This window comes from Mesorhizobium sp. CNPSo 4661 (assembly GCF_057784215.1).
The window spans coordinates 163200-219052 of sequence record NZ_JBWGIO010000013.1 but is presented as its reverse complement, the minus strand read 5'-3'; the positions used below and the strand labels follow the sequence as shown (position 1 = coordinate 219052).

Sequence of the window (55853 nt, the reverse complement as noted above, 5' to 3'; positions counted from 1 at the left end):
CCGTCGAGCCCTGCCCGCTTGCGGCGCCATTTCTCGTAAGGCGTCATGTCGGCCATGTCGGCGCGGTAGCCCTGCCTTGTGTGGATGATGGTGAGCCCGGCGGCGCGGGCCGCCGCGATCAACCGGTTGACTGACGGCAGGATGGCTCTCAGCGGCGACGGATCATAGCCCTTGCGGGCGAAGTAGCCGGTCGGCGACAGGAAATCCTCCTGGAGGTCGATCGCCAAAAGCGCCGTATGTTGCGGCTCCAGCCTGCCGTCATAGGGAAAGTCGAATGGTATCGCCTTGATCATCCGCGGTCTCCTTCTTCGGCATCGAGCATAGCCTGCCGCGCATGCGGCGAAAGTCCTGCGGTGGCGGCCGGTACGCGCAACGGAGCGATTGAACAGCGGCTTCGCCGGATTTGTTGGTCTGGATTTCGATCTTAATCTTGACTATCAGAGTCATGCTTTATACTCAGTCGGCAACCCTGGCGGAAAGCCGTGACCGAGGTGCGCACCAGCCGGCCGACAACCTGCCGGTTCGTGCCATGACAAAGCGAGGACGAGACTTGTCCCGGAGCGTTCTGTTCGCGGCGCTGGCCGCATCCATGATTTTTTCGACTGGGACAGCCCAGGCGCAGCAGCAGCCGACAACACCGCCGGCGACTGGTCCGGCAGCGGCCGCGCCCGCCGCAGCCGCCGCCAATCCACCGGCCACGGGCCAGACGCCGGTTGGAACCGCACCGGCGGAACTAGGCATCCAGCCGGCTCCGAGCGGCGCCACCGGCGAAGAGCCTTCCATCTCGCTGACACTGCCGCATGACCTGTCGCCCTGGGGCATGTTCATGAATGCCGACATCGTCGTGAAGGCGGTTATGGTCGGGTTGGCCTTCGCTTCCCTCGTCACCTGGACGATCTGGCTCGCCAAGTCGCTGGAGGTGTTTGGCGGCAAGCTGAGGGCCCGTCGCGCCGCCAATGCGATCGGCAACGCCGCGACGCTGATGCAGGCCGGCCGGGAACTTGGCCACAGCGGCGGCCCGGGCGCGCTGCTGGTGCGGGCGGCGGAAGAAGAACGGACGCTTTCGGCCGGCGCGCTCGACCATGCCCCCGGCGACGGCCTGAAGGAACGCGTCGCCTCCCGGCTTTCGCGCATCGAGGCGGCAGCGTCCCGGCGCATGTCGCGCGGCACCGGCCTGCTCGCGACCATCGGCTCGACGGCGCCCTTCGTCGGCCTGTTCGGCACCGTATGGGGTATCATGAACGCCTTTATCGGCATCTCGCAGGCGCAGACCACCAACCTCGCCGTCGTGGCGCCCGGCATCGCCGAGGCGCTGCTTGCGACCGCCATGGGCCTTGTCGCGGCCATTCCGGCGGTCGTCATCTATAACGTCTTCGCGCGCTCGATAGCCGGCTACAGGCAGATCCTCGCCGACGCCTCCGCCGGCGTCGAGCGGCTGGTCAGCCGCGACCTCGATTTCCGCACGGTGCCGCCGGCAACGGCCATGGCGGCGGAGTAACGGCGATGGCGGCGCGCATTCGCGAGACGGTCGGCGACGATCTCGAGGAAAACCGCGACATCAACGTCACGCCGTTCATCGATGTCATCCTGGTGCTTCTGATCATCTTCATGGTCGCGGCGCCGCTCGCCACCGTCGACGTCAATGTCGACCTGCCCGGATCGACGGCAACGCCGGCGCCACGGCCCGAGACGCCGCTGTTCCTGACCCTGAAAAGCGACCTCACGCTGGCGATCGGCAATGACGGCGTGCCGCGTCAGGCCTTTGCCCCTGTGCTCGACGGCCGTACCAAGGGGGACAAGCAGACGCGCATCTTCCTGCGCGCCGACAAGACAGTCGGCTATGGCGACCTGATGGAAGTCATGAACCTGCTGCGCAGGGCCGGCTATCTCAAGGTCGCGCTGGTCGGCCTCGAAACAGCTGGCGATGCCGGAGGGCAGGCCATGTCCGGAACGCCTGCGACCGGCGCGAACCCCTCCCCGCCGCCGGGCGCAAGCACGGCGCCATGACGGTCGCCGCCCTTTCCCGCATCTCCCAGCCGCGCTGCGGCCCGCGCGAAGCCGGCCTGTGGGCGAGCGCCGCCGCGATCGTTCTGGCCGCGCATGTGGCGGTTGCCTATGCGGTGCAGAACCTGAGTTTTGCCGAGACGCAGGATGGCGGCCCGCCGCCGCCGCTGGCGGTCGAGATGGCGCCGCTGGTGATCGCGCCCGCCGTGCTGGAAGAGGCGGCGATGCTGGACACGGCGACGCCCGAGCCGCCTGATGCGGCGGAGACGGAAAAGCCGGTCGAGGTAAAACCGGTGACAGATCCTGCGCCGGCGGTGGAACAGGCCGAGCCCGTCACTGAACGGCCATCCGATGCCGACGACACGCAAGAAGCCGAGCAGGCCGAGTCGACGGTACAGGCCGTTGCCGCGCTGAGCGAGCAGCCGCCGCTGGACGAGGTCGTACCCGATCCTGTCGAGGCGATCGCGCCGGATGTCGTCATCCCGTTGCCGCGGCCGAAACCGGTGGAAGCGGAGACGAAGGTGCAAAAGCCGGCCGAACCTTGGAAGAACGCCGAGAAGAAACCCGTCGAGAAGCCGAAGGAACGGGTGAAGAAGGAAAAGGCGCCGCCGCCCAAGGCGACGACCACCGCCAGCATCGACGCCAAGGCGGCGGCGAAGGCGGCCGCGCCACTCTCGTCGAATGCGGCGGCGCGTTCGAGTGTCAGCCCGTCGCGCTGGAATTCCAGCCTGGCGGCGTGGATCAGGCGGCACACGCGCTATCCGAGCGCGGCGCGATCGAGACGGGCCGAGGGCACGCCGAGCGTGACCTTTACGGTCGACACCTCGGGCAGGGTGGTGTCGGCCCGGCTGGCGCGATCCTCGGGCGATGGCGATCTGGACCGCGCGGCCCTCGGCGCCCTGCAGGGCGCCTCGGTGCCGCCCCCGCCGGCCGAACTCGGCGCGCGCGTCACCCGCACCGCGCCCTTCGTCTTCAGCCTGAGGGACTAGGCCAACTGGACGGATGGTGATACGCGGCTGAACCATTCAACTTTGCCGCGGCACCGAGCCTGCCGAAATCCAATCAGATGACGATGCTAACCCGCCGCAGTCTCCTCAAAACCGCCGCTGTCGCCGGTCTCGCCGGAACCGGCGCGGCAGCCATTGGCAGATTGACCGGCTGGGCGGCGCCGAAGCCCGAGCCGCTGATCCTGAAGACCGCAAGCATTCAGGCGCAACTGATGGAAGGCGCGCCGACGAAGAATGTGCTGACCTGGGGCGAGGCCGGCATGCCGCCGGTGGTCAGGATGAGGAAGGGCGAGCCTTTCGCCGCCCGGCTGATCAACGGCATAGACGATCCGACGACCATCCACTGGCATGGCATCCGCGTCCCCAACAAGATGGACGGCGTGCCGTTCCTGGTGCAGCCCTATGTCTATCAGGGCGACCATTTCGACTACGCGTTTTCGCCGCCCGACGCCGGCACGTTCTGGTACCACCCGCACTGCAACACGCTGATCCAGATGGGTCATGGCCTGACCGGCGTGATCGTGGTCGAGAATCCGAACGATCCGGTCTTCGATGTCGAGATGATCGTCAACCTGCGCGACTGGCGGCTGGGCGACGACGGCCAGTTCATCGAGCCGTTCAGGCCGCGCGACGCGGCCAAGGCCGGTACCTTCGGCACGGTGCGCACCGCCAATTGGCTCGACCAGCCGCAATTCGATGCGCCCGCCGGCGGGCTGGTGCGGCTGCGCGCGGCCATCACCGACGTCACCCGCATCTATGCCTTCCGCGTCGACGGCGCCGAGGCGACGCTCATCGCGCTCGACGGCAACCTGGTGCCGCAACGGTTCACGCCGGATGCCTTGCAGCTGGGACCCGGCCAGCGGCTCGAGCTTGCCATCCGCATGCCCGACGAGGAAGGCGCGATCGTCAGCCTGCGCGACGTCCGTGGCACCAAGCCGAAAATCCTGGCGACGCTGCGCTCGGTCGGCAAATCGCTCAAGCACGATCTGCGCGATGTCGGCCCGCTCGAAGCCAATCCGGTGGCGGAGCTCGATGTCGCCGGCGCCAGGCGCATTCCGCTGGCGCTGAGCGCCACGGCCGAGAACGTTGCGGCCGACAGCATTTGCGGCTCGCTCGGTTACAGTTTCTGGGCGATCAACAAGGTGCCGTGGCCCGGCGACACGCCGGACCCGACCGCGCCGCTCGCCGAACTGAAGCTCGGCCAAAGCTACATCATCGACATGGAGAACCTCACGCCGCACGCGCACCCGATCCATTTGCACGGCATGAGCTTCAGGGTGCTGTCGTCATCGACCAGGGCCGTCCAGCCGCTGGTTTCCGACACCTATCTGATCCAGCCCAATGAGAAGGTCCAGCTCGGCTTCGTCGCCGACAATCCCGGCGACTGGCTGCTGCACTGCCACATCATCGAGCACCAGAAAACCGGTATGACGAGTTATCTTCGGGTGGTGTGAGCGTCTCATCACAACATTTTCGTGAGCGGCTTGGCGGGTTGATCCCGCTGCTCGATTGCCTAAGTAGGCAACTGGGCAGGCCGGGCGACACGCAACCCTAATCGACGGCATGACATCTTCGCGCATTCGAAAACTTGCCCTTCTTGCGGCAGGCATCCCCATCCTGTCATCCTGCGTCATCCCCGACGATACGTCGCGGCTCGCGAAGGAGGACGTCACCACTTCCGCGGCCCGCAAGGAATTGGTCGGACTGAGCGAAGCCGACATTCGCATGTGCGCAGGCTTTCCGAGCGCAACGGCCGACGTGGGGTCATCCGGCCAGATCTGGACCTATCAGCGCACCGTGCAACGCGGCAATCTCAGTATTGCTGTGCCGACGATGGCAGTGGGTGCGATCCCCGCGGTCGGAGGGTCGGTCAACGTCGCTCCGGGCGGCTATTGCAACACGCAGATCCGCATGCTCAACGGCCACGTCGCCGAGGTGGCCTATGCCGGTGACAACAACCTGCCGAACAGCCGCGATGCGCTGTGCGTCAGCACGGTGGACGCCTGCGTGGCTTACGCGCGCCAACACCGCTACAGCGCGCCGGCAGTCTCAAGATAGGCGGAGCACCACGTCGGGCGGATGCTTGCGGCGAAGCGTCAGCTTGGCTCTCGCCCGGCGCGGCGTCAATCGACGGCAGGATTCAGTCAGGCGCCGGAAGCATGTATGCTCAACGATACTGATTCTTCCGATCGTTTTTGGCTGGTCGATGTGAGAAAAATCGTCGCTGCACTCACCGTAGCTGTTGTTCTTGTCGTCGGGCTGCTCTTCCTTCTGCCCGCTCTTGTTTCAACCGACTGGGTTCGTGCCGAATTGAGCCGGCAACTGTCATCCGCGACCGGAATGACCATTCGGTTGGACGGGCCAGTCCGATTGTCGCTGCTGCCCAAGCTGGCAGTGGTCGCGAACGATATCTCGCTCTCGACCGGCACGGGCGACATCGCGATATCCGCTCCGCGGTTCTCGACGTCGATAACGCTGTCGTCGCTATGGTCGAAGAAGCTTGAGATACAGTCCGTCGCGCTGGCGGATCCGACAATCGCGCTCAAGGCTTCGGCGAACGCGGCGGCGCCTTCGGAACCGAAGGATGTTCAGGCTGATCCGTTCGCGGCGATAGTCGATACGCTCGAGCGGCTGGCGATCAACCAACTGACGATAACGAATGGCAGCCTGACCTCAGGCGCGTCGACCGGCAATATCGCCACGGTGACGGCAATCGACGCCGATCTGAGGGTCCCGGATCTCGACCGGGAGACCTCGTTCTCATTGGCCGGCACCAGCAACGGCCGCCGCATCGAAATGAGCGGGAGCCTTTCCGCGCTGAGGCCAATCCTGAAACGGCTGCCGGCCGAGATCGCCATCGAGGCGCGGCTCGACCCGGCGCCGGTTCCCAAATTCTCTTCCTTGCACGCGAGCGGCGAGATCCAGCTCAACAGCAATGGCAGCTATCAGATCAAGGGCGGAAAGTTCGATATTGGCGACCAGAGCTTCCAGATGGACGCGCTCTTCCAGCCTGGGGCGCGGCATCACTTCTTCGCCGACTTGGCGGCCAAGCGCGTCGATATCGACGCCTTGAGCGACATTGGCAAGGGTGGCTCCAGCGGCGGCAAGCTTCCGGTTGGTTCCGCAGAGCCCGACCTTGCCATGCTGGCCGCTTTCGACGCCGACATCAGCGTTGCCATCGATGAATTGGTCGGCGGCAAGATACGGGCTTCCGACGTCCAGCTCGCCGCAACATTGCGCGACGGGCATCTCGAGGCAAAGCTGGAGCACTTCGGCCTCGACGCGGGAAATCTCACCGCGAAAGCCTCGACGGATGTCGGTGAAACACCTCCGACCATACGCGGCAATATTGCGAGTTCAGGGCTGGATATCGGCTCGATAGCAAAGCTGGCCGGACAATCCGTGCCGTTGTCCGGCAAGCTCACGGCCGATATGGGGTTCGCGTTTCGCGGACTCACCGCCGACCGCATACGCAGCAGCGCAAATCTGCAGGGAATGGTCGGGATTCGAGATGGCAAGCTTCCGCTTGCAGCGCTTGCCGACGCGCAGGACCTAACGGCCAACGACATTACCGGGCTCAATCTTGACGCGAAGATTCGCGATATCGGCAAGCCTGTCGATCTGACGGGCAAGCTCGCCTGGCGGGGACAGGCCGTGGCGTTCAAATCCCAGATCGCGCCTGCATCTTTTCTCGCCGGTGCCTCTGTTTCCGACGCATCCGGCCCGATCAGCCTTTCGGTTTCCTCCAAATACCTCGAAGGCAGCATAAGCGGCGTTGCCGGGGGTGGCGGCACGTTCAAGGGCCAGGTCTCGGCCACGTCGCCCTCGCTCGACAAGCTGATGCAATGGTTGGGACAAAGCGCGTCCCGCAGTCTGCAGGACTTCGCCTTCAAGGGCGATGTCGATGCCGGCCCGCAGCAATTCTCCTTCCAGAAGGCCACCGTCGCCTTGAACGGCGTCAAGGCGTCAGGGCAAGGCTCGGTGAAACTGGGGCAGCCTGTCACCATCCGGACGTCGCTCAATTTCGCGAAACTCGACTTTGCAGCGCTTGCCGGCGGCGGCGGGGCCGCGGCCGGCGGCAAACAGAAACCGGGCGGGGCAACCGACGCGCCGATCGATCTCTCCTTCCTCAAGGGAATTGACGCCAGGATCGAGGTTGCGGCGGACAAGCTCGGCTATGGCAAGGTTTTTGCCGGGCCGGTCGCAACCGTCCTGACGGTGGCCGACGGCAAGGCTCACCTGAGTGTGCCGCAAAGCCCCTTCTACGGCGGCACGATTGCCGCGGAAATGACCGCCGACGGCTCCGGCGACGCCGCTTCCCTGGACCTGAACACCGCAATCGCCGGCACGGCCGCGGCCCCCTTGCTCCACGATGCGGCGGCTTTCGACCGCATCGAAGGAACGCTTGATGCGACGGTCGCGGTTTCAGGCTCGGGAAAGACCACGAAGTCGCTTGCCCGTTCCCTCGGCGGCAAGGCGGCAACGAAATTCAGCGACGGCGCCTTCCGCGGCATCGACATAGCGGAGGTCTACAACAACCTGATCGGGCTGCTCGCCGGAGGCTTCAAGCAGGATCAAGCCAAGAAGACGACATTCACGGAACTCGGCGCTTCATTCGCCATCGAGAACGGTGTGGCGCAGACGACCGACATCAGCCTGCTGGGCCCGCTGGTGCGGATGGACGGCTCGGGCAAGATCGACCTCGCCGACCAGACGCTCGACATGTATCTCAACCCGCGTGTCATCGCTTCGCTCGCCGGACAAGGAGGCGACGTTGCCGTGAAGGGCATCGGGGTGCCGATTGTGGTCCAGGGTCCGCTGTCCGCACCTCGTGCCTATCCGGATCTGAGCGCGTTGGCCAAGGACCCGCAGGGCGCGCTGGATATGTTGAGCCGCCTCGGGCTGCCAACTGGAAAACTGAAACTCGACAAGCTGCTCCAGGGCCAAACGGGCTCGAACGCAGACGGCTCCGGCAAGGGAGCGGCCGATCTGATCGGCGATCTTCTGCACAACGCCGCACCCCGGCCCAAAACCTCGCCCGCCGCTCCGGAAGCAGTCGTGGCGCCGGACAACGGCAATACGGAAAACGCGGCGCCGCCGCCAACAAGTTCGGACGCCGGTGGCGGGACCGAAGCCGAGGCCGCCGCGCCGGCGGCGGAACCCGCCCCGGTCGACCCGCAAGCTACCCCTGCTTCGCCCGAAGCCCCAAAGAAAGGGGAAATAGACACGCTTCTCGATCAGCTGGCGAATTAGTTCCCTGACACAGAGGGGTGAAGCCGCCTCAACGTCGTCATTCTATGGCGGAGCAAGGAGCGAAGCGACGCGGCGCAGACCATAGAATCCATGCCGTGACTTGGAAGCGCCGCCAGGGTGCAGAATTTTGCTCCGTTGCACTCCTCGGCGAAGGTAACGGCATGGATTCCAGGGGCTTCGCGACGGAGCTTCGCTCCTGCTCCTCCCTAAAGCAGGTCGCGTGAAAAAGGATTCACGCGACCTGCTTTAAGTTTTTGATTTTAAGCATGTCTTTGTCCCGAAACCGGGCCCACTTTCGGGAGACATGCTTTAGAATGACGATCGCGATGGACGTTTCGGCCAATCGCCAAGGCATGCCACCTGCCAACGCAAACGGAGCCGACCGGTCAAAATCCCTGTGCAGTGCCACCTCCGCTCGCGAGACGGTATGAAAGACAGCACTGGCTCTCGTGACCTCAGCCTGACGCCGGCGCAAGACATGATCTGACGCTTATATGTGCAGCCGAAAATCAAAGTGATCTCGGCTGCCGCAAATCGCCCTCAAACAGGACGTTCTTCCGGCTTTTACCTGGAGACCTTGGAGAGGCTGATGAAACTGTCTGTTCTTGCCCTTGCTGGGACCATGCTGGCGGTGATGCCAGCGGTCCAGGCGGCGCCGATGATTGGCGTGCCGGCTCGAAATAGCTTGGTGCAGGAGGCGCACGTCACATGCGCTTATTTGACCGACGACGGCTACTGCGTGCGACCGCATAAGAAGCACAAGCACTGGAAGCGGGAGCGTTACTACCGCCCCGCTTACCGCACCTATGAGCCGCAGCCGCCGGATGAGGATTACTGGCGCTATCAGCGTCCACGGCGGATTATCCGGGTCGTTCCAGACTACCCGCCGCAGGACGAAGACAATTGGGATGATTGGGACAATTGAGGCGTCCCGAGGCCGGGAGCCCTTCGCGGGCCGAGGCCTGCTTGCACGCCTCTCGACTTACAGTGGCCGGCATTCGGCGCCCAGGCGGCGCCTTTGCCGGCCCTCCACGAAGAGCGTTGCGCCCTACCGCTTCAGCGCGATGCTGATGCCGCTGAGATCGGCGTTGACCTGCAGGCCGACCTGCCTGCCGGTAAGCTCGAGCTGGGCGCCCTTGTCATTGGTCATGACGATCACCTGGGCGCCCTTGCCGAGCGCGCCGCCGCCGCCCGCAGCCCCATAGACTCCCGTCACATCGCTGGCGCGGCGGATGTGGCGCACGGTGCCTTGGAAATAGGTTTTGGACGCCCCGAAGGCGAGGCCGCCCGAGACGCCGCCGACCGAGATCGGATAGCGCTTGCCGTGGAAGGTCAGCGTGCCCTCGCCGCCGGAGCCGCCGATGAAGAAGGCGGCCTTGTAGACGGAAAAGCGGATCGTGCCGCTGTCGGCATGCGCGGCGCCGGCAATGCTCACGCCCGCGGCGGCGATTGCCGCCACCGCGACTGAACGGAACCTGGACAAAATCTGCATGATGAAAACTCCTCGAGCATCGCCGCTTACCCAGCCGGCGGGGGCATATCAGCTTCAAAAGTATAGCTGAACCGTCTTGCCCCGCCATTGGTTCCAAGCACGCGGCCCGAAATCCGGCGGTCACAAAATGCTGAGCGAGGAAGATTGAAGCCGACGAGGAGCACAAGCGTGTGCTGGCTGGTGGAGCTGAGGGGGATCGAACCCCTGACCTCATCATTGCGAACGATGCGCTCTCCCAGCTGAGCTACAGCCCCGTTCCAGCGGATCGGCTTGTATCGGTCGCAGCCGTTTGATGTCAAGGCGAAACGATGGCCTGACGCCATGTGCCGAGGGCCTTGCCGGCTCGCCAAGGCCGGCGGCCCTTGCCCGCTCGCCACGCAATGGCTACATGTCGGCGACAATTTGGAGACCGGCATGATCGCCCTTATTCAGACCATCGTCATGGCGCTTGATATCTACTGGTGGATCATCATCGCCTCGGCGATCTTTTCCTGGCTCTATGCCTTCAATGTCGTCAACTCGCGCAACCAGTTCGTCGGCAGCGTCGGTAACATGCTCTACCGGCTGACCGAGCCGGCCTTGCGCCCGATCCGCCGCTTCATGCCCGATCTCGGCGGCATCGACATTTCGCCTATCATCCTCTTGCTGATCATTTTCTTCATCCGGCAGTTCCTGGTCACCACCGTCTGGTCCTGGGTCGTGACCGGCGGCTGATGAGCACGTCGTTTCGGCTGCGCGAGAACGGCATCGACCTTTACGTGCGGCTGACGCCGAAAGCCGCGCTCGACCGGATCGAAGGTGTCGAGACCGCCGCCGACGGCCGCAGCCATCTCAAGGCCCGCGTGCGCGCCGTGCCGGAGAACGGCGCCGCCAATCAAGCGCTGGAACGGATGATCGCCAAGGCGCTGGGTGTACCAGTGTCGACCGTTTCGGTGGTCGCCGGCGGCACATCGCGGCTGAAGACGCTGCGAATCCTGGGAGATGCGGCTGAGCTGGCGAAAGGCGTCGAGGGTATGATCGAGTAATCCAGAGTTTGAGATGCAGGCGGGACAGCGGCCCCCTCTGGCCTGCCGGCCATCTCCCCCGCTTGGGGGAGATTGGCAGCTTCAACGCCGGCTCTTCTCAATCCCCCAGCGGCAGCTTCGGATCGTCGACCTTCAGCGTGTTCACGCTCTGCTTGATGCGGCGCAGATTCTCCAGCACTTTCGGCCCGCGCGATTCCGCCACCGTGGTGGCGATCATGTCGACGATGGCCAAAAGCGCGTAGCGCGACGAGGTCGGCTTGTAGATGTTGCCGTCCTCGACGGACTGCAGCAGGATGACCGTGTCGGCGACCTTGGCCAGAGCCGAATCCGGCGCGGTGATGGCGACGGTGGCGGCGCCATATTGCTGCGCGACCTCGACCGCCTCGATCACCGAGCGCGCATAGCCGGACACCGAGAAGGCGACCAGCGTCGTCTCGGGCGTCGCCACCGCGGCATACATGCGCTGCAGCTGGCCGTCGATCTGGGCGAGCGCCGACAGCCCCAGCCGGAACAGCCGGTTCTGCATCTCGGTCGCCATCATCGAGGAAATGCCGCCGGAGCCGATGCACAGCACATTGCCGGAAGCGGCGATGCGCCCGGCGACATCCATCAGCGTCGTCATGTCGAGATTTTCGCTGGCGCGCTGGATGGCGGCGATCGCTGCCTCGGTAATCGCCGAGGCGATGCGCTGCTCGCGCGCGTCGCGGCTGAGCGGTTCCGGCGACAGATACTGGCCGCCGATGGCGATCGCCTGCGCCAGGTAGAACTTGAAATCGCGCAGGCCCTCGCAGCCGAGATTGCGGCAGAAGCGGGTGACGGTCGGCTCGCTGACGCCGACGCGCGCGGCAATCTCCGAAATGGCGGCCTTGGAGGCGAAATCGAGATCGGAAAGCACCAGCCCGGCCAGCCGGCGGTCCGACTTGGTGCCGTCCTGCGACATCAATTGCAGGCGGGTGATGATGTCGGCCGGGGTCTTCATCTCATCATCTCAGAGCGGCAGGCCCGTCGCCTTGTCGAACAGGTGAATGTTGCGCGGGTCGACGCTCACCGGCAGCCGGTCGCCCGGCTTCACCTGCAGCCGGTCGCGGAACACGGCGCGCACCGTGTCGTCGCCGACCGAGCCGTAGACATGCGTTTCCGAACCGGTCGGCTCGACGACATCGACCTTGATGGCGATGGCGTCGTCACCCGCGCCAACCACAAAATGCTCTGGCCGGATACCGGCCTCGACCGTGTCGCTGCCGGACGCCGCCTTGCCCGAGAGCGCCAACCGGCCACCGCCCTTAGTCTCGAACCAAGCCTTGCTGTCGACGCTCTTCAGCGCACCGGAAACGAAACTCATCGACGGCGAGCCGATAAAGCCGGCGACGAATTTGTTGGCCGGCCGGTCATAGAGCTCCAGCGGCTGCCCGACCTGCTGGATGCGGCCGCGGTCCATCACCACGATGCGGTCGGCCATGGTCATCGCCTCGATCTGGTCGTGGGTGACATAGACGATGGTCGATTTCAGCCGCTGGTGCAGCGCCTTGATCTCAGTGCGCATCTGCACGCGCAGCTGCGCGTCGAGATTGGAGAGCGGCTCGTCGAACAGGAAGACGGAAGGCTCGCGCACGATGGCGCGGCCCATGGCGACGCGCTGGCGCTGGCCGCCCGACAATTGCCGCGGATAGCGGTCGAGATAGGAGAAGAGGTTGAGCACGCCGGAGGCCTTCTTGACCTTGTCATCGATCGTCGCGCGGTTCTCGCCGCGGATCTTCGGGCCGAAGCCGATATTTTCCGACGCCTTCAAATGCGGGAACAGCGCATAGGACTGGAACACCATGGCGATGTTGCGCTTCTGCGGCGGCAGCTCGTTGGCGCGCGTGCCGCCGATGACGAGGTCGCCGGAGGTGATCGTCTCCAGCCCGGCCAGCATGCGCAGCAGGGTCGACTTGCCGCAGCCGGACGGACCGACCAGCACGACGAACTCGCCGCTTTTGATATCGAGGTTGATGTCCTCGAGGATTTTGTGCTGGCCGAAGGATTTCGACAGGTTGCGGAACTGGACGTCGGTCATGGTCACGCTCCCAATATGTCGTCGATGAAAGGCAGGTAGCCGGCTGTCAGGCCGGCGTCCACGGGCAGCACGGCACCTGTTATGCCGGAAGCGCGCTCGGAAGCAAGGAAGGCTATCGCCTCGGCCACTTCCGAAGCGTTGACGATGCGGCCGAGCGGATAGAGCCGCTTGAGCCGGCCAAGGATCTCGGGGTCCTTGGCCAGGCGATGGTCCCAGGCGGCGGTCCGGATCGAGCCCGGGCAGACGACATTGGCGCGCAACCCGGTGCGGCCAAGCTCGACCGCGATCGATTTGGCATAGGCGTTGATACCGGCCTTGGCGGCGGCATAGGCTGGGTTGCCGAAATGCGCGATGGCGTTGACCGAGGAGACGAAGACAACGCTGCCCGAACCGCGCTTGGCCATCGCCTTGATCAGCGGGTCGGCGAAAGTCATCACGCCGGTCAAATTGAGGTCGAGCTCCTGCTCGATCCTATCAGCCGTCAGCGCCTTCAACGTTTCGGCCCGCGTCCAGCCGGCATTGTTGATCAGGATGTCGGGAACGCCGTCTTTGTCGAGCAGCACGGGGATAGCCGCTTCGATCGAGGCCCGGTCGAGCAGGTTGAAGACGTGGCGCGAGGCGATGTGCGGACTGGCCAGCGCTTCCATCGACTGGTCGCAGCCAACGATGCGCGCGCCGCGCTCGGCCATGAGCTCGACGATCGCCGAACCGAGGCCGCCGCCGGCTCCGGTGACGACGATTGTCTTGCCTTCGAACTCGGCTTTCGAACCCACGCTGCCCGCTCCTCCACCCCTCATTTTAGGACGACAGGCTAGTCAAGCAAATGTAATTTAGCAACATGATTATCCGCTTGCGTGGCGTGAAATGATGGATAATGTAGGAAAGTAACATAAATCCTGTGCTCACAAGAGCCAGGCGCCAACGTGCATCAATGGGAGAAATCAGATGAGCCTTGCGAAATGGACTGCCGGCCTGTTGGCCGGAATGAGCATGCTGGCTTTTGCCGCACCCGCCGATGCCGGCGAGGTGCGCGTCACCGTCGCCGAATACAGCGCCAAGACCGGCCCCTATTTCGAGGAAGTGAAGAAGGAGTTCGAAGCGGCCAATCCCGGCATCACCATCAAATATGAAGTGGTGCCGTGGGATGTGCTCTTGCAGAAACTCACCACCGACATCACCGCCGGCACCAATGCCGACCTTTCGATCATCGGCACGCGCTGGCTGATCGACTTCGTGCAGCAGGATGTCGCCGAGCCGCTCGACAGCTACATCAAGCCCGAGTTCAAGGACCGCTTCATCGACACCTTCCTGAAGCCCTCGATCATGGACGGCAAGACTTACGGCCTGCCGATAGCGGCTTCCGCGCGCGCCATGTACTACAACAAGGAATTGTTCGAGAAAGCCGGCATCGCCAAGCCGCCGGCGACCTGGACCGAGCTGCAGGAAGACGCGCGCAAGATCAAGGCCCAAGGCGCCTTCGGCTACGGCCTGCAAGGCAAGGAGATCGAGACCGACGTCTATTACTACTATGCGATGTGGTCCTTCGGCACCGAGATCCTCAACAAGGACGGCACCTCCGGTCTGAGCACGCCCGGCGCGCTCGAAGCCGCCAAGCTCTACAAGTCGATGATCGACGAGGGCCTGACCGAACCAGGCGTCACCTCCAACAACCGCGAGGACGTGCAGAACCTGTTCAAGCAGGGCAAGGTCGGCATGATGATCACCGCGCCCTTCCTGTCCAACCAGATCAAGGACGAAGCGCCGAACCTTAAATACGGCGTCGCGGCCATCCCTGCCGGCCCGACCGGCGCGCGCGGCACCTACGGCGTCACCGATAGCATCATCATGTTCAAGAACTCCAAGAACAAGGACGAGGCCTGGAAGCTGCTCGACTTCCTGTTCACCAAGGAGCAGCGCGCCAAGTTCACGCAGGGCGAAGGCTTCCTGCCGGTGAACAAGGAAGAGGCGAAGATGGATTATTACGTCAACAATGCCGACCTCGCCGCCTTCACCGCGCTGCTGCCCGACGCCCGCTTCGCGCCGGTCATCCCGGGCTGGGAAGAGATCGCCCAGATCACCTCCGACGCCATGCAGAAGATCTATCTCGGCGGCGACCCCGAGGCCGGCTTGAAGGATGCGGCGGCCAAGGCCGACGCCGTGCTGAAGAAGAAATAAGGGCGTATCTCCCTGCGCCCGTGGCGCGCTCCACCCCGTCGGGGCGCGCCACATCTTTCCCGATACCCGCAATCCGGAACGCGCGTGGCTATTCCGCGCCGGGCAAGCCGCAGCCGGATTGAGCCAAGCCGGCAAATCGGCGAAATTCATCCGCAAGTCCTATCCATCGCAACACGGTGCCATCCAGCCGATGCAAAGCCGGATCCTGCCTTACCTGCTGACGCTGCCCAGCCTGCTCCTGGCTGCGGTGGTGATCTTCTGGCCGGTCTGGGATCTTGTGCAGATCTCGACGCATGACGTGAACCGCTTTGGCCAGCTGCGCGATTTCAGTGGCCTGGCCAATTTCTGGGCGCTCGCCGTCGATCCCGATTTCGTCGCAGCACTTTGGCGCACCGGCCTATGGACCGTGCTGGTGGTCGGCGGCGCGCTGCTCTTGTCTATCCCGGTAGCAATCATCCTCAACACCGACTTCTACGGCCGCGGCATCGCCCGCGTCATCATCATGCTGCCCTGGGCAGTGTCACTGACCATGACGGCGGTGGTCTGGCGCTGGGCTCTCAACGGCGAAAGCGGCATGCTGAATTCGGCGCTGATGAAGCTCGGCCTGATCAGCCAGAACATCCAGTGGCTGGCGAGCGCCGGGACCGCCTTCCCGATGCAGGTTCTGATCGGCATATTGGTGACGGTGCCGTTCACCACCACGATCTTCCTCGGCGGCCTGTCCTCGATCCCGGACGATCTCTATGAAGCCGCTGCGCTCGAGGGCGCCACGCATTTCCAGCAGTTCCGCGAGATCACCTTTCCGCTGTTGAAGCCCTTCATCAACATCGCGATCGTGCTCAACACCATCTATGTCTTCAACTCCTTCCCGATCATCTGGGTGATGACTCAAGGGGGGCCGGCGAACTCGACCGACATACTGGTGACCCATCTCTACAAGCTCGCCTTCCGCATCGGCAAACTGGGCGAGGCTTCCGCCGTGTCGCTGGTGATGTTCGCCATCCTGCTTGTCTTCACCATGATCTATGTGCGACTGGCCATGCGGGAGCAGCGGGCATGACGAGTACGCTTATGACGGGCAGGCTCAAACGCACCATCATCGCCTGGCTGCTGCTGGCTCCATTGATCGTGGTGACGATCTTCCCCTTCGCCGTGATGTTCCTCACCGCCGTCAAGCCGCGCACCGAGGTGTTGACGCCCACCTGGTGGCCGAGCGAATTCCGCTGGTCGAATTTCGCCGACATGTGGGTGGCCACCGGCTTCGGCCAGGCGCTCACCAATTCGCTCTATGTCTCGGCGCTGGCGACAATCGGCGCCATCCTGATCTCGGTGCCGGCGGCCTATGCGATGTCGCGCTTTCGTTTTGCCGGCTATGGGGCATTCCGCCAGTTCCTGCTGATCTCGCAGATGATCTCGCCGATCGTGCTGGTGCTCGGCCTGTTCAGGCTGATGGCCGCCTGGGGGCTGGTCGAGAGCACCACCGCGCTCGGCTTCATCTACATGGCCTTCAACGTCGCCTTCACGGTGTGGATGCTGCAGAGCTATTTCGACACCATTCCGCGCGACCTCGAGGAAGCCGCCTGGATGGAAGGCGCCGGCCGCTGGCTGACGCTGCGCAAGGTGTTCCTGCCGCTCTGCCTGCCGGCGATTGCCGTGACGGCGATCTTCACCTTCATCAACGCCTGGAACGAATTCGTGGTCGCGCTCACCATGCTGCGCAGCCAGGAAAGCTACACGCTGCCGATCCAGGTCTTTTCCCTCGTCGCCGGCCGCTACACGATCGAGTGGCACCACGTCATGGCGGCCACGCTGCTGGCGACGCTGCCGGTGGCGATCCTCTTCATCTGGCTGCAGCGCTATCTCGTCAGGGGCCTTGCGCTTGGGGCCGTTAAATAGCAATCCCAGCAATTCCAGGAAAAGTGTGCCGCGGTTTTCCGTCCGGAATTGCGAAAAATAAAAGCCCTTACGGAGCGTTCATGCGCATCTTCACCGCCTCGCTGGCGACGGAAACCAACACCTTCTCGCCGGTGCCGACCGACCGGGCCTCGTTCGAGATGGCCTTCTATGCCGGCCCGGGAAAACATCCGGAGACGCCGACGCTTTGCTCCTCGCCGATCGTGGCTTTGCGCAAGCGTGCGGACAAGGAAGGGCTAACGGTTATCGAAGGCACCGCCACCTGGGCGGAGCCCGGCGGTCTGGTGCAGCGCCAGACCTACGAGGCGTTGCGCGATGAGATCCTCGACCAGCTCAAGGCCGCCTTGCCGGTCGATGCGGTGATCCTCGGCCTGCACGGCGCCATGGTGGCGCAAGGCTATGACGATTGCGAAGGCGACCTGCTGGAGCGTGTGCGTGCCATCGTCGGGCCGAAAGTGGTGATCGCCTCGGAGTTCGATCCGCACAGCCATTTGACGCCGAAGCGCGTCGCGGCTTGCGATGTCATGGCCTATTTCCTCGAATTCCCGCACACCGATTTCTACGAGCGCGGCGAGCATGTCGTCGAGCTCGGCCTTGCCGCGGCGCGGGGCGAGATCAAGCCGGTGATCTCGACCTTCGACTGCCGCATGATCCAGGTGCTGCCGACCAGCCGCGAGCCGATGCGTTCCTTCGTCGACAGGATCAAGGCGCTGCACGGCAAGGATGGCGTGCTGTCGGTCTCGGTCATCCATGGCTTCATGGCCGCCGACGTGCCCGAAATGGGCACGCGCATCCTCGTCGTCACCGACAACGACAAGGCGAAAGGCGACAAGCTCGCCGAAACGCTGGGGCGCGAGCTTTACGCTTTGCGCGAAAAGACCGCGATGACGATGCTGTCCGCCTCAGCCGGTATCGAACAGGCGCTTGCCGTGCGCGCCAAGCGCCAGGACAAGCCGGCGGTGATCGCCGACATCTGGGACAATCCGGGCGGCGGCGTGCCGGGCGACGGCACCATCGTGCTGCGCGAGCTGCTTTCGCGTGGCGTGCGCAATGTCGGCGTGGCCACGATCTGGGATCCGATCGCGGTGACCTTCTGCCATGCGGCCGGCGAAGGCGCCGTCATCGACCTGCGCTTCGGCGGCAAGGCCGGCCCCCAGGCTGGCGAGCCGATCGACGCGCGCGTCACGGTGCTGAAGGCGGTCGACGAAGGCTGGCAAAGTTTCGGCCCGAGCCGGGTGACGCTGGGGCCATCGGCGGTGGTGCGCATCGAAGGCACCGAAGTCGATGTCATCTTGAACACCAACCGCACCCAGACCTTCGAGCCGGATATCTTCTCCAACATCGGCATCGATCCGCTGTCGAAAGACATCCTCCTGATCAAATCGACCAACCATTTCTACGCCGGCTTCGAACCGATCGCCGCCGAGATCATCTATGTCGCGGCGCCGAGTTCCTATCCAAGCAATCCGGCTGTGACGGATTATCGCAAGCTCAACCGGCCGGTCTGGCCGAGGGTGGCTGACCCGTGGCGCGCCTCCCCTTCTCCCCTTGTGGGAGAAGGTGTCGCCGAAGGCGACGGATGAGGGGTGCTCCAGCGGAGTGAGGCGCTGGCGTTCCCTGGAACACCCCTCATCCGTCTCGGCGCTGCGCGCCGATCCACCTTCTCCCACAAGGGGAGAAGGGAGAAGGCCGCGCTACACCAGCCCCCGCTTCACCATCATCGCCTCGGGCGAGGGCATCTTGCCCCGGAACGCCGTGTACAGCTCCTCCGGATCCTTGGACCCACCCGCGGCGTAGATGTTTTTGCGCAGCCGCTCGGCCAGCTCGGGATTGAAGGCATCGCCCGTCTCCTCGAAGGCCGAGAAGGCGTCGGCGTCGAGCACTTCCGACCACATGTAAGAATAATAGCCGGCTGAATAACCGTCGCCGGCGAAGACATGGCCGAAATGCGGGGTGCGGTGACGCATCGCGATCGTATCGGGCATATGCAGCTTTTCGAGCGTCTCGGCTTCGTAGCGCAGCGGCTCGGCCGGCGCGTCCGGTCGCGCGTGATAGGCCATGTCGATCAGCGCCGAGGCGGTGAACTCGACCGTGGCGAAGCCGGCGCCGAAGGTGCGGGCGGCGAGCATCTTGTCGAGCAGCGCCTTCGGCATCGGCTTGCCGGTCTTGACGTGCAGCGCGTGCTTTTCCAGCACCGACGGCACCGTCAGCCAATGCTCGTAAAGCTGCGAGGGCAGTTCGACGAAGTCGCGGCTGACCGAGGTGCCGGAAACCGACGGCCAGGTCACGTCGGTCAGCATGCCGTGCAGGGCGTGGCCGAACTCGTGGAACAGCGTCTTCGCCTCGTCGACCGACAGAAGCGCCGCCTCGCCGGCCGGCGGCTTGGCGAAATTCATGATGTTGTAGATGACCGGCGTGGCGCCGTTGCCCAATTTGTAGCCGGACCGCAGCGCGCTCATCCAGGCGCCGGAGCGCTTGGAAGGCCGCGCGAAATAATCGGCCAGGAACAGGCCGCGTTCGCTGCCGTCGGCGTTCTTCACCACGAACGCGCGGGCATCTGGATGCCAAACCGTGATGCCCTTCTTCTCCTCGAAGGTGATGCCGAACAATTTCGTGGCGACGTCGAAACAGGCGTCGATGACACGTTCGAGCTGCAGATAGGGCTTCAGCTCCGCCTCGTCGAAGGCGAATTTCTCGGCGCGCAGCTTCTCCTGGTAGAAGCGCCAGTCCCAGGCCGCGAATTTCTCGTTGCTGCCGGCTTCGGTCGCCAGCCGCTCCAGCTCCTTCTGGTCGGCGGCGGCCTTCTCCAGCGCCTTTTCCCAGACCGGATCGAGCAGGTCGTGCACGGCCTTGGGCGTCTTGGCCATGGTGTCGTCGAGCTTCAGCGCCGCGAAGGAGCCGTAGCCAAGCAGCTTCGCCTTCTCGGCGCGAAGCTTCAGCATGTCGCGCACCACATCGGTGTTGTCGGAGGCGCCGCCGTTCTGGCCGCGCATGATGAAGGCGCGGAAGGCCGTCTCGCGCAGGTCGCGACGCTCGGAGAAGGTCGAGAACGGCTCGTAGATCGAGCGTGACAACGTCACCGCGTAGCGGCCCTTCTGCCCCCGCATCTCGGCGGCTTCGGCCATGGCGCTCTTCAAAAAGTCCGGCAGGCCGGCGAGATCGGCCTCGTCAAGGAACAGCGCCCAGTCGCGCTCGTCGGCGAGCACATTCTGGCCGAATTTGGTGCCGAGCGAGGAGAGCTCCTCATTGATGGCCGCGAGCCGCTTCTTGCCTTCGGCATCCAGTTTCGCGCCCGAGCGGACAAAGCCCTTCCAGGTCTTTTCCAGCACGCGCAGCGTCTCGGGATCGAGCTTGAGGCTGTCGCGCCGCTGATAGAGGTCGTCGATGCGGGCAAACAGCTCCTCGTTCATCGAGATCGCCGAGAAATGCCGCGACATCTTTGGCGAGATGTCGCGCTCCATCGCCTGGATCGTGTCGTTGGTGTGGGCGCCGGCCCGGCACCAGAAGATCGAGGACACGTGGTCGAGCGCCTCGCCGGCGAGCTCCAGCGCCGCCAGCGTGTTCTCGATGGTCGGCGCCTCGCTGTTGCCGGCGATCGTGTCGATCTCGGCCCGGTGCGCCGCGAGCGCCGCGTCGAAGACCGGGCCGAACTCATCGTCGCCGATGCGAGAGAAATCCGGCAGGCCGAGCGGCCCTTGCCAGACGGTCAGCGGATGGGCGGCGAGGTCGACGGTTTTTGACATGGGCAGATCCAACTGGGGAGTTCGGTGAATTGAGAAGGCGGGGTTGCCCCGGATGTAGGGCGATGCCGCGCATCGCGCAACTCGGGCCGCCCCCGAATATATTTCAGTAGGCGCTGCAGTCCTGCGCGACCGCCGTCTGGGTGCTGGCGGCGATGCGGCCGCCGGCGACGGTGAAGGTCTCGCGCATCAGCGCGTCGTTGCTGGGGAAGTCGTAGCAGGCAAGCACCCTGTTTCACCGTTCTCGCTCTTTTCGATGCGATGGCGGATCACGGCGCCCGCGACCGCGCCCTGCCATTCGTCGATCGAGGCGATGAAATCCCGCTTGGTCTGGACGACGCCGATGTCGTCGAGGTTCAAGCGCACATTGTCGGCAAGCAGCTCGGAAAGTTCGGTGCGGTCGGCGACCAGCAGCGCCGAATACCAGCGGTCGATGATGGCGCCGTCATCGGCGCTGGCGCGAACGATCGTGGACGCCAGCAACGCCGCCGCGAGAAAGAACCGCCACCAGCTCCGGTGCATCGCCCCTCCGTTACAGCTCCGGCCTCTCGAAATCGCCGGTTTCCTTGTTCATCACCCAGAGCTCCCCGGACGAGATGTCGAACCAGGCGCCGTGCAGCGTGAGCCTGCCCTTGCCTTCAAGGATCGAAACGCAGGGAAAGGTCCGGAGATTGGCGATCGAGTAGCGGACGGAAATCCGCTCCAGGGCGGTCTGGCGCTCGGTTGCCGTCATCATCGTGCTGGCGGCCACGGTCTCGGCGGCCGGCGCGATCAGGCTCATCCATTTGCCAATGAAGTCGCCGGGCGACAGTGGCGCGGAGTTGGTGTCGAGCGCGGCGCGGATGCCGCCGCAGCGACCGTGGCCCATTACCACGATGTTTTTCACCTTGAGGCTCTGCACGGCGAATTCGAGCGCGGCCGAGGTCGAATGGAACTCACCGTCCGGCTCATAGGGCGGCACCAGATTGCCGACATTGCGCAGCACGAAGAGCTCGCCCGGCCCGGCGTCGAAGATTGCTTCAGGGGCGGAACGGGAATCGCAGCAGGCGACGATCATCGTTTCCGGCGCCTGGCCTTCCCGCGCCAGCGAGCGGTAGCGTCCGCTTTCGGCGGGATAGCGGCCGTTCATGAAGTTCCGATAACCGTTCAGCAGATGTTCGGGAAGATGGGGCATGGGCGGCTAGAGCCTTTCCGGGGTTGGAGACGGCAGCTCGTTGCGATCGAAAAAGGCTCTAACGGCAAAAGCCGGTCGCGGGCAATGCCGAATTGCGGATCGCCCGGTCGCAATCGCGATGCGACGAGAGCATGATGCCGAAAAGTGTGAAGCGGTTTCGGGCGACATCATGCTCTATCTCTTTGACGCAGAGCCGGGTGATTTCGGGTCGATTCGACCTGAAATCATCCGGCTCCAGCGTGGCTTGACTACGCCCAGATAGCGACCGGAATGCCGAACCGGTCGGTCAGCGGCGGATCGGGCGAAGGCCGCGCCTCCCCGCTGGCGATACGCCCGGCAATCAGCATCATGGCCGCGGCGTCGAGGAAGTCGTCGCTCGCCGCGCCTCGTGGCGGCGCCTGGTCGAGAAAGCGCCTGTCATAGCCACGCCGGCAAAGCAGCGCCTTGCGCTCCTCCATGCCGGCCGGGTTGACCGAGCCCTTGATCTTCTTCGGCAGGGCCATCGCCGTGCCGCCATTCAGCCGGCAGAACGCCACTTCCGGATGCGATTCGAAGATGCGGCCGCGCAAATCCGGCTTTGCGATCAGCAACGCGTCGATCTCGCGTATCTTCGAAAAGATCCCGAAGGCCTGGATGGAAACGCCGCGCGGCGGGTCGGAGGTCTCCATCGCCACGGCGCTTGCCAGCCGATGCGCCGCGTACCAGGCCTCGATCGTGGTGAAGTCGCTGGTATCGGCATAGAGCGCCGCCCGCGAGGGAATGGCGAAGACACTCGATTGCCGCGCGCCGAGCAGCGGTCGCACCAGCGCCTCCGGTCCACGCCCGCCTCTGCTCGAAAAATCCGGCAGGCCGATCGGCATGTCGACGGCAATCGTGGCATCGGGCAGCGCGTCGAGCAGCGCCTGGAAGCTCGGGAAGACCGAGACCGATGGCGGCTTGTCCAGTTTGCGATGGACGGCGATCCAGCCGGCCTTGCAGCCGTCGACGCCTGCGAGAGCGGGATGCAAATTAGTAGACGTTAGCATCCCGCTCTGTCTGTTTGCTTAGCCGCATTTCCGCGACGCCAAAATCCATTTGGCTGCAAAATGCTCGGCTCACGCCCGCTTGTCCCGCCCGGGATGCAGGAGATGGCGCAGTTGCACCATGGCCATCGGGTGCGACAGGCTCTGCGCATCCGTTTCGAGCTGCAGCTCGTCGCCGCCGCGCTTGGCGGTGCGGGCGAGGATTTCATAGACGGCGGCGGTGGTCGATTGCAGCGCCTTGACCGGCGCCTGGCCGGAGAGAACGCGCGCCAGATAGACGGCGGCCGTCAGGTCGCCCAGCCCATTCGGCGGCTTCTCGATCACACGGTGCTCGGCAAGCAGCGCCTGGCTGCCGTCGAGCAGGAAGTTGCCGATGCCGCCCGTCATCATTGCGGGCGCCGAGGTCACCAGCATGGTCGAAGGGCCGGCGTGAAGCGCCGCTGCCGTCACCGCCTTGATGTCGGGCAGCGGCGCGCCCGCCATCCATTCCAGCTCATAGCGGTTCGGCGTCGCGATATCGGCGATCGGCATCAATTTGTCGCGCATGGCAACTGCCGTCGGTTCCGGCACGTAGAGCCCGCCGGAATCGCCCATCACCGGGTCGCAGATGTAAAGCGCGTTCGGCGTCCTTTCCTTGACCGCGGCGACCAGCGAGGCGACCGCCTCCGCCTGACCGGCTTCGCCGAGATAGCCCGACAGCACGGCCCGGACCTCGCCCAGCCAGGGCGCTCGCTCGAGATCGGCCATCAGCGCCTTGAACTGGTCGAGCGGTGGCACGATGCGCGTGGCCCGGCTGTGGCCAGGATGCCAGGGCAGGATGACGGTGGGCACCGCCCAGACCGGGAAACCCAGCGTCTCCAGCGCGAAGACGGCGGCGCGGTTGCCGACCGAGCCGCGGGCGACATGGCTGGAGATGACGATGACCGCGCGCGGCGCGTCGGTTTTTTCTGCGCTCATGAAATTCGGTTCCTAACCGCCAAGCGTGGCGGCATACACCAGCCAGGCCAATAGCCCAATGGCAATGACGAAGCCGAGCGTTCGGCCAATGCGGGTTCCCCAGTATTCGATGGGATCGGTGCGGTCGGCGTCGGCGGCGGTGACACGGTCGCGCGCATCCTTCGCCGTGCGGACGATGAACGACGCGCCGCCCGGCGCCGTCTCACGCGCCACGCGTTCGAGGATGCGGCGCGATTCGGCCTCGTCGTCCCGGCGCTCGGCCATGGCAATTGCCCTTTCCTGCCCGGACCTTAGCCTGTTCGCGCTTCTATTCACAGTGGCTCGCGGCCGAGCCGGAGCAGCGTCATCAGCCGGACATTTTCTTACGCGTGGATTGTGGTAATGCTTCGCCTGCAACTTCTATCGAGGGACCAATCATGATCATCGAGCGCCTCTCACTGCCCTCCCCCTTCCGCAGCCTGCCCGCCTTCCTGATGATGGCTTTCGTGCTGCCGCTGCTTGCCGGCTGCGGCTACAACACCATTCCGACCGCGGAAGAGAACGCCCATGCGGCCTGGAGCGAGGTGCTCAACCAGTATCAGCGCCGCTCCGACCTGATCCCCAACCTGGTCGAGACGGTGAAGGGCTACGCCTCGCATGAGAAGGATACGCTCGACGCGGTCGTGGAGGCGCGCGCCAAGGCAACGCAGATCACGGTGACGCCGGACACGCTGAAGGATCCCGAAGCGCTGAAGAAGTTCCAGGATGCCCAGGCCGGGCTGACCAGCGCGCTGTCGCGGCTGATCGCGGTGTCGGAAGCCTATCCCGACCTCAAGGCCAACCAGAACTTCCTCGCGCTGCAGGCGCAGCTCGAAGGCACCGAGAACCGCATCGCCGTTGCGCGCCGCGACTACATCCAGGCGGTCAGGGACTACAATCTGACGCTGAAGACCTTCCCGTCCGTGCTGTGGGCGACCTTCTGGTTCCGCGGCAACGAGCCCTTCGCGAACTTCACGGTCGATGAGGACAAGATGCAGGTGCCGAAGGTCGATTTCGGCACGAGCACCACGAAGCAGGGCGGCTGAGCCTCGGCTGAAATTTAATCGAGCCCATCAGCGTTGCGTTCCTTCGCCCCCCTCTCTGTCCTGCCGGACATCTCCCCCTCTAGGGGGGAGATTGGCAGTTCCGCCGACGGCGCACACCCTGCGACGCTGACGATTGGCGAAGGCCAAGGTGCCGTCCAATCTCCCCCCTTGAGGGGGAGATGTCCGGCAGGACAGAGGGGGGCGCCTCGCGCTAACCTCTCCTTCGTTGGCATTTTGCTGAGCGTCTTCTGCCTTCTCCTCCTCCCCCTCACCGCCCTCGCCGCCGACCTTCCCGCGCTGACCGGCCGCGTCGTCGACAATGCCGGCATCATCGATGCCGGCACGCGCGCGGCGCTGACTCAAAAGCTCGCGGACTTCGAAACCAAAGGCTCCGACCAGATCGTCGTCGCCACCATACCCAGCCTCGGCGGCGAGGAGATCGAGCCTTACGCCAACCGGCTGTTCCGCTTCTGGAAGCTCGGCCAGGCCAAGGAAAACAACGGCGTGCTGCTGCTCGTTGCGCCCAACGACCGCAAGATGCGCATCGAGGTCGGCTACGGGCTGGAAGGCACGCTGACCGACCTGCACACCAAGCTGATCATCGAGAACGACATGGTGCCGGCCTTCCGCGCCGGCGACTTCTCCGGCGGCATCACCAAGGCCGTCGACGACATGATCATGGTGCTGGAGGGCAACCCGGAGGAGTTGGAGGCGCGCGGCAAGCGCAACGAGCAGGCGCCGTTCAACTCCGACGATCTGTTCTTCGCCATCTTCATCACCATCTGGGCGCTGATCTTCTTCGGCGGCATCGCGATGACGGTGCTGCCGCCGATCTTCGGCCAGAAGATCGGACCCGGCCGCTACCGCTGGCTCGGCATGACCTTCGAACCCGGCCGGCGATCCTCCTCGTCGAGTGGCGGCGGCTGGTCGTCGGGCGGCGGGGTCTGGTCCTCGGGAGGGAGCGGCGGCGGATTTTCCGGCGGCGGCGGCTCGTCCGGCGGCGGTGGCTCCTCGGGAAGCTGGTGAGGCATCATGGCAACGCGATCGATCAGCGCCGAGGACCATGACCGCATCGCCGAGGCGATCCGGACTGCCGAGCTGAAAACCGACGGCGAGATCTACTGCGTCGTCGCTCGGGCCAGCGACGGCTACTTCTTTCCGGCCGCGTTCACGGCGACGATCGGCCTCTTCGTCGCCAGCCTTGCCGTCGCCTATGGGCTGGAGGCCTGGTGGCTGTCTATCCGCGTGCCGCATTTCGTGCTGGCGCAAATGCTGGCGCTGGCCTCGATGCTCGCCTTGCTCTGGCTGTGGCCCACCTTGCGCATTTATTTCGTGCCGCGAAGGTTGCGCTATCAGGCCGCGCACGCCAATGCGATGAAGCAGTTCCTGGCGCGCAACGTCCACCGCACGCAGGCCCGGACCGGAGTGCTCATCTTCGTCTCGATCGCCGAGCGCTATGCCGAGGTCGTCGCGGATTCCGGCATCGATGCCAAGGTCGGCCAGCATGTCTGGGACGGCGTGGTGCGCGATCTCACGAAACATGCCGGCGACGACCGGCTGGCCGACGGCTTCGTCAAGGCCATCGGTACGGTCGGCGCGGTGCTCGCCGAGCATTTCCCGGTCACCGAAGGCGACACCAACGAACTCGACGATCATCTCGTCGAAATCTGACTAGTTCCCGCATTGGGATCTTGACCGGTCGGCTCTGTTGCGTCGGCAGGCGGCATGCCTTGGGGATTGGCCGAAACGCCCTTCGCGATCGTCATTCTAGGGCGGAGCAGGAGCGAAGCTCCGTCGCGAAGACCCTAGAATCCATGCCGTTACCTTCGCCAGAGCGTGCAACGGAGCAGAATTCTGCACCCCAGCAGCGCTTCCAGGTCACGGCATGGATTCTATGGTCTGCGCCGCGTCGTTTCGCTCCTTGCTCCGCCATAGAATGATGAGATTGGGATGGCTTCAATCAATCTCCGGCGTTTGCGCTGATTTCACGGAAATCAACGCCTTGTCCGCCTACGCCCTTCGGCTGTGCGAAAGCGTCGAAGGGCCATGGCTGACTCTTTGCAATCGGGCGATGCGGGTTTATGGTTAACCAATCATGAACACGCTGACGATCGATATCCGGAAGGCAGAGCCGCGCGACGCGAGCGCCATCGCTGAGGTGCACCAGCAGGCTTGGCGCGGCGCTTATTCCGGCATCATCCCGCACCGCACGCTGACCTCGATGATCAACCGTCGCGGCGTCGACTGGTGGGCCAACGCGATTCGCCGCGCGGCAACCGTGCTGGTGGTCGAGATCGGCGGAACGGTCGCCGGCTATGCCACGATCGGCAAGAACCGCGCCCGCGAGCTCCGCCAGCAGGGCGAGATCTATGAGCTCTATCTGCGTCCCGAATATCAGGGCATCGGGCTCGGCAGCCGGCTGTTCAAGGCGGCCAAGGCCCGTCTGGCCGACCACGGCCTGCGCGGCCTTGTGGTGTGGGCGCTGGAAGACAATCACAACGCCCTGGCCTTCTATGCCGGCAATGGCGGCCGCGATATCGCCGAGGGCGTCGAGGTCTTCGAGCAGAAGGCGCTTAAGAAAGTGGCTTTCGTCTGGAACGACTAGCGTCGCCTAGGTTACAGGCCATCACAAACTGTGCTCTTCCATTAGCGTCCCGCACTATTCGACGCATTGCACCATGACGCTTCGCCCGCTATCGGTCTTTTCAATCGAGAGAGGGATTTAGCCATGCGTATCGAAGCGATTGCCACCGGGAAGAACCCGCCTGACGACGTCAACGTCATCATCGAGGTGCCGATCGGCGGCGAGCCGATCAAATACGAGATGGACAAGGAGGCGGGCACGCTCTTCGTCGACCGCTTCCTGCACACCTCCATGCGCTATCCCGGCAATTACGGCTTCGTGCCGCACACGCTGTCGGGCGACGGCGATCCGATCGACGTTCTGGTCTGCAACACGCGCGCGCTGGTGCCGGGTTGCGTCATCAATGTGCGGCCGATCGGCGTCTTGATCATGGAAGACAATGCTGGCCAGGACGAGAAGGTGATCGCCGTTCCCTCGCCCAAGCTGACGCTGCGCTACGAGAACGTCACCGAATACACCCACCTGCCCGACATCACACGCCAGCAGGTGCAGCACTTCTTCGAGCACTACAAGGATCTCGAGCCCGGCAAATGGGTCAAGATCGAGGGCTGGCACGATTCCAAATACGCCAAGAAGATGATCGTCGACGCGATCGAGCGCGCCAAGGCCGCTAAATAGCGCTACCGAATAGCCTTCTCGCCGCCGGCCGCCGTGATCACGCCCACGATGATCAGCCCGGTCAGCACCAGCCGCACGCCGGCGCTGACGCCGAACGTGTTGAGCATGGTGAGCAAGAGCACCAGGAACAGGCCGGCGCCCCAGACGCCGGGCACGTTGGCCTTGCCGCCGGCGACCGAGGTGCCGCCGATGACCACGACCGCGATCGAGGCGAGCAGGTATTCGTTGCCGATATCGACATTGGCGCCGCGGAAATAGCCGGCAAGCAGCGCCCCGTCGATGCCGCCGAGCGCCCCGCACAGTGTGTAGGTGAGGAACCGGATGCGGCCGACATGGACGCCGGCAAGCCAGGCAGCGCGGATGTTCTGGCCGATCGCCAGCACCGAGCGGCCGTAGATCATGCGCTGCAGCGCAAGTGCGGCGCCGATGGTGAACACCACCGTCAGCATTGCCAGCACCGGAATGCCCAGCACCTGCCAGTTGGTGAAGTCGGCAAAGCCCGGCGGCGGCTTGATCTGCAGGCCGCGGCCATAGCTGATGTCGACCGACTGGATGATGAAGCTCGCCGACAGCGTCGCGATGATCGGCGGGATGCGCAGCGCCCAGATCAAAAGGTAGTTGATGGCGCCGATCGCCGCGCCGCAGGCGAGTGCTGCAAGCAGACCGACGACGATCATCGAATCGCTGCCGCCCATCACCTTCATGGCGACGGCACTGGCCAGCCCGATATTGGCCGGCAGCGACAGGTCGACATTGCCGGGCCCCAGCGTGATGACGAACATCTGGCCGACGCCGACGATGACGGTGAAGACGGCAAGCGAAAGCGCCGCCGTGACCATGCCGCCGGCGCCGTAGCCGCCGGTGAAGGCGATCGTCGCCAGCCAGACGACCAGCGCGCCGACGAAGGACCAGATCCAGGGTTTTTCAAGCAGCGTCCGCACGGATGTCATCGCTCACCGCTCCCTGCGGCTGATCAGTACCCGCGCCGCCAGCACGATGATCAGGATCGCGCCGTTGGCGGCCACCTGCCAGTCGGGCGGGATATGCATGAAGGTCAGGAGCGGCGAGGCGGCCAGCGCCAGCGTCAGCGCGCCGAGCACCGCACCGATCGGCGACACGCGCCCGCCGACGAACTCGCCGCCGCCCAGGATGACGCCGGCGATCGATAGCAGCGTGTAGCCATTGCCGATATTGGCGTCGGCCGAGGTGGTGATGCCGATCAGCGCCATGCCTGAAAGCACGCCAAACAGCCCGGTCAGCGCGAACAGCGCGATCTTGGTCCTGAGCAGCGACCAGCCGGCGCGCCTCAGCGCAGCGGCGTTGCCACCGGAACCGCGCAGGATCACGCCATAGGAGGTGCGCATCAGGCCGAAATGCACGACCGCGGCGATGATCAGCGCGGCAAGGATCGGGAACGGGATATAGGGCGGCTTGAAGGACATGATCGAAAGCAGCCAGTCCGGCGCCTTGCCGCCGGGCTTGGGCAGGACCAGGATCGCAAGCCCCTGCCAGACGAAGCTCATGCCGAGCGTCACCACGATGGACGGCAAATTGCGCAGGTGGATCAGCGCGCCGAGCAGCGCATAAACGCCGATCGAACCGATGAGCACGACAATGCCGAGGAGCGGCGCATCCCTCAGCCATGTCGCGGTAACGCAGCCGACGAAGCCGACGAAGGTCCCTATCGACAGGTCGAGCTCGTTGCCGGCGATGACGAACATCTGCGCGATCGTCGCCAGTGCGATCGGGATCGCCAGGTTGAGCATCAGGTTGAAGCCGAAATAGCTGATGGCGCGCGGGTTAAGCCAGGCAATCGCGATCAGCACCAATGCCAGCGACAAGGCCGGCAAGAGGCCGCGCAGCGTGCGCGCCCGGGCCGCGCTGCCGCGTGGCGAGGATTTCGGGAGCGTGCCGGGAGCGATCGCGGTCATCTCAGGCCGCATCGCCGAACGAGGACTGGATGATCTTTTCCTCCGTCAGCTCGTCGCGCCGCAGATTGGCGACGATGCGGCCGTTCTTGAAGACATAGACGTGGTCGCAATTGTCGAGCTCTTCGGTCTCGGTGGTGTACCAGAGAAAGGTGCGGCCCTTGGCGGCCTCCTCCCGCACGAGGTCGTAAACTTCGAGCTTGGTGCCGATGTCGACGCCGCGCATCGGGTCGTCCATCAGCACGATCTCGGCATCGGAACCGAGCGCGCGGGCGAACAGCGCCTTCTGCTGGTTGCCGCCCGACAGCGAGAAGATGTTGTTGTTCATATCCGGCGTGCGGATGCCTATCTTCTGCTTCCAGAACTCGGCGAGCTCGGCCTCGCGCTGCGGCGAGATCAGCAGTCCGTTGCGCAGCCGAGCCAGCGAACGGATACCGATGTTCTGCGCGATCGACCATTGCGGGAAGATGCCGTCCGACTGGCGGTCGCCGGCAACCAGCGCCACCGGTGCGGTCACCTCGATGCCGGCCCTGGCGCGGGCGGCGGCCGCGAAGATCGCCAGGAGCAGGTCCGTCTGGCCATGCCCGGCAAGGCCTGCGAGGCCGATGATCTCGCCGGCGCGGGCGACCAACTCCTTGTCGTCCTGCTGCCTGGCCGGGCGCGCGCGAACCCTCAGCGCGCCGCCCTCGGCCTTCCGGGTTTCGGCAACGGCCTTGTGATGTCCCTCGGCGCCGCCCATGGCGGCGACGAGCTTGTCGCGATCGAAGGCATTGGCGGCATCCGCCGCGACCACCTTGCCGTCGCGCATCACCACGATGCGGTCGGCGTTCTGCAGCACCTCGCCCAGCACATGCGAGATCAGGATGCAGCTGCCGCCGGCCGCCACGAAGCGACGTACGAATGACAGCAGCTGGCCCGCCGTGTGCGCATCAAGCGAGGAGGTCGGCTCGTCGAGGATCACCAGATGCAGCGGCTCGCGGGTCAGCGTGAAGGCGCGCGCCACCTCGACCATCTGCCGCCTGCCGATTGACAGGTCGCCGGCAATGTCGTCCGCCGAAATGCCGTGGTCCGGAAAGATCTCGTCGAGCTTGGCGCGGATGAGATCGGCGGCCTTGCGCCGCCAGCCGAAACCGGTGAGCGAGGGATGGTTGATGCGGGTGTTCTCGGCGATGCTGAGATTGGGGCAGAGCGACAGCTCCTGGAACACGCAGCGTATGCCGAGTTCGAGCGCGCGCGCCACCGAATAGCTTGCTTCCTGATTGCCGCGCACCGCGATCTGCCCGCCATCCGGCCGCAGCGTGCCGGCCACCATATGCATGAGCGTCGACTTGCCGGCGCCGTTGTGCCCGACCAGCCCGACGCATTCGCCGGCGCCGACATGGAAATCGACGCCGTTAAGCGCTCGAACGGCGCCGAAATGTTTTTCGGCGCCGTTCAGTCTGACGATGTCTGCAATAGCCTGGAGCATCCTCAACGATATCCGGTTGGCGATGCGGCTGGCAACGTCACGCCGCTACTGCTTGATGTTGGCCTTGATCGCCGCGATAGCCTCTTCCTGCGTGTATTCGTGGGTGGCGACGCCGCCTTCCTTGATTTTCGGCAGCGCGGCCTCGAAATCATCCTGGGTGAAGGCGAGATAGGGCACCAGGAGGTCGTGCGGGATGTCCTTGCGGCCGTCGAGCACCTGCTGCGCCACCCAAAAGGCCAGCGTCGACACGCCGGGCGCGATCGAGGCCGACCAGGTCTTGTAGCCGTCCTTCTCCTTCTGCTCCTTCCACCACTTCAGCTCGTCCTGCCGGTTGCCCATGATGATGGTCGGGCGCGGCTTGCCGGCGGCGGCGAAGGCCTGGGCCGCGCCATAGCCGTCACCGCCCTGGTCGACGATGCCGACGACGTCCGGCAGCGAAGGCAGGATGGTCGCCACCGCTTTCTGCGCGGTCGTCTGGTCCCAGTCGCCCGTCACCGAACCCACGATCTTGAACTCGGGATGGGCGGCGACGCCTTCGAGGATGCCGGCATGGATGGCATCGTCGATCGAGGTGCCTGCGAGACCGCGGATTTCCAGCAGGTTGCCGCCCTTGGGCTGGAACTTGGCCATCTGCTCGACTTCCTGCTTGCCCATGTCCTTGAAGTCGACGACGACGCGGTAGGCGCAAGGCTCGGTCACGATGCCGTCGAACGAGACCACAACGATACCGGCATCGCAGGCCTGCTTGATGGCGCCGTTCAGCGCATCCGGCGAAGCGGCGTTGATGACGATGGCGTCATAGCCCTGCAGGATCAGGTTCTGCACCTGGGCGGCCTGGGTCGGCACTTCCTTGTCGGCGGTGGTGAAGACGTCCGCCGCGGCGACGATCTTGTCCGCGACCGCTTTCTTGGTGACGATGCCGTAGCTGTCGAGCATCGCCTGGCGCCACGAATTGCCGGCATAATTGTTGGAGAAGGCGATCTTCTTGCCGCTGGTGTCGGCAAGCGCGGTGCCCGAGGCGAGCATCGCCGCGAATGCACTCAGTACGAGCAGTTTTTTCATGTCGGTTCCTCCCGAGGTTGCTGGTCTTGACGGATGGTCGTAACGCGAATTGCCTGTTTTTTATCTATTGTCAGACAAATTCAGAGGAACCGCAAGCTGTCAACTGCAAAGCATTGGCGCTGCCCGATCAACTTGCGGTGGGGCGATTGAAAAGACGGCGACTCCTGGTCTAGGAACGCGGCAGGAGAGAGAATTTGATGGCAGTGACGCCGACCGTTGCTAGAGGCGCGCCCGGAATTCCGGCGCGTTGGACGTCGAGCGCCAAAAGCGGCGTCGGCACCGCGCTTTCGGCGAAAAGCCCGCTCTGGTTCACCATCAGCCACGGCATTCTGAACGAGATCTATTATCCGCGTCTCGACAGCGCCTGCACGCGCGACCTGGGGCTGATCGTGACCGGTCCCGACGGCTATTTTTCCGAGGAGAAGCGCGATGCGGCCCACACCGTCGAACCCTTCGAGGACGGGGTCCCTGGCTACCGGCTGACCAACACCGCTTCCGATGGCGCTTACCGGATCGAGAAGCGCATCGTTACGGATTCGAAACGACCTGTCCTGCTGCAGGAAACCAGTTTCACACTCCTTAAGGGCCAGGCTGCCGATTACCGCGTCTACGCGCTGCTGGCGCCGCATCTCGTCAACGCCGGCATGGGCAACACCGCGTGGATCGGCGAGCACAAGGGGCAGCGCATTCTTTTCGCCACCGGACGCGGCGTGTCGCTCGCGCTCGCCTCCTCCTTGCCCTGGGGCGCCAGCTCGGCCGGCTATGTCGGCTTTTCCGACGGCTGGCAGCAACTTCACGACAATGGCGCGCTCGATGCCTCCTGCCAGGCGGCCGAGGACGGCAATGTCGCGCTGACCGGCGAGATCGGTTTTTCGGCCGGCAACACCACCGCCTTGCTGGCGATCGGATTCGGCGCTTCGCCGGAAGAAGCCGCCGACCTTGCGCTAGCAAGCCTGGAACAGGGTTTCGAACCGGCGACGAAAACCTATGTCGAGAACTGGCGGAAATTCCAGGCGGGGCTCGAAAAACTCGACCGTCACGCCGCCTCCGGCCTGAACACCTACCGCGCCAGCACGGCGGTGCTGGCAACGCATCTGTCGGTCGCAAGGCCCGGCGCCGCCGTCGCCAGCCTGTCGATCCCCTGGGGTTTCAACAAGGGCGACGACGATCTCGGCGGCTATCACCTCGTCTGGCCGCGCGACCTGGTCGAGACGGCGGGCGGTTTCCTCGCCGCCGGCGACGGCAGGCAGGCGCTGCAGATCCTCACCTATCTGCGCTCGATCCAGCAGCCGGACGGTCATTGGCCGCAGAATGTCTGGTCCGACGGCACCGCTTACTGGCCGGGCATCCAGATGGACGAATGCGCCTTTCCGCTGCTTTTGGCCGACGCCTTGCGCCGCGCCGGCCATCTGCCGAAGTCGAAGCTCGCCGACTTCCTGGCCATGATGGAGAAGGCGGCCGCCTATGTCGTGCGCAACGGTCCGGTCACCGGCGAGGATCGCTGGGAAGAGGATGCCGGTTACAGCCCCTTCACGCTCGCCGTGGAAATAGCCGCGTTGCTCGCCGCCGCCGACATGCTGGACGCCTGCGGCAAAAGTGAGCCGGCAAATTATCTGCGCGAGACCGCCGATTGCTGGAACGACCAGATCGAGCGCTGGACCTATGTCACCGGCACCGAGGCAAGCGCCAAAGCGGGCATCGAAGGCTATTATGTCCGCATCGCGCCGCCCGATGAAGGCGGCGCTGCATCGCCGAAGGACGGCTTCGTGCCGATCAAGAACCGGCCACCTGGCGATACCGACAAGCCGGCCGAGGCGATCATCAGCCCGGACGCCCTGGCGCTGGTGCGTTTCGGGCTGAGGGCCGCCGACGATCCGCGCATCCTCAACACCGTCAAGGCGATCGACGCCGAGCTGCGCTGCGACCTGCCGCAAGGGCCGCTCTGGTACCGCTATACCGGCGACGGCTATGGCGAGCATGAGGACGGCGCGCCCTTCGACGGCACCGGCCGGGGGCGTCCGTGGCCGCTGCTTGCGGGCGAGCGCGCCCATTACGAACTGGCCGCCGGCCGCAAGGACAAAGCGGCGCAACTGCTGGAGACTTTCGAACGCTCGGCCGGCGTGGGCGGCCTTCTGCCGGAGCAGGTCTGGGATCGCCCCGACATACCGGACCGCGAATTGCGGCTGGGCGCCCCTTCCGGCAGCGCCATGCCTCTGGTCTGGGCGCATGCCGAGCACATCAAGCTGTTGCGCTCGCTGCGCGACGGCGCCGTCTTCGACCTGCCGCCGCAAGGCATCGAACGCTACATCGAGGGCAAGACGGTCTCGCCGCTGCGGATCTGGCGCTTCAACAACAAGATCCGCTCCATCCCTGCCGGCAAGGCGCTGCGCGTCGAATTATCGGTGCCCGGCGTCGTTCATTGGAGCAGCGACAAATGGCTGACCGTGCAGGACAGCAGGACGGCCGAAAATGCCTTCGGCGTCCATCTGGTGGATTTGCCCGTTAACCGGCTGCGGCCGGGATCCACCATCGTCTTCACTTTTTTCTGGCCCGAGGCGATGCGTTGGGAGAATGTCGACTTCAGCGTCGGCATCGACGCCCAATCGTGATCCAGTAGGGCCATTATACTTCTCTTTCCTCAAGCAATCGGGATGAAACCATGCAGATCGGAATGATGGGACTGGGCAGGATGGGCGCCAACATGGTGCGGCGCCTGATGCGCGACGGCCATGAATGCGTCGTCTACGACATCAATTCGGCAAGCGTCGCCGGCATGGTCAAGGACGGCGCTGTCGGCGCCGCCTCGCTGGACGAATTCGTCGGCAAGCTCGCCAAGCCGCGCTGCGCCTGGCTGATGCTGCCGGCCGCGATCACCGGCAAGATCGTCGACCAGGTCGCGGCGCTGATGGAGCCCGGCGACATCATCATCGACGGCGGCAATTCCTATTATCACGACGCCGTCGACCAGGCGGCGAAGCTGGCTGTGAAGGGCATCAACTTCGTCGATGTCGGCACCAGCGGCGGCGTCTGGGGCCTCGAACGCGGCTACTGCCTGATGATCGGCGGCCCCGACGATGCGGTGAAGCATCTCGATTCGGTCTTCGCCACGCTGGCGCCGGGCGCCGATGCCGGCGCCAATCCGCCCAAGGATGCCGGCACCGCACCCTTCGGTTATCTGCATTGCGGGCCGAGCGGCGCCGGCCATTTCGTCAAGATGGTGCATAACGGCATCGAATACGGCGTCATGGCCGCCTACGCCGAAGGCATGAACATCCTGAAGTCGGCCAATGCCGGTAAAAGGCAGCGTACCGCCGATGCCGAGACCAGCCCGCTGGAAAACCCGCAATACTACCAGTTCGACGTCGACTTGCCCGCGGTCGCCGAGGTCTGGCGACATGGCAGCGTCATCGGCTCCTGGCTGCTCGACCTTACCGCCGGCGCGTTGAAGAGCGATCCGGCGCTGGCCCAGTTCGGCGGCCGCGTCTCCGATTCCGGCGAAGGCCGCTGGACGCTGAAGGCGGCGATCGACACCGGCGTTCCGGCGCCGGTGCTGTCGTCGGCGCTGTTCGACCGCTTCTCATCGCAGGGCGAATCGCAGTTTGCCGACAAGCTTCTGTCCGCCATGCGCTATGCCTTCGGCGGCCATCTCGAAAAGAAGACCGGCGCGTGAGGGGAGAGACGGCATGAGCCAGGAGAGGTCCGACACGCTGGTGCTTTTCGGAGCGACCGGCGACCTTGCGCACAAGAAGATTTTCCCGGCGCTCTACCAGATGGTCTCCAAGGGGACGCTGACCGAGCCGGTGATCGGCGTCGCCTTCGATCCTTGGGAACTCCCCAAACTGGTGGACCGGGCCCGCGACGGCATCGTCACCGCGCTTGGCAGTGTCGACGACAAGGTCTTTTCCAAGCTCGCCTCGCTGCTGCGTTATGTCAGCGGCGACTACCGCGACGGCGCGACCTTCGAGAAGCTGAAGACGGCGCTGGGTTTCGCACAGCGGCCGCTGCATTACATGGCGGTGCCGCCGACCATGTTCGAGACGGTCGTGCAAGGCCTGGAGCAGTCCGGCACCGCGCGCGGCGCGCGGCTGATGGTGGAAAAGCCGTTCGGCCACGATCTGCAGTCGGCGCGCTGGCTGAACCGCGTGCTGCATCTGGTGTTCGACGAACAGTCGATCTTCCGCATCGACCACTATCTCGGCAAGGAAGCGATCCAGAACCTGCTCTATTTCCGCTTCGCCAACTCCTTCCTCGAGCCGATCTGGAACCGCAACTTCGTCGAGAGCGTCCAGATCACCATGGCCGAGGATTTCGGCATCGAGGGCCGCGGCAAATTCTACGACGATGTCGGCTGCATCCGCGACGTGATCGAGAATCACCTGCTCAACATCCTGCTTCTTTTGGCCATGGAGCCGCCCGTCGGCCGCTCGGCCGACGATTTGATCGACGAGAAGGTGCAAGTGCTGCGCGCGATCCGCACGCTGACCAAGGACGATGTCGTGCGCGGCCAGTTCGATGGCTATCTGGCCGAACCGGGTGTGCGGCCGAACTCGCCGGTCGAGACCTTCGCCGCGGTGCGCTTCTTCGTCGACACCTGGCGCTGGCGCGACGTGCCTTTCTTCATCCGCGCCGGCAAGAACATGCCGGTACATTGCACCGAGGTGATCGTGCGGATGAAACGGCCGCCGCTCGACGTCTTCGATCCGATCAAGCCGGACGACGCCAATTATGTGCGCTTCCGCATCGACCCGCAGGTGGCGATCTCGATCGGCGCCCAGCGCAAGGTCCCCGGCGACGACATGATCGGCGAGCAGGTTGAGCTGACCGCGCTCGACGACACCAAGGGCGACATGCCGCCCTATGAACGGCTGATCGGCGACGCCATGAACGGCAACGGCCAGCTCTTCACGCGCCAGGACGCGGCCGAGCTTGCCTGGCGCATCGTCGGCCCGGTGCTCGGCGACACCGCGGCGCCGGCAATCTATGCGCCCAAGACCTGGGGGCCGGCCGATGCCATGAACGGCTTCGGCCCGCCCGACGGCTGGATCAATCCGACGAAGTAGTTTCGGGAGGACAAGATGGCGAAAGCAGCAAAAACCGCCGCGGCGAGCAGCGATCCGATCGTGCTCGCCATCGATGTCGGCGGCTCGCATGTGAAGATCCTCACCAGCGCCGGCGGCGAGATGCGCCGCACCGCGTCGGGGCCGAGCCTGACCCCGGACCAGGTCGTCGCTTCGGTCAAGAAGCTGGCCGAGGGCCTGGACTACGACGTCATCTCGATGGGCTATCCCGGCCCCGTGCGCGACAACAAGCCCTCGCTCGACCCCTTCAATCTCGGCAAGGGCTGGAACGGCTACGATTTCAGCGCCGCCTTCGGCAAGCCGGTGAAGCTCGTCAACGACGCGCTGATGCAGGCGATCGGCAGCTATGATGGCGGCCGCATGCTCTTCCTCGGCCTCGGCACGGGCCTTGGCGCCGCCATGATCATCAAGAATGTCGGCCAGCCCATGGAGCTTGCCCACCTCCCTTACAAAAAGGGAGCGAGCTTCGAGGATTATGTCGGTGAGCGCGGGCTGGAGAAACGCGGGAAGAGGAAGTGGCGCAAATACGTTTTCGACGTGGTCAACAGGCTTCGCGCCGCCTTGCAGCCCGATTACATCGTGATCGGCGGCGGCAATGTCGACAAGCTCGATGAATTGCCTGAAAAATCCCGGCGCGGCGACAACACTCGCGCTTTCGAGGGTGGATTTCGTCTATGGCGCGACAAGGCGCTGATCGTCTGATATTGTTACATTTCAGTATAATTGTTCAAAACAGCGTGTATTGACACGACAAAACGTTGCGTCGCGCAGGTTTGCCGACTAGGAATTCGCCGGCCTGTGGCCCCCGCGGCTTTCCGAATTCGCAAACAATGCCCGCAGCGCCTTGACATTACACACCGCGAAAACCGGATCGTTTTCGCAGCCTTGCGGCAGAAATGGAGGGACTACGTGGACGAGGACACCAGCACAGCCAAGGAAATCGACCTGCTCGAGCTCACCGCTCACATCGTATCGGCCTATGTCGCGAAAAACCGCTTGCCCGCTGCGGACCTGGGCGGACTGATCGCCAGCGTCGCCTCCTCGATCGGCGGGATCAGCCAGCCGGCGGAGCCCGCGGCGCCCCCGCCGGTCCCGGCCGTCAATCCCAGGCGCTCGGTGACACCGGACTACATCATCTGCCTCGAGGACGGGAAGAAGTTCAAATCGCTGAAGCGTCATATCGGCGTGCATTTCGGCCTGACGCCGGAAGCCTATCGCACCAAATGGGGCCTCCCCGTGGACTACCCGATGGTCGCTCCCAACTATGCGGCGTCGCGCTCGCAGCTCGCCAAGTCGATCGGCCTCGGCCGCAAGGCGGAACCGGAGCCCGCGAAGCCCGCCAAGGGCAGGAAGGCCAAGGCGACAGCCTGAAGTAACGCGCCTGTACCAATGATTTAACGAAGCCTGCCGAGGAATCCGCCTTGGCAGGCTTCCTGCTTTTATGGCTTGGTTACTACCGGAGATTGGGGGGGCAGGCCATGAACTACGCCAGGATGCTGATCGAGAAGGAAGCGCCGGAGGAATACGGCTACGACCGCATCCGCTACAACCTCTCCGAAAGCTCCATCGCCGACCAGAAACTCTCCAACATCGGCCTGGCCTTGCCCGACCTCACCCTCTTCTATGGCGAGCATCGCGGCGACAAGGCGTTGCGCGCGTTGATCGCCGGGCAGGACAAGGGCGTTTCCCTCAACGATGTGCTGGTGACCGCCGGCGCGGCCGGCGCGCTGTTCATCATCGCCACGTCACTGCTCTCACCCAGCGACCATCTCGTGGTCGTTCGGCCGAACTACGCCACCAACATCGAGACGCCGAAGGCGATCGGCTGCGCCATCTCCTATGTCGACCTCGATTTCGACCAGGGCTTTGCCGTCGACATCGAACGCGTCACGGCAGAGATACGGCCGAACACCAAGCTGATCAGCGTCACCTGCCCGCACAACCCGACCGGCACGATGATGACACGCGCCGACCTCGACGCGCTGATTGCGCTTGCCGAAAACCGCAAATGCCGATTGCTGGTCGACGAGACCTACCGCGACCTCTCCTATGGCGAACGCCTGCCCGCGGCGGCCTCGCTCAGCCCAAGCGCGATCAGCGTCTGCTCGCTGTCCAAGGCGTTCGGCATTCCGGGCATCCGCATCGGCTGGCTGATAACCCGCGATCCGGAGCTGCAGGAAACATTCCTCGCCGCCAAGGAGCAGATCGGCATTTGCGGCAGCGTCATCGACGAAGCGATCGCCCGCACCGCGCTCGAACGCCGTGACGCCTTTCTCGGCTCGCTGCTGCCGGACATGGCCAGGCGCCGCGACATCGTGCAGGCCTGGATCGACGGCGAGCCTCTGGTCGACTGGGTGCGGCCACAAGGCGGCGTCGTCGGCTTCCCGCGGCTCAACGTCGATGCCGGCTTCGACCTAGACAAGTTCTACACCAGGCTGCTGGAGGAACACGGCGCCTATGTCGGTCCCGGCCACTGGTTCGAGATGCCGAAACGCTTCTTCCGCCTCGGCTTCGGCTGGCCGACGGAAGCGGAGCTGCGCGGCGGCCTGTCGGCCATCTCGGCTGCGTTGAGGGGCTGAATCGCCTTAGCGGAGCAGAAAATTTCGATTTTCTTCGATCCGGCGCGGATTTTTTGCGCGCGCTGGAGGGCGAACTGGGCTAAAGGGTTGCGGCCGGACCAGCGCCCACCGTGGAAGTGCCCCGCCGGCCATTGTCGCAACGGGGCCCTTGAATCATGACCGTCGAAGCAACGTCTCCAGACCAGCGTTACGCAGCGTTCCGGCACCGGCCTTACCTCAGCTACTGGACGGCGCGCTTCCTCACGACTTTCGCCACCCAGATCGTCTCTGTCGCGGTTGGCTGGCAGATCTATGACCTGACGCGCAATCCCTTCGACCTGGGCATTGTCGGCATCGTCCAGTTCCTGCCTTCGCTGCTCCTGGTGCTTGTCACCGGCGTGGTCGCCGACCGCTTCGGCCGCCGCCTGATCATGACATTGTCGACGCTCGTCGAGGCCGGCTGCGCGCTCACGCTCCTGTTGCTGACGCTGCGCGGCCTTGGCGGCCCGCTGCCGATCTTCGTCGTGCTCGCCATGTTCGGTATCGCCCGCGCCTTCTACGGGCCGGCATCGTCCTCGCTGGTTGCCAATCTCGTGCCGCAAGAAGACTTCGCCAACGCGATTGCCTGGAATTCTTCCGCCTGGCAGACGGCGACCATCGTTGGCCCGGTCGCCGGCGGCCTGCTTTATGGCCTTTCGGCTGAAATCGCCTACGCTACCGCGGCGGTCCTGATGCTTGTCGCGGCGCTGCTTGTCTTCACCATCCCGAAACCCGCGCAGCAGACTGCTACCGACAAGCCGACGATGCAGACACTGTTCGCCGGCTTCGGCTATATCTGGGGCGAGAAGATCGTGCTCGGCGCGATCTCGCTCGACCTCTTCGCCGTGCTCCTGTCCGGCGCCTCGGCGCTGCTGCCGGTCTATGCGCGCGACATATTGGAGCTTGGCCCCTGGGGCCTCGGCCTGTTGCGCTCGGCGCCTGGCATCGGCGCCATCTGCGTCGCCGTCTGGCTCGCCGGCCATCCGATCCGCGACCATGCCGGCAAGATCATGCTGGGCTTCGTCGCCCTGTTCGGCGCCTTCACCGTGCTGTTCGGTGTCTCGACCATCACCTGGCTGTCGATCGCAGCACTTGCCTTGCTCGGCGCCACCGACATGTTCAGCGTCTATATCCGCGAGACGCTGATCCAGCTCTGGACGCCCGACGAGGTGCGCGGCCGCGTCAACGCCGTCAACCAGGTCTTCGTCGGCGCCTCCAACGAGGTCGGCGAATTCCGCGCCGGCACCATGGCGGCGCTGATCGGCACGGTTCCCGCCGTGGTGATCGGCGGCATCGGCGCCATCGCCGTCGCCGGCCTGTGGGCCTATCTGTTCCCGGCGCTGCGCCAGGTGCGGCACCTCAACAGCCGCAACTGATCGAGTTCTTGATCTGGGCCGCTGGATTCGACGCAGTCGGCCCAGGCGGCTTACGCCGACATCCGTTGACGGATCCACGCCCGCCAAAGTTTCGCCCGTGGCAGCGTGAATGGCTTCACGGTTCGGGCTCTCCCGTTTGTTACTATTCGCCAGCCTGGCGATCAGGCGACGATTGGGGGCAATTGCCATGTTTCGTTCCGGACGCACGTTCTGGTCAGATCAGGTTTTGGCCAGGTTGATCATCCTGCTTGTCGCGCTGACTGCCTCGCCGATCGGCGGCGCCAGGGCGCAGGAAGTCGAGACGGTTCGCGTCGCGACGTTCAACGCCTATCTGCTCTCGCCGATCTTCAAATGCGCCAACCCGAACTTCGCTGACTGCCTCGTGCAGATTCAGGGCCAGACCGAAAAACAGGCCGAGCATCTGGCCGACACGATCCTGAAGGACACCGACCGCTTCGACATAATCGCGATCAACGAGGCATGGGACGAGGATGCCAAGCAAATCCTCATCGACAAGCTCAAGCCCGTCTATCCGAATTATGTCCGCAAGATCGACGCTGCGCTGCTGAAGGTGCGGCCGCAGGCCATTGTCGACGCAATCACCAGTCTCGATCCGGCGGCTGCCGTGGCGATCTATGGCGAGCCGGTCGAGAAGATCGACGGCGAGGACAGCGGCCTGATGCTGTTCGCCAAGAGCGATTTCAAGTTCATGCCGCTGCCCGACGACAGCTTCAAATGGGGCAAGAACGACGGCGAGACCCTGGATGCGGCGACTGACGAGGTGGGCTTCACCCTCTACGACCATTGCGGCGGTGTCGACTGCCTGTCGGGCAAGGGCGCGGCGATCGTGCGGCTGCTGCATCTGCCTTCGCAAAGCAACTATACGGTCGTCTTCACCCACATGCAGGCCGACTATTTCGAGAAGAGCCCGGCCGAGCTGCATGCCGACGCGCGCGACGCGCAGTTCGACCAGATCGAGAAGCTGATCGAGACGACGCTGTCGCCATTGACGCCAGCGCAGCGCAAGCGCGAGCGCGTTCTGGTGATGGGCGACATGAACGTGCCGCTGTTCCACCCGCCGACAGGCGAATGGGCGCGCCGCTTCGCCACCCCCGGCACGTACTGGACGTCCCAGCACTATGACAGCTGGGCGGCGACCAACGGCGCCGATCCCGGAATCTCCAACTACATCGACGGCGAGCGCTACGACTACATTCTCGCCGCGCCGAAGCCTTATCTGAGCGGCGGCATCGAGGGACCGATCTGCGTTCAGCACGTGACCATCCCGGTCGATTTTGTCGACCTCGAAAGCGACCACAATCTTCTGACCGCCGACCTCAACCTCGGCAATAATTTCTGCAGCCCGTCGATCGCCTATCCGGTCAATCTGATGACGAAGAAGGGCCCGGACGGCAAGCCGCAGGCCGAAGAGCTGATCGACTTCAGGAACGGCCAGGACGTCACCCAGATCCGCTATCCGGGTTCCATGCAATGGTTCCATGTCGTGCGCCAGGACGCCGGCAGCTATTCGATCGGACCCGACAATCCGGACGTCAACATCGACATCTACCAGCCGTCCAACATGACGACGCCGATCTCCAGCTACTATGGCAGCACCAGGACCGTGCAGGACGGTGAGCACATTTTCACCGTCCATACCTATGCCTTGCCCAAGGAGTTCTTCATCCGCGTGACCGGCAAGGACCGCAGATGGCAGGGCAACTATGCGCTGCTGGTGCGCCGCCACACCTGCGCGACCAAGGAAGAGGCCTGTCCGCTGCAGCCGGGCGAGCCGCCGCAATTCGCCTCGCTGACCGAAGCCGGCAGCCTGCTGGGCAGCCAGGACGAAGCCTGGTTTCGCTTCGACGTCGTCGGCCAGGCCGACAGCGGCGCCGACCAGACCGTGACGCTGACAGCCGATGGCCTGCCCGATCCGAGCCGCTACAAGGCGACGCTGGAGGAGTTCGACAACCCGCATGGCGGCGAGCCGCCGATCGCGGTCTCCGGCACCAGCCGCATCGTCAGCGACGCCATGGGCGACGGCACGCATGGCTATCTCGTCATCCATCAGGCGGCCGCGGGAAGCCAGGCCGTGCGGGTGCGCGCCTCGATGCAGACCACGGTGCGCAATCTCGAGCTCAAGGCGCTGATCTGCGAGGACGAGACCAATCCCGAATTCGGCTCCGACGACATCTTCACGCAATTGTCGATCGACAGCCGCACCATCCGCTTCCCCCCTGGGGGCGAGGTCGAGTTCGACTGCGACGACTCCGCCGACCAGAAGGACTGGGCGCGCTTCGGTAGCACGAACCTGACCTTTGTCGACCACGCCGGGATGAAGGTATTCGAGCAAGACGACACCAGCCCCAACGACCCCAGTCATGCCAACGAGTTTCCCGACCTGCCGCCCGGCGCCAGTTCGCTCGACGGCGTGCGCAACCCGCTGATCTGGAATTTCGAAGGCGGCCGCTATCGGCTCAACTACGAGCTGACGATGAGAAGGAACGAACCGGTGGCGGCAGCGCCGTAGTGGGCGCTTCGCTTGCGGTTCGGCTAATCAGAAAAGCTGACGCTCACGCCGCGCTGCCGAAAATACGCCTGCATCAACTTGCGACCGGCGCGGTTGTTCTGCACCAACCTGGTCGGATCGAACACCGCCTGTTTCTTCCCCTCGCGTGCCAGCGCCGCCTTGAGTGTCGCGATATGCGCATCGATGTCGGCATTGTCCGCTCGGAGTGAGGCATAGATGCTTTCGGTCGCATCGGCCACGGTCAGTTCGCTCACAGCTGTCGTCCTTTGGTTGGTTGGGCGGCGCATAACACAGATGGTGGCTGCGCCGATACGATTTTTGTTCCTCGCGTTTTGAGGGGACGGTTCTATTTTGGACAGGCCTAACAGGAGGGTTACGCTGTGAAAATACGCACGACGACGCACAATCATCCCGGAGAACCAGGCGTCATTCTGCTGGATCAGCCATTGGCGAGCATGATCGTAGCTACCGACATTCGCGATGGCAAAACGACGCTGTTCGGAACGGTCGATCTGCAGGTGAACTATTCCGGCAAGTACGACATCAGGGTTGAATTGTCGCCGGACGAGCTCACGCGCGTCTACCAGCTGCTCGTCAAAAATCTCCTCGAGAAAATACAGAACCTGACCGCCGAACCGACTCCTTGAAGTTCTTTGACTCCGGGGGAGCAGCGCGGAGTTTGCCGTGGCGGTATCACCTATCCTTTGACGATCTCCGTCACGCAGTGGACATAGTCCATCCGATGGCCTTCGGGGGCGCGCGCGACGTCGGCTTCGTACGCGCCGTAAAGATCATCGACGATCGCGGCACGGTCGGCCGCGGGACGCGAAGGATCGAGCGCGTTCGCAAAGACGGTTTCCGACCAGGAGCGGAGCGTCGGCACATAGGCCCTGGCGAAGGTCTGCGCATTGCCATGGACCCGGAAGGCCTCGGCATAGGGGCACGGCGTCACCATGGTGAAGATGTTTTCCAGCCTCAGTCCGGCCTGCGACACCGGCGAAGCGGAATCGCGGAAGGGTGCCGCGAACTCGTCCGGCGTCTTGTAGAATTGCTGGAACGTCGCGTTGACATATTCCGTCTCGCTGATCCGCCCTGCCCGAGCCAGGTCGCGCCAATGGCGCGCGAAGCCGTCGAACATGTCGACCCCGGTCGTATGTCCGAGATAGCGCCCTTCCTCGTCGACGCAGAAATTGGCCAGCGCCAGCCTGCCGCCGGACCTCAGCTCGCGCGCCCTGGCGAGCAGGATCGTCTGCCAGTCGCGCAGCCCCTGGGCGCGAAACTCTCCGCGCTCGGCCTCGGTCGCGCCGACCGCCTGGACATGGTCGGCGATCATGCAGGGCCGCTTGCTGATCCAGTGCATCGCCGTGGCGGAAAAGCCGAACGAGAGCGAATTGTCCGGCACGATCTGGCGGTAGAAGCTGGTGCCGCTGCCGAAGATGTAGAGGGAAGGCGTCTCGGCCAGCGGAACCTCCGTCGAGGTGCCCAGCAGCCCCTGGCTCAACCTGAACAGGGTCGAGAAGTCATTGTGCGGCAGGTCGGTGTAGGTGATCGATATCGCCCGGTCCGGCTCCCTCTCACGAACGGCGCCGACCAGCCGCCGCATCATGTCCATCGAGGTGCCGCCGTCGGCCGCGCCGAAATCGGCGACGGCGAATGGCTGGCCGTCGGCCAGCCGGGGCATCCCGGCGACGGCCTTGACGACGAGATCGCCAACCTTGTCGATGACGTATTTGGCGCCGACGGTGTTGGCCGAGTAATAACCCGCCCCACGCATGGCGATCTTCTGGCCATCGGCTGCGCTCATTTCTTTCTCCCCTTGTTATTAATCGTCCACCCGGCCACCGCCGGCACCACGCACGCGCGATCGCTCGCTTTCCGGAACATAGGTTTTGCCGGCGAAGGAATTGAGCGCCGCGAGCGTCCGCTCGTCGATCGCGCCGCGCCGGCCCGTGGCCGACTGCTCGATCTCGGCGCGGTGTTCGACGACGACATCGGCGCGCGTCACCGGCCCCACGGGCCGCGCGAGGCGCATCGCCGAACGGCGCAGCATGGCGTCGAGCCAGACAGGCAGGCCGACATTGATGATCGTCAGCGGCAGCGCGCTCGCCGGAAGCGGATCGTCGAGCAGCAAAGCCCCGGTGCGGATCGGGCAGAGCGGTGTTTCGGCAGGCTTGTCGACCTCGCCTTTTCGCCAGCGCGCCGCGCGGGCAGGATCGGGCGCCGCGAAGGACTGCGCGTTTTCGGCAAGGCTCAGCATGGCCTCGCCCCAATTGTCGTTCTCGACCGCGATCCGGCGCGCCGCGCGGCCGATATCCTCGGCCAGTCCCCATGAAAATCCGGCGCCCCGCGCCGCCTTGGTGCTCAGCGTTTCCACCTCGTTGAGCGACAGGTCGATCACGCGGCCTCTCCTGCCGGCGCCATCGTGGCGACATCCTCGATCAGCGGCTCGCCGCTGAACAGCGCGATCCGCAGCCAGCGGTCGGAGCGCGGATCGAAACTGCGCGCGCCGAAGAACGCCAGCTTGGCGCGCAATATGTCGACGGGCCGCAAGTCGGCGCCGATCAGATTGTCGTGGATCTCGGCATAAGGAAATCTGGCGACGATCTGGACGCGCCGCACCGCATGGCGCCATTCGGGCCGGCGCAGCAGGAAGTCGGCGACGCTGGTCGAGGCCAGCTCCTGCGCCAGCGCGGCCGCCAGGGCGAGCGCGTCGCGCGCGGTTGCGAGCGGCTGTTCGAGCTCAGCGCCGTCCTCCTCGAAACGCTCGCCGAGCCGGGGCTCGAGCTTCTCCGCCGATACATACCAGAAGCGCGCATTGGCGGACGGTTCGGCGAAGTCGACTTTTCCCGCCCAGGAATAGCTGTCGAGAAGCACCTGGTGGAGCGACCCGCAGGTGATGCTGCCGTCGATCGCATGTCCAGGCGTCTCGTCGGCCTTCATCGTGTCGCCAAGCTCGTCGACCAGGGCGCCATGCGGCTCGAGGATCAGCGAGACGCAGGCCTCCTGCCCTTCGAGCGAGAAATGTTCTTCCGCGAAGCGATAGACCGCATCCCAGGGCCGTGCTTTCGCCAGAAGCCGGTCGAGGTTTTCGGCCAGCGCATCGAGATCGGCGGCCAGGGACCGGGTTGCGGCGGCCTGGCCGGCGTCGTCGCTGTGCCAGCGGGCCACGCGCTGCCGCAGATCAGCGAGCGCCTTCGAGAAAATGTCTCGTTCCGCCTCGCCGGCATGCGGCTCTGCACGCACCCGCGCCAGCGCGGTTTCACGGGCGAGGAACCAGCTATGCGTCAAAAGCGGATGGCGAACGAGGAACGGAGCCATGCCGAGCCCCGTCGCATTGCCCACCCCGAGCGCCCGGCGTAATTCCGGCGCCAGGCTCGCCGCGCCGGCCGGGTTGCGGCGACAGGCGATGTGATCGACCAGGTCGAGCGTGAAGGACCGTATCAGCCAGACGGTGAGCATCTCGGCCTGGAAGGATCCGGCAAGCTCCGGGCGCGCGGCGATCTCGTCGCGGTCGGCGATGCCGAACTTGCCGTTGCCGTAGACGGCTGTGGTGCGCAGCAGATAGCCGACGCCGAGCAACTGCTCCTCGTCCGGCTGCCGTCCCTGCGCCAGCACCGCCGCGACGTCCTCGAACAGCCGCACGCTCTTGTTGGCGCGCGCCAGCACGAGTTCGCTTCTGGTGTAGCGGCCTGCCTCCTGCAGCGGCGCATTTGCCTCCAGCCGCGCCACCTCGGCGGCGTCCGGCAATCCGTCATAAAGCACGTAGCTCGTGTCCCAGGCTTGCGCGATCACCCGGTCGGACCGCTTCTCGTCGTCGAGCGGCGTCGAGAAGGCGACCAGGCTGTAGGTCCTTGCCGGCGTCTCGACCGCATAGACCGCGCGCCCGAATCCATTGTCGTCCAGATCGAACCGGTGCTTGCGCACCCGCCATTTCTCCCGGGTGGCGCGGCGGATCAGCTGGCGCAGAAAACTGAGACGTGTCGGATGCGCGGCGCCCAGCCGCTTAAGGCGCATGACCACCTCCGGCGGGCGCAGCGCGATCGCCGTCATGCGGCGGTCCCTGCGAGTTTTTCGAGCGTGGCGAGCGTCTCGGCCGCCACCTCGATGCCGTCCTTGGTGTTCTGTTCGCGCGCGCCGAAGCGCCTTGTGCCTGGAAGCCTCGCTTCGCCGGCAAAGGCGCCGGCGACGGTCTCCAGATTGCCCGCGAACGCCCCGGCCGACGTGGCGTCAGGCGAGATCGCCAGGAAGAACTGGCCGGTTCCAGGCGGCCCTCCGGCCGTGCCGGAGAAGGGGCTGGCGACAAGCCCGGGATTGGCTCCCGTCAGGCATGCGGCAAAGATCTCCACCAGCAATGCTGAGCCGACGCCCTTATAGCCGCCCGCCGGCGCCATCGTGCCCTTCAACGCCTCGCCGGCATCGGTGGTCGTCTCGCCGCTCACGTCGAAGGCCCAGCCGGGAGGGATCGGCTCGCCGGCGCGGGCGCGCTTGATGACCTCGCTCTTGGCGACGACGCTGGCGCTCTGGTCGATGACGAAGCGCGCGCCGCCCTGCCCGTCCGGGACCGCCAGCGACCAGGGATTGGTGCCGAGCGCCGCCTTGCGGCCGCCCCAGGGCGCGATCGAGGCCGGCGCGTTGGTGAACCCCAAGCCGACAAGGCCGGCCTGCGCGATGTTTTCGGTGTGATAGCCGAGCGCGCCGCAATTGTAGGAATTGCGGACGGCAAGCGCCGCGACACCTTGCGTGCGGGCTGCCTCGATCAGCGCCGGCAGGCCAAGGGCGATGGCCGCATGGGCGAAGCCGTTGCCCGCATCGACGGCAACGACCGCCGGAGCCGGCCGCGTCAGGCTGGGTTCGGCCGATCCGAGCACCTTGCCGCAAGTCAGGTGCTCGCAATAGGTCGGCAGATACATCAGCCCATGCGATTTCAGGCCGTCGCGTTCGGCGGCCGCGACGGCTGCGGCGAGCGCACGCGCCTGCACCTCGCTGGCGCCGTGCCGCACCAGCGCCCTACGAGCGAGCGTTTCGATGCTGGCTTGCGTCAGGCGCGTCATCCCCTCACCCACCAATCATGCCGCCGCATAGCCGAACTCTCTCTCGCCGGCCTGCGCCTGCTGGCGAATGCATTCGATGAAGCGCAGCGACGCCGGCTGCAGATTGCGGCCCTCCTTGGCGATCCAGCCGACGGTCCGGCTCGAACGCGGGTCGGCAAGCGGCACGAAGCGCACGTCGTGGCTGCTCTTCCAGCGGCAGAGCCGCGGCAGGATGGTGACGCCGAGCCTCGCCTCCACCATCGCCAGGTTGGAGCTCACATTGGTCGCGGTGAGTTTCGAGCCGGCGGCAAGCGCCTCGGTCTCGGCAAGCCCGAGTGCCGCGGCCGCGCCATTGCGGATGAAGCTCTCGCCGTCGAGCTGCGCCCATTTCAGCGGACGCTTCGATTTTGCCAGGGGATGATCGGCCGGGCAGACGAAATCGAGCGGCTCGTGGAACAGCGGCTCGAAACTGAGCTGCGGCCGCTTGCTGGCAAGCACGCACAGCCCGACCTCGACCATGCCGTTTTCGACCGCGTCGACGATGGCGCTGGAATCGCTGTCGCGGACGTGGATGTCGAACCGGCTGCCCTCGGCGCGAAGCTGGGCGATGGCGCGCGGCAGCAAGGTCACGGCGACCGAAGGCACGCTGGCCACGTCGCAGCGGCCCTGCCGGTCCGCCGCATAGCTGGTCATGGCCAGGCAGGCGCGGTCGTAATGCGCGATCATGGCGCGCGCCTCGTCGAGCACGATACGGCCGACTGGAGAAAGCGCGCCCTTGCGTTCGCTCTCGAACAGCGGCGCGCCGATGTCGTCTTCCAGCTGCTTCAGGGTCATCGACACCGCCGACGGGGTACGGCCGATCTGATCGGCCGCGGCGCGCACGCCGCCGGTCTCGTAGACCGCGACGAAGCTGCGCATGCCGGTCAGGCTGATCGTTTTCGTCACTGTTAAGCTTGCCTGAACATTTGTGCCAAAAATTGAGCTTGATTGAAGTTCACAGCATTGGTTAGGTCGTTGTCAACCGAATTTGATGCAGGTCGAACCCGATGCTGAACGGTCAGAACTTCGTTGCAGGCGAATGGCGCGACGGCGCCGACTGGGTCGAGGACGTCAATCCGTCGGATGTGACCGACATCGTCGGGCGTTTCGCGCAGGCGCGGCCGTCCGACATCCATGACGCCGTGGCGGCCGCGCAAAACGCGCAACGGGAGTGGGCGGCGGCCGGGCTCGAAGCGAGAGCCGCCGTTCTCGACGCCATCGGCCGCGAATTGATGGCGCGCTCGAAGGAGCTTGGCGAACTGCTGTCGCGCGAGGAGGGCAAGACGCTTCCCGAAGGTGTCGGCGAGGTCTATCGCGCCGGCCAGTTCTTCACCTATTTCGCCGCCGAGGCGCTGCGTAATCTGGGCGCCTCGGCCGATTCCGTCAGAGCCGGCGTGGATGTGCTGATCGAGCGCGAGCCGCTCGGCATCGTCGCGATCATCTCGCCCTGGAATTTCCCCATCGCCACAGCCTCGTGGAAGATCGCGCCGGCGCTGGCTTTCGGCAATGCGGTGGTTTGGAAGCCGGCCAGCGTCACTCCGGCCAGCGCCTGGGCATTGACCGAGATCATCAGCCGGCAACCGATCCCGAAAGGTCTGTTCAACTTGGTCATGGGGTCGGGATCGACGATCGGCCGCGAGCTTGCAGCGAATGCCGACATCCAAGGGCTGAGCTTCACCGGCTCCGGCGCCGTCGGCTCCGGTATCGCGGCGCTGGCCGCAGCGCGCTTCGTGAAGCTGCAGCTCGAAATGGGGTCGAAGAATCCGTTCGTCGTTATGGACGACGCCGACCTCGACCGCGCCGTCGACCTTGCCGTGAACGGCGCCTTCGGCGGCACGGGCCAGAAATGCACGGCGGCTTCCCGCCTGATCGTCCACCGGCCGATCCATGACGCCTTCGTCGAGAAGCTGCTGGCGAAGACCAGGGCGCTGAAGGTCGGCCATGCGCTTGAGGCCGGCGTCCAGATGGGACCGGTCGTCAGCGCCGAGCAACTCTCGGCCAATCTCGATTATATGACGCTCGGCATCAGCGAAGGAGCAGAGCTTGCGACCGGCGGCGAAGCGCTCGATCTCGCGCATCGCGGCCATTACATGGCGCCCGCCGTGTTCCTCAACGGCCACTCGCGCATGCGCATCAACCAGGAGGAGATGTTCGGGCCGATCACCTGCGTCATTCCAGCCGACGATCTCGAGGAGGCGATCCTGCTGGCCAACGACACGCCCTATGGGCTGACGGCCGGTATCGCCACCCGCTCGCTGGCGCGTGCGACGAAATTCCGCCACGCCTCGCGCTCGGGCTGCGTCATGGTCAACCTCGCGACAGCCGGCACCGACTATCATGTGCCGTTCGGCGGCGTTCGCGCCTCGAGCTACGGCCCGCGCGAGCAGGGCCGCGCCGCGGTCGAGTTCTATACCCAGGTCAAGACGTCCTACATCCACGCGGGCGCGCCCGAATGACCAACGCTGCGCCGCAAGTGCTCATCGACGGGCTGCAATACTGCAACTGGTCGCGCGAAATTTTCGAGGAGATGCGCCGGGGCGGGCTGACCGCGGTCCACGCCACGGTCGGCTATCACGAAGGTTTTCGCGAGACGGTGCGCCATCTTGTCGACTGGCGCACTTGGCTTCGCGACAATGAGGACCTGATCCTCCTGGCGCGCGATGCCGGCGACATCGAGCGGGCGCGGGCCACCAACCGGACGGCGATCCTGCTTGGCCTGCAGAACCCGATGCCGATCGAGGACGACATCGGCCTGATCGAGATGCTGTTCGATCTCGGCATCCGCTTCATGCAGCTCACCTACAACAACCAGTCGCTGCTCGGCTGCGGCTGGATGGAACAGGAAGACAGCGGCGTGACGCGGATGGGGCGCGAGGCGATCGCCGAGATGAACCGGCTCGGCATGATCATCGATCTGTCGCATGCCGGCGAGCGGACCGCGCTGGAAACGATCGCGCTGTCGGAGCGCCCGGTGGTCATCAGCCATGCCAATCCGCGCTGGCTGCGCGACAGCAACCGCAATGTTTCGAGGGCCGTCTTGCAAGCGCTGCGCGAAAAGCAGGGATTGCTCGGCCTGTCGCTCTACCCGCTGCACCTTCCGAACGGCTCGGACACGACGCTGGAGCAGTTCGGGCAAATGGCTGCCGAAGCGGCCGGGATCACGGGAGCGGATCATCTCGGCATCGGCTCGGATCTTTGCCAGGACCAGCCCGACAGCGTCGTGCGCTGGATGCGCGAAGGCCGCTGGACCCGCGAGCTCCAGGCGACCGCGAGCTTTCCGCCGCAGCCGTCCTGGTTCAGATCGAACCTCGATTTTCCGAAACTCTCGGCAGGCCTTCTCTCGGCCGGATTCGCCGAGGCCGAAACCACGCTGATCCTCGGCGGCGCCTGGCACCGCTTCCTCAAGGCCAGCCTGCCTTCGGCTCGGGATTCGAAGGCAGCGAGCAGGTAGGCGCGCGGTCAGGCGCAGGCCCGGGTCAAGCCCGGCCGTTCAGGGGTATCGGACTGCCCTACCCCACGACCGGCTTGCCGAAGATCAGTCCCAGAAATTCGCTCAGCCAGCGCTTGAGGTGCATGTCCCAGATCAGCCGGCCGCCCAAGTGGTCGCGGCCTGGCTGCGCGCCGGGCAATTCGAAGCGATGCGCGCCGCGCACCACCCAGCGCTGCATCATCACCCGGGTCAGCTCGCCATGGAACTGGATGCCCCAGGCATTCTCACCGTAACGGAACGCCTGGTTGGGATAGGTCTCCGCCGTGGCCAGCAACGTCGCTTCCTTGGGCAGCGAAAAGCCCTCGCGGTGGAACTGGTAGACCATCTCCGGCCAGTGCAGCAGTTTCTTGCCGGCGTCAGTCGCCTTCAGCGGATACCAGCCGATCTCGACCAGGCCCTCGCCATGGCCCTCGACCCTGCCGCCGAGATGGTTGGCCAGCATCTGCGCGCCGAGGCAGATGCCGAGGAACGGCCGATTCTCCTTCAGCGGGATTTGCAGCCAATCGGTCTCGCGGCGGACGAACTCGTCCTCGTCATTGGCGCTCATCGGTCCGCCGAAGATAACCGCGCCGGCGTGATCATCCAGCGTGCAGGGCAATTCGTCGCCGAGCGGCGGCCGGCGGATGTCGAGATCGAAACCTTCTTCCAGCAGCATATGGCCGACGCGGCCGGGGCTCGAATTCTCCTGATGCAGCACGATCAGGATTTTGGGTCTCGGCCTCGGTCTGGGTGGCATGGAAGGCGAAGGGTCCTGTTATTCGTCGCTCGACTTGCCCCGTGCGCCGGGCACCTCGGCCGCCGCCTTGCGGCGCGCCTCGATGCGGTCGTGACGCTCGACGCCGATCAGTTCGGCGACCCGCCAGACGGTGTTGTCCTCGAGCTCGTCAAGCTCGCCATCGGCATAGACGATTTCCCACATCAGGCCGATGAAGGCCTTGCGCGCCTCGGCATCGAGCTCGCGCTTGAGCACGCTGGTGAAGGCGTAGAGGTCGATTGCCTCATTGTCGGCGCGCTCGCCGGCCGCGGCCAGTGCGTCGAGCTCCTCGCCGCTCACCGAATAGGTCTCGGCCAGGATCTGCTTGAACCGCTCCCATTCAACGTCCTGGCGCACGCCGTCGGCGTTCATCACATGGTAGAGCAGCGCCGAGGCCGCGACGCGCGGATCGTCGGCGCTCGGCCTGGTCTCGCCGCCGGCCGGCAGATCCCTCAGGAAGGACAACACACGCTCGAACATCGACACCTTTTCCCTGCCCACCAAAACCCGGCCCCAGAACACAGCTTTAGAACAAACGAAAGCGGCGCGGCGATTTATCCGCTTCTTCTTCCGGCGCAACGCCTGGATCGTCCGGCAGAGGCGGCAGCTCCGAACCCTGGCCTATGGTTTCCGCCTCACCGACGGTTTCGGCCACCGCCTTATCCTTCTCGCCGCCATTCGCCGATACCGGCTCTTCGACGGGCGCGTCGGCAACGATGTCGATCGCCTTTTCAGCGGGTTCGGCCGGCGGCGCGGCGGTGATTGCCGGCACGGCAACATCCGTGTCGCTGTCGATCAGCTGGCCAAGCCGCTCCATCGGCGCGCGCCAGGTGAAGGCGTCGAGCTTGCCGGTAACCGGCGACACCGGCGCCCAGCGCTCGGAGATGACGCCGTCCGCCACCCAGGCCGGATCGCGCGGCGCGCGCACGGCTTTGGACAGCAGCTGCCGAACCTTGCCCTGGTCGCCGGTCTCGGCTTCCTCGATATCGGCGAGCAGAAGATAGGCGCCCTCGCGGCGATCCATGCGGATCGCGGCCTCCGCTTCGCGCCGCGCGGTGGCGAAATCCTGCGCGTCGAGCGCCGCGCGCGCCACGGCCATGGACGATTCGGCGTGGTTCTTCTTCAGTTCCTGTAGCTTCCTTGCCCGGTTGAGGCGATCGAGCACGGCGTCGCCCGGCCTGGCATGGGTGTAGAGCTCGGCGATGTCGGGATGCGGCTCGGCCTTCCACGCGGCTTCCAGAATCTTGGAGCCCTTGCGCACGTCGTTTTGCCGGATAACCAGATCGGCGGCGATGACCGCCGCCGGCGCGAAATCGGGCGCCAGCTTGTTGGCTTCGAGCGCCGCAGTGCGGGCCGCGTTCGGGTCGCTGTCGACCAGCGCCTGCGCCTTGGCGGTGAGCAGCACGGCGCGGCGGCGGTTGGCCGCGTCGCGCTCGATCTGCCGCGTCGATTTCTGCGCCTCGACCAGCTTCAGCGCGCCGTCCCAGTCGCCGCGTTCGGTCAGCTCCTCGAGCGTCGATTCCGCTGCCCAGGCGAGCTGCGGCGCGACCTCCGCCGCGCGGCCGGCATAGTGGCGCGCGGCATTGCGGTCGCCGAGGCGCTCGGCCTCGAGATAAAGCCCGCGCAGCCCGAGCAGCCGCATCTCCGGATCGTCGAGCATGCGCTCGAATTTCTCGCGCGCGCCCTTGTGATCGCCTTCGAGCAGCGAGGCCTGGGCGTCGAGCAGGTTGATCAGCGGCTCCTGATCGGAGCTGATCAGCTTCACCGCTTCCTTGGTCTTCTTGCGCGCCAGCGCGCCGTCGCCGGCGCCGGCGGCGATCATGCCCGTCGACAGCGCCTGGTAGCCGCGATCGCGGCGGCGCACGCGGAAATAGCGCGAGATCGTATAGGGGCTGTTCCACAGCGACTTGATCAGCCACCAGACGATCATCACCGCCGCGACCACGGCGACGATCGCCACCGCCGCCACCATCAGCGTGACCTGGTACTGGTAGCCGTTGAAGGTGACGAGCATGTCGCCCGGACGGTCGGCCAGCCAGGCAAAGCCCAGTCCCAGGGCGAAGACGACGGCGAGGAAGACGAGGAGGCGGATCATCTTTTCGTCCTCACGCCTTCGTCGCGCCGGCAATCAGCGCTTCGAGCTGCTTCTCGACCTCCAGCCGCGCCTTCAGTTTGCCGGCAAAATCGGCGCCGGCCGCCTTTGCCGCGTCGGGCAGCGTGTCATACTCGCTGAGCGCCTTGGCGTAGTCGCCCTGATTGATCGCCACTTCCATGCGGGCCACGGTTTCCGGCGCGCCCTTGCCTTCGACGGCGCCGACCGGCCGCACCTTGACCAGCGATTCCGCGCTCGACACCA

The 55853-nt window shown here is 65.0% G+C and carries 55 protein-coding genes and 1 tRNA gene (2 of these 56 cut by a window edge); 29 read left to right on the top strand and 27 right to left on the bottom strand.

The genetic code is table 11. The annotated features are described in order from the left end of the window. Positions 1 to 293: the start of a cysteine hydrolase family protein gene (locus AC0YKC_RS21255; protein ID WP_488512420.1), read on the bottom strand. It extends 382 nt beyond the left edge of the window; 293 of the gene's 675 nt are visible here — the first part of the coding sequence; it begins with the start codon at positions 291 to 293; the stop codon falls past the left edge of the window. Between the two features lie 257 nt (positions 294 to 550). Here AC0YKC_RS21255 and exbB point away from each other — a divergent pair, with 257 nt between their 5' ends. The 7 genes from exbB (at position 551) to AC0YKC_RS21220 (ending at position 9189) form a co-directional block, all read left to right on the top strand. Continuing rightward, positions 551 to 1498: a tonB-system energizer ExbB gene (exbB, locus tag AC0YKC_RS21250; protein WP_488512419.1), complete on the top strand. Its 948-nt coding sequence runs from the start codon at positions 551 to 553 to the stop codon at positions 1496 to 1498. A 5-nt stretch (positions 1499 to 1503) separates the two neighbouring features. Continuing rightward, a complete protein-coding gene (exbD, locus tag AC0YKC_RS21245; RefSeq protein ID WP_488512418.1) occupies positions 1504 to 2007 on the top strand; it encodes a TonB system transport protein ExbD in 504 nt (167 codons plus the stop codon). Beyond that, on the top strand, positions 2004 to 2993 hold the full coding sequence (locus AC0YKC_RS21240) for an energy transducer TonB family protein (protein WP_488512417.1): 990 nt from the start codon (positions 2004 to 2006) through the stop codon (positions 2991 to 2993). Before exbD ends, AC0YKC_RS21240 begins: the two co-directional genes overlap by 4 nt. Positions 2994 to 3070: 77 nt before the next feature. Further along, the gene (locus tag AC0YKC_RS21235) at positions 3071 to 4465 is read left to right on the top strand and encodes a multicopper oxidase family protein (protein ID WP_488512416.1); all 1395 of its coding nucleotides are present in this window, start codon (positions 3071 to 3073) and stop codon (positions 4463 to 4465) included. A gap of 109 nt (positions 4466 to 4574) precedes the next feature. After that, the gene (locus tag AC0YKC_RS21230) at positions 4575 to 5069 is read left to right on the top strand and encodes a hypothetical protein (RefSeq protein WP_488512415.1); all 495 of its coding nucleotides are present in this window, start codon (positions 4575 to 4577) and stop codon (positions 5067 to 5069) included. Between the two features lie 21 nt (positions 5070 to 5090). After that, positions 5091 to 8264 (top strand): AsmA family protein, encoded by a 3174-nt coding sequence (locus AC0YKC_RS21225; RefSeq protein WP_488512414.1) that lies wholly within the window; start codon positions 5091 to 5093, stop codon positions 8262 to 8264. 589 nt (positions 8265 to 8853) lie between these two features. Beyond that, entirely contained in the window at positions 8854 to 9189 is a 336-nt protein-coding gene (locus AC0YKC_RS21220) for a hypothetical protein (protein ID WP_320297525.1), read from the top strand. Between the two features lie 123 nt (positions 9190 to 9312). Here the strand turns inward: AC0YKC_RS21220 and AC0YKC_RS21215 are convergent, their stop codons facing one another. Then, positions 9313 to 9756, bottom strand: coding sequence for a lipid-binding SYLF domain-containing protein (locus AC0YKC_RS21215; RefSeq protein ID WP_320297524.1), 444 nt, complete (start codon positions 9754 to 9756; stop codon positions 9313 to 9315). Between the two features lie 178 nt (positions 9757 to 9934). Further along, positions 9935 to 10010: transfer RNA gene (locus AC0YKC_RS21210), tRNA-Ala, on the bottom strand. 160 nt (positions 10011 to 10170) lie between these two features. Here AC0YKC_RS21210 and AC0YKC_RS21205 point away from each other — a divergent pair. Together AC0YKC_RS21205 and AC0YKC_RS21200 are read left to right on the top strand one after the other, a co-directional pair. After that, positions 10171 to 10470: a YggT family protein gene (locus tag AC0YKC_RS21205; RefSeq protein WP_320297640.1), complete on the top strand. Its 300-nt coding sequence runs from the start codon at positions 10171 to 10173 to the stop codon at positions 10468 to 10470. Continuing rightward, positions 10470 to 10781 carry a DUF167 family protein gene (locus AC0YKC_RS21200; protein WP_488512413.1) on the top strand — a complete coding sequence of 104 codons (312 nt, stop codon included), beginning with the start codon at positions 10470 to 10472 and terminating at the stop codon, positions 10779 to 10781. Before AC0YKC_RS21205 ends, AC0YKC_RS21200 begins: the two co-directional genes overlap by 1 nt. 97 nt (positions 10782 to 10878) lie before the next feature. Here AC0YKC_RS21200 and AC0YKC_RS21195 read toward each other — a convergent pair whose 3' ends face one another. From AC0YKC_RS21195 to AC0YKC_RS21185, 3 genes are read right to left on the bottom strand one after another with little or no spacing between them, the layout of a single operon-like run. Next, entirely contained in the window at positions 10879 to 11760 is an 882-nt protein-coding gene (locus AC0YKC_RS21195) for a MurR/RpiR family transcriptional regulator (RefSeq protein WP_488512412.1), read from the bottom strand. Positions 11761 to 11769: 9 nt separating this feature from the next. Further along, positions 11770 to 12837 carry an ABC transporter ATP-binding protein gene (locus tag AC0YKC_RS21190; RefSeq protein WP_434724458.1) on the bottom strand — a complete coding sequence of 356 codons (1068 nt, stop codon included), beginning with the start codon at positions 12835 to 12837 and terminating at the stop codon, positions 11770 to 11772. A gap of 2 nt (positions 12838 to 12839) precedes the next feature. Further along, positions 12840 to 13610 carry an SDR family oxidoreductase gene (locus tag AC0YKC_RS21185; RefSeq protein WP_488512411.1) on the bottom strand — a complete coding sequence of 257 codons (771 nt, stop codon included), beginning with the start codon at positions 13608 to 13610 and terminating at the stop codon, positions 12840 to 12842. A gap of 172 nt (positions 13611 to 13782) precedes the next feature. Here AC0YKC_RS21185 and AC0YKC_RS21180 point away from each other — a divergent pair, with 172 nt between their 5' ends. The 4 genes from AC0YKC_RS21180 to AC0YKC_RS21165 all read left to right on the top strand — a co-directional run bounded on the left by AC0YKC_RS21180 (position 13783) and on the right by AC0YKC_RS21165 (position 18509). Further along, positions 13783 to 15012, top strand: coding sequence for an ABC transporter substrate-binding protein (locus AC0YKC_RS21180; protein ID WP_320297519.1), 1230 nt, complete (start codon positions 13783 to 13785; stop codon positions 15010 to 15012). Positions 15013 to 15202: 190 nt separating this feature from the next. Then, a complete protein-coding gene (locus AC0YKC_RS21175) occupies positions 15203 to 16072 on the top strand; it encodes a carbohydrate ABC transporter permease (protein WP_488512444.1) in 870 nt (289 codons plus the stop codon). 11 nt (positions 16073 to 16083) lie between these two features. Beyond that, positions 16084 to 16908 carry a carbohydrate ABC transporter permease gene (locus AC0YKC_RS21170; RefSeq protein WP_488512443.1) on the top strand — a complete coding sequence of 275 codons (825 nt, stop codon included), beginning with the start codon at positions 16084 to 16086 and terminating at the stop codon, positions 16906 to 16908. An 80-nt stretch (positions 16909 to 16988) separates the two neighbouring features. Continuing rightward, the gene (locus tag AC0YKC_RS21165; protein ID WP_488512410.1) at positions 16989 to 18509 is read left to right on the top strand and encodes a M81 family metallopeptidase; all 1521 of its coding nucleotides are present in this window, start codon (positions 16989 to 16991) and stop codon (positions 18507 to 18509) included. Between the two features lie 111 nt (positions 18510 to 18620). On the opposite strand, the gene AC0YKC_RS21160 is transcribed toward AC0YKC_RS21165, so the two are convergent. The 7 genes from AC0YKC_RS21160 to AC0YKC_RS21130 form a co-directional block, all read right to left on the bottom strand. Next, positions 18621 to 20675: a M3 family metallopeptidase gene (locus tag AC0YKC_RS21160; RefSeq protein ID WP_488512442.1), complete on the bottom strand. Its 2055-nt coding sequence runs from the start codon at positions 20673 to 20675 to the stop codon at positions 18621 to 18623. 97 nt (positions 20676 to 20772) lie between these two features. Further along, the gene (locus AC0YKC_RS21155) at positions 20773 to 20895 is read right to left on the bottom strand and encodes a hypothetical protein (protein ID WP_488512409.1); all 123 of its coding nucleotides are present in this window, start codon (positions 20893 to 20895) and stop codon (positions 20773 to 20775) included. Beyond that, positions 20856 to 21188, bottom strand: a complete 333-nt coding sequence (locus tag AC0YKC_RS21150) for a hypothetical protein (protein ID WP_488512408.1) — start codon at positions 21186 to 21188, stop codon at positions 20856 to 20858. The genes AC0YKC_RS21155 and AC0YKC_RS21150 overlap by 40 nt, the downstream gene beginning before the upstream one ends. A 10-nt stretch (positions 21189 to 21198) precedes the next feature. Next, positions 21199 to 21840 carry a carbonic anhydrase gene (locus AC0YKC_RS21145; RefSeq protein WP_320297514.1) on the bottom strand — a complete coding sequence of 214 codons (642 nt, stop codon included), beginning with the start codon at positions 21838 to 21840 and terminating at the stop codon, positions 21199 to 21201. A gap of 248 nt (positions 21841 to 22088) precedes the next feature. After that, on the bottom strand, positions 22089 to 22847 hold the full coding sequence (locus AC0YKC_RS21140; RefSeq protein ID WP_488512407.1) for a DUF429 domain-containing protein: 759 nt from the start codon (positions 22845 to 22847) through the stop codon (positions 22089 to 22091). 87 nt (positions 22848 to 22934) lie between these two features. After that, positions 22935 to 23819 carry a pyridoxal kinase PdxY gene (gene pdxY / locus AC0YKC_RS21135; RefSeq protein WP_488512406.1) on the bottom strand — a complete coding sequence of 295 codons (885 nt, stop codon included), beginning with the start codon at positions 23817 to 23819 and terminating at the stop codon, positions 22935 to 22937. Positions 23820 to 23831: 12 nt separating this feature from the next. Beyond that, on the bottom strand, positions 23832 to 24083 hold the full coding sequence (locus AC0YKC_RS21130; protein WP_488512405.1) for a hypothetical protein: 252 nt from the start codon (positions 24081 to 24083) through the stop codon (positions 23832 to 23834). Positions 24084 to 24235: 152 nt separating this feature from the next. Between AC0YKC_RS21130 and AC0YKC_RS21125 the strand changes: the two genes are divergently transcribed. From AC0YKC_RS21125 to ppa, 5 genes are all read left to right on the top strand, one after another. Beyond that, positions 24236 to 24883 (top strand): LemA family protein, encoded by a 648-nt coding sequence (locus tag AC0YKC_RS21125; RefSeq protein ID WP_488512404.1) that lies wholly within the window; start codon positions 24236 to 24238, stop codon positions 24881 to 24883. Positions 24884 to 25051: 168 nt separating this feature from the next. Beyond that, a complete protein-coding gene (locus AC0YKC_RS21120) occupies positions 25052 to 25909 on the top strand; it encodes a TPM domain-containing protein (protein ID WP_488512403.1) in 858 nt (285 codons plus the stop codon). A 6-nt stretch (positions 25910 to 25915) separates the two neighbouring features. Beyond that, positions 25916 to 26554, top strand: coding sequence for a TPM domain-containing protein (locus AC0YKC_RS21115; RefSeq protein ID WP_488512402.1), 639 nt, complete (start codon positions 25916 to 25918; stop codon positions 26552 to 26554). Between the two features lie 424 nt (positions 26555 to 26978). After that, on the top strand, positions 26979 to 27488 hold the full coding sequence (locus AC0YKC_RS21110; RefSeq protein ID WP_040991512.1) for a GNAT family N-acetyltransferase: 510 nt from the start codon (positions 26979 to 26981) through the stop codon (positions 27486 to 27488). A 123-nt stretch (positions 27489 to 27611) separates the two neighbouring features. Then, entirely contained in the window at positions 27612 to 28145 is a 534-nt protein-coding gene (gene ppa, locus AC0YKC_RS21105; RefSeq protein ID WP_320297507.1) for an inorganic diphosphatase, read from the top strand. 2 nt (positions 28146 to 28147) lie between these two features. Here the strand turns inward: ppa and AC0YKC_RS21100 are convergent, their stop codons facing one another. From AC0YKC_RS21100 to AC0YKC_RS21085, 4 genes are read right to left on the bottom strand one after another with little or no spacing between them, the layout of a single operon-like run. Beyond that, entirely contained in the window at positions 28148 to 29095 is a 948-nt protein-coding gene (locus AC0YKC_RS21100; RefSeq protein ID WP_434724466.1) for an ABC transporter permease, read from the bottom strand. A 3-nt stretch (positions 29096 to 29098) separates the two neighbouring features. Beyond that, positions 29099 to 30076 carry an ABC transporter permease gene (locus AC0YKC_RS21095; protein ID WP_488512401.1) on the bottom strand — a complete coding sequence of 326 codons (978 nt, stop codon included), beginning with the start codon at positions 30074 to 30076 and terminating at the stop codon, positions 29099 to 29101. A 1-nt stretch (position 30077) separates the two neighbouring features. Continuing rightward, complete coding sequence (locus AC0YKC_RS21090) at positions 30078 to 31541, bottom strand: sugar ABC transporter ATP-binding protein (RefSeq protein WP_434724468.1); 1464 nt, start codon at positions 31539 to 31541, stop codon at positions 30078 to 30080. Positions 31542 to 31586: 45 nt separating this feature from the next. Then, complete coding sequence (locus tag AC0YKC_RS21085; RefSeq protein WP_320297503.1) at positions 31587 to 32603, bottom strand: ABC transporter substrate-binding protein; 1017 nt, start codon at positions 32601 to 32603, stop codon at positions 31587 to 31589. Positions 32604 to 32800: 197 nt separating this feature from the next. Between AC0YKC_RS21085 and AC0YKC_RS21080 the strand changes: the two genes are divergently transcribed. The 8 genes from AC0YKC_RS21080 to AC0YKC_RS21045 all read left to right on the top strand — a co-directional run bounded on the left by AC0YKC_RS21080 (position 32801) and on the right by AC0YKC_RS21045 (position 44184). Beyond that, entirely contained in the window at positions 32801 to 35212 is a 2412-nt protein-coding gene (locus tag AC0YKC_RS21080; RefSeq protein ID WP_488512400.1) for a glucan 1,4-alpha-glucosidase, read from the top strand. 50 nt (positions 35213 to 35262) lie between these two features. After that, positions 35263 to 36273, top strand: a complete 1011-nt coding sequence (gene gnd, locus AC0YKC_RS21075; RefSeq protein ID WP_488512399.1) for a phosphogluconate dehydrogenase (NAD(+)-dependent, decarboxylating) — start codon at positions 35263 to 35265, stop codon at positions 36271 to 36273. A gap of 13 nt (positions 36274 to 36286) precedes the next feature. Next, entirely contained in the window at positions 36287 to 37663 is a 1377-nt protein-coding gene (zwf, locus tag AC0YKC_RS21070) for a glucose-6-phosphate dehydrogenase (RefSeq protein ID WP_488512398.1), read from the top strand. A gap of 15 nt (positions 37664 to 37678) precedes the next feature. Further along, positions 37679 to 38383 (top strand): ROK family protein, encoded by a 705-nt coding sequence (locus AC0YKC_RS21065; protein WP_434724472.1) that lies wholly within the window; start codon positions 37679 to 37681, stop codon positions 38381 to 38383. Between the two features lie 207 nt (positions 38384 to 38590). Continuing rightward, positions 38591 to 39052 (top strand): Ros/MucR family transcriptional regulator, encoded by a 462-nt coding sequence (locus AC0YKC_RS21060; RefSeq protein WP_434724473.1) that lies wholly within the window; start codon positions 38591 to 38593, stop codon positions 39050 to 39052. A 107-nt stretch (positions 39053 to 39159) separates the two neighbouring features. Continuing rightward, a complete protein-coding gene (locus AC0YKC_RS21055) occupies positions 39160 to 40260 on the top strand; it encodes an aminotransferase class I/II-fold pyridoxal phosphate-dependent enzyme (protein WP_488512397.1) in 1101 nt (366 codons plus the stop codon). A gap of 155 nt (positions 40261 to 40415) precedes the next feature. Then, on the top strand, positions 40416 to 41654 hold the full coding sequence (locus AC0YKC_RS21050; RefSeq protein ID WP_434724475.1) for an MFS transporter: 1239 nt from the start codon (positions 40416 to 40418) through the stop codon (positions 41652 to 41654). Between the two features lie 187 nt (positions 41655 to 41841). Next, positions 41842 to 44184, top strand: a complete 2343-nt coding sequence (locus tag AC0YKC_RS21045) for an endonuclease/exonuclease/phosphatase family protein (protein WP_488512396.1) — start codon at positions 41842 to 41844, stop codon at positions 44182 to 44184. Between the two features lie 23 nt (positions 44185 to 44207). Here the strand turns inward: AC0YKC_RS21045 and AC0YKC_RS21040 are convergent, their stop codons facing one another. Then, positions 44208 to 44471 carry a hypothetical protein gene (locus AC0YKC_RS21040; RefSeq protein ID WP_320297493.1) on the bottom strand — a complete coding sequence of 88 codons (264 nt, stop codon included), beginning with the start codon at positions 44469 to 44471 and terminating at the stop codon, positions 44208 to 44210. 93 nt (positions 44472 to 44564) lie between these two features. On the opposite strand from AC0YKC_RS21040, the gene AC0YKC_RS21035 reads away from it, so the two are divergent. Next, on the top strand, positions 44565 to 44831 hold the full coding sequence (locus AC0YKC_RS21035) for a hypothetical protein (protein WP_320297492.1): 267 nt from the start codon (positions 44565 to 44567) through the stop codon (positions 44829 to 44831). Between the two features lie 50 nt (positions 44832 to 44881). Here the strand turns inward: AC0YKC_RS21035 and AC0YKC_RS21030 are convergent, their stop codons facing one another. Genes AC0YKC_RS21030 through AC0YKC_RS21010 form a run of 5 tightly spaced genes read right to left on the bottom strand, consistent with a single transcriptional unit; the run spans position 44882 to position 50159 of the window. Beyond that, entirely contained in the window at positions 44882 to 45988 is a 1107-nt protein-coding gene (locus AC0YKC_RS21030) for a class I SAM-dependent methyltransferase (RefSeq protein ID WP_488512395.1), read from the bottom strand. 18 nt (positions 45989 to 46006) lie between these two features. Beyond that, complete coding sequence (locus tag AC0YKC_RS21025; RefSeq protein WP_488512394.1) at positions 46007 to 46582, bottom strand: DUF3726 domain-containing protein; 576 nt, start codon at positions 46580 to 46582, stop codon at positions 46007 to 46009. Beyond that, positions 46579 to 48234, bottom strand: coding sequence for a hypothetical protein (locus AC0YKC_RS21020; protein ID WP_488512393.1), 1656 nt, complete (start codon positions 48232 to 48234; stop codon positions 46579 to 46581). The genes AC0YKC_RS21025 and AC0YKC_RS21020 overlap by 4 nt, the downstream gene beginning before the upstream one ends. Beyond that, complete coding sequence (locus AC0YKC_RS21015) at positions 48231 to 49235, bottom strand: Ldh family oxidoreductase (protein WP_488512392.1); 1005 nt, start codon at positions 49233 to 49235, stop codon at positions 48231 to 48233. Before AC0YKC_RS21015 ends, AC0YKC_RS21020 begins: the two co-directional genes overlap by 4 nt. 15 nt (positions 49236 to 49250) lie before the next feature. After that, entirely contained in the window at positions 49251 to 50159 is a 909-nt protein-coding gene (locus AC0YKC_RS21010) for a LysR family transcriptional regulator (RefSeq protein ID WP_488512391.1), read from the bottom strand. Between the two features lie 101 nt (positions 50160 to 50260). On the opposite strand from AC0YKC_RS21010, the gene AC0YKC_RS21005 reads away from it, so the two are divergent. Further along, positions 50261 to 51709, top strand: coding sequence for an aldehyde dehydrogenase family protein (locus tag AC0YKC_RS21005; protein ID WP_488512390.1), 1449 nt, complete (start codon positions 50261 to 50263; stop codon positions 51707 to 51709). Then, on the top strand, positions 51706 to 52704 hold the full coding sequence (locus AC0YKC_RS21000; protein WP_488512389.1) for a membrane dipeptidase: 999 nt from the start codon (positions 51706 to 51708) through the stop codon (positions 52702 to 52704). The genes AC0YKC_RS21005 and AC0YKC_RS21000 overlap by 4 nt, the downstream gene beginning before the upstream one ends. Positions 52705 to 52762: 58 nt before the next feature. Here AC0YKC_RS21000 and AC0YKC_RS20995 read toward each other — a convergent pair whose 3' ends face one another. The 4 genes in view from AC0YKC_RS20995 to AC0YKC_RS20980 are tightly spaced (at most 46 nt apart) and all read right to left on the bottom strand, a layout consistent with a single transcriptional unit that may run on beyond the window. After that, complete coding sequence (locus AC0YKC_RS20995) at positions 52763 to 53479, bottom strand: glutamine amidotransferase (protein WP_488512388.1); 717 nt, start codon at positions 53477 to 53479, stop codon at positions 52763 to 52765. Between the two features lie 18 nt (positions 53480 to 53497). After that, the gene (locus AC0YKC_RS20990) at positions 53498 to 53977 is read right to left on the bottom strand and encodes a tellurite resistance TerB family protein (protein WP_320297481.1); all 480 of its coding nucleotides are present in this window, start codon (positions 53975 to 53977) and stop codon (positions 53498 to 53500) included. Positions 53978 to 54023: 46 nt separating this feature from the next. Further along, the gene (locus AC0YKC_RS20985; RefSeq protein WP_488512387.1) at positions 54024 to 55592 is read right to left on the bottom strand and encodes a heme biosynthesis HemY N-terminal domain-containing protein; all 1569 of its coding nucleotides are present in this window, start codon (positions 55590 to 55592) and stop codon (positions 54024 to 54026) included. Between the two features lie 10 nt (positions 55593 to 55602). Continuing rightward, positions 55603 to 55853: the end of a COG4223 family protein gene (locus AC0YKC_RS20980; protein ID WP_488512386.1), read on the bottom strand. Its footprint extends 1213 nt past the window's final position; only the last 251 of its 1464 coding nucleotides appear in the window; its start codon lies off the right edge, out of view; its stop codon occupies positions 55603 to 55605.

Excerpts from the sequence above, each read along its gene's own strand:
- exbD (WP_488512418.1), top strand. The coding sequence starts at position 1,504 with ATGGCGGCGCGCATTCGCGAGACGGTCGGCGACGATCTCGAGGAAAAC.
- AC0YKC_RS21240 (WP_488512417.1), top strand. The coding sequence starts at position 2,004 with ATGACGGTCGCCGCCCTTTCCCGCATCTCCCAGCCGCGCTGCGGCCCG.
- AC0YKC_RS21235 (WP_488512416.1), top strand. The coding sequence starts at position 3,071 with ATGACGATGCTAACCCGCCGCAGTCTCCTCAAAACCGCCGCTGTCGCC.
- AC0YKC_RS21230 (WP_488512415.1), top strand. The coding sequence starts at position 4,575 with ATGACATCTTCGCGCATTCGAAAACTTGCCCTTCTTGCGGCAGGCATC.
- AC0YKC_RS21225 (WP_488512414.1), top strand. The coding sequence starts at position 5,091 with ATGCTTGCGGCGAAGCGTCAGCTTGGCTCTCGCCCGGCGCGGCGTCAA.
- AC0YKC_RS21220 (WP_320297525.1), top strand. The coding sequence starts at position 8,854 with ATGAAACTGTCTGTTCTTGCCCTTGCTGGGACCATGCTGGCGGTGATG.
- AC0YKC_RS21215 (WP_320297524.1), bottom strand. The coding sequence starts at position 9,756 with ATGCAGATTTTGTCCAGGTTCCGTTCAGTCGCGGTGGCGGCAATCGCC.
- AC0YKC_RS21205 (WP_320297640.1), top strand. The coding sequence starts at position 10,171 with ATGATCGCCCTTATTCAGACCATCGTCATGGCGCTTGATATCTACTGG.
- AC0YKC_RS21200 (WP_488512413.1), top strand. The coding sequence starts at position 10,470 with ATGAGCACGTCGTTTCGGCTGCGCGAGAACGGCATCGACCTTTACGTG.
- AC0YKC_RS21195 (WP_488512412.1), bottom strand. The coding sequence starts at position 11,760 with ATGAAGACCCCGGCCGACATCATCACCCGCCTGCAATTGATGTCGCAG.
- AC0YKC_RS21190 (WP_434724458.1), bottom strand. The coding sequence starts at position 12,837 with ATGACCGACGTCCAGTTCCGCAACCTGTCGAAATCCTTCGGCCAGCAC.
- AC0YKC_RS21180 (WP_320297519.1), top strand. The coding sequence starts at position 13,783 with ATGAGCCTTGCGAAATGGACTGCCGGCCTGTTGGCCGGAATGAGCATG.
- AC0YKC_RS21175 (WP_488512444.1), top strand. The coding sequence starts at position 15,203 with ATGCAAAGCCGGATCCTGCCTTACCTGCTGACGCTGCCCAGCCTGCTC.
- AC0YKC_RS21170 (WP_488512443.1), top strand. The coding sequence starts at position 16,084 with ATGACGGGCAGGCTCAAACGCACCATCATCGCCTGGCTGCTGCTGGCT.
- AC0YKC_RS21165 (WP_488512410.1), top strand. The coding sequence starts at position 16,989 with ATGCGCATCTTCACCGCCTCGCTGGCGACGGAAACCAACACCTTCTCG.
- AC0YKC_RS21150 (WP_488512408.1), bottom strand. The coding sequence starts at position 21,188 with ATGCACCGGAGCTGGTGGCGGTTCTTTCTCGCGGCGGCGTTGCTGGCG.
- AC0YKC_RS21145 (WP_320297514.1), bottom strand. The coding sequence starts at position 21,840 with ATGCCCCATCTTCCCGAACATCTGCTGAACGGTTATCGGAACTTCATG.
- pdxY (WP_488512406.1), bottom strand. The coding sequence starts at position 23,819 with ATGAGCGCAGAAAAAACCGACGCGCCGCGCGCGGTCATCGTCATCTCC.
- AC0YKC_RS21130 (WP_488512405.1), bottom strand. The coding sequence starts at position 24,083 with ATGGCCGAGCGCCGGGACGACGAGGCCGAATCGCGCCGCATCCTCGAA.
- AC0YKC_RS21125 (WP_488512404.1), top strand. The coding sequence starts at position 24,236 with ATGATCATCGAGCGCCTCTCACTGCCCTCCCCCTTCCGCAGCCTGCCC.
- AC0YKC_RS21115 (WP_488512402.1), top strand. The coding sequence starts at position 25,916 with ATGGCAACGCGATCGATCAGCGCCGAGGACCATGACCGCATCGCCGAG.
- AC0YKC_RS21110 (WP_040991512.1), top strand. The coding sequence starts at position 26,979 with ATGAACACGCTGACGATCGATATCCGGAAGGCAGAGCCGCGCGACGCG.
- ppa (WP_320297507.1), top strand. The coding sequence starts at position 27,612 with ATGCGTATCGAAGCGATTGCCACCGGGAAGAACCCGCCTGACGACGTC.
- AC0YKC_RS21100 (WP_434724466.1), bottom strand. The coding sequence starts at position 29,095 with ATGACATCCGTGCGGACGCTGCTTGAAAAACCCTGGATCTGGTCCTTC.
- AC0YKC_RS21095 (WP_488512401.1), bottom strand. The coding sequence starts at position 30,076 with ATGACCGCGATCGCTCCCGGCACGCTCCCGAAATCCTCGCCACGCGGC.
- AC0YKC_RS21090 (WP_434724468.1), bottom strand. The coding sequence starts at position 31,541 with ATGCTCCAGGCTATTGCAGACATCGTCAGACTGAACGGCGCCGAAAAA.
- AC0YKC_RS21085 (WP_320297503.1), bottom strand. The coding sequence starts at position 32,603 with ATGAAAAAACTGCTCGTACTGAGTGCATTCGCGGCGATGCTCGCCTCG.
- AC0YKC_RS21080 (WP_488512400.1), top strand. The coding sequence starts at position 32,801 with ATGGCAGTGACGCCGACCGTTGCTAGAGGCGCGCCCGGAATTCCGGCG.
- gnd (WP_488512399.1), top strand. The coding sequence starts at position 35,263 with ATGCAGATCGGAATGATGGGACTGGGCAGGATGGGCGCCAACATGGTG.
- zwf (WP_488512398.1), top strand. The coding sequence starts at position 36,287 with ATGAGCCAGGAGAGGTCCGACACGCTGGTGCTTTTCGGAGCGACCGGC.
- AC0YKC_RS21065 (WP_434724472.1), top strand. The coding sequence starts at position 37,679 with ATGGCGAAAGCAGCAAAAACCGCCGCGGCGAGCAGCGATCCGATCGTG.
- AC0YKC_RS21055 (WP_488512397.1), top strand. The coding sequence starts at position 39,160 with ATGAACTACGCCAGGATGCTGATCGAGAAGGAAGCGCCGGAGGAATAC.
- AC0YKC_RS21050 (WP_434724475.1), top strand. The coding sequence starts at position 40,416 with ATGACCGTCGAAGCAACGTCTCCAGACCAGCGTTACGCAGCGTTCCGG.
- AC0YKC_RS21045 (WP_488512396.1), top strand. The coding sequence starts at position 41,842 with ATGTTTCGTTCCGGACGCACGTTCTGGTCAGATCAGGTTTTGGCCAGG.
- AC0YKC_RS21040 (WP_320297493.1), bottom strand. The coding sequence starts at position 44,471 with ATGCGCCGCCCAACCAACCAAAGGACGACAGCTGTGAGCGAACTGACC.
- AC0YKC_RS21030 (WP_488512395.1), bottom strand. The coding sequence starts at position 45,988 with ATGAGCGCAGCCGATGGCCAGAAGATCGCCATGCGTGGGGCGGGTTAT.
- AC0YKC_RS21020 (WP_488512393.1), bottom strand. The coding sequence starts at position 48,234 with ATGACGGCGATCGCGCTGCGCCCGCCGGAGGTGGTCATGCGCCTTAAG.
- AC0YKC_RS21015 (WP_488512392.1), bottom strand. The coding sequence starts at position 49,235 with ATGACGCGCCTGACGCAAGCCAGCATCGAAACGCTCGCTCGTAGGGCG.
- AC0YKC_RS21005 (WP_488512390.1), top strand. The coding sequence starts at position 50,261 with ATGCTGAACGGTCAGAACTTCGTTGCAGGCGAATGGCGCGACGGCGCC.
- AC0YKC_RS21000 (WP_488512389.1), top strand. The coding sequence starts at position 51,706 with ATGACCAACGCTGCGCCGCAAGTGCTCATCGACGGGCTGCAATACTGC.
- AC0YKC_RS20995 (WP_488512388.1), bottom strand. The coding sequence starts at position 53,479 with ATGCCACCCAGACCGAGGCCGAGACCCAAAATCCTGATCGTGCTGCAT.
- AC0YKC_RS20990 (WP_320297481.1), bottom strand. The coding sequence starts at position 53,977 with ATGTTCGAGCGTGTGTTGTCCTTCCTGAGGGATCTGCCGGCCGGCGGC.
- AC0YKC_RS20985 (WP_488512387.1), bottom strand. The coding sequence starts at position 55,592 with ATGATCCGCCTCCTCGTCTTCCTCGCCGTCGTCTTCGCCCTGGGACTG.